General features: G+C 35.3%; 48 protein-coding genes, 6 tRNA genes and 2 pseudogenes (2 of these 56 cut by a window edge). 7 read left to right on the forward strand and 49 right to left on the reverse strand.

Translation table 11 applies throughout. The features are described from left to right. From JHK62_RS03445 to JHK62_RS03490, 10 genes are all read right to left on the reverse strand, one after another. On the reverse strand, nt 1-29 hold the beginning of the coding sequence (locus JHK62_RS03445; RefSeq protein ID WP_199575300.1) for a YutD family protein. It extends 562 nt beyond the left edge of the window; 29 of the gene's 591 nt are visible here — the first part of the coding sequence; its start codon is at nt 27-29; its stop codon lies off the left edge, out of view. A 179-nt stretch (nt 30-208) separates the two neighbouring features. Further along, the gene (locus JHK62_RS03450; protein WP_199575301.1) at nt 209-1,249 is read right to left on the reverse strand and encodes a SepM family pheromone-processing serine protease; all 1,041 of its coding nucleotides are present in this window, start codon (nt 1,247-1,249) and stop codon (nt 209-211) included. Next, the gene (coaD, locus tag JHK62_RS03455; RefSeq protein WP_199575302.1) at nt 1,227-1,727 is read right to left on the reverse strand and encodes a pantetheine-phosphate adenylyltransferase; all 501 of its coding nucleotides are present in this window, start codon (nt 1,725-1,727) and stop codon (nt 1,227-1,229) included. Before coaD ends, JHK62_RS03450 begins: the two co-directional genes overlap by 23 nt. Further along, nucleotides 1,717-2,256 (reverse strand): 16S rRNA (guanine(966)-N(2))-methyltransferase RsmD, encoded by a 540-nt coding sequence (gene rsmD, locus JHK62_RS03460; protein WP_199575303.1) that lies wholly within the window; start codon nt 2,254-2,256, stop codon nt 1,717-1,719. The genes coaD and rsmD overlap by 11 nt, the downstream gene beginning before the upstream one ends. 212 nt (nt 2,257-2,468) lie before the next feature. Then, nucleotides 2,469-3,416 carry a carbamate kinase gene (gene arcC / locus JHK62_RS03465; RefSeq protein ID WP_199575304.1) on the reverse strand — a complete coding sequence of 316 codons (948 nt, stop codon included), beginning with the start codon at nt 3,414-3,416 and terminating at the stop codon, nt 2,469-2,471. A gap of 14 nt (nt 3,417-3,430) precedes the next feature. Next, complete coding sequence (locus JHK62_RS03470; RefSeq protein ID WP_199575305.1) at nt 3,431-4,765, reverse strand: M20 family metallopeptidase; 1,335 nt, start codon at nt 4,763-4,765, stop codon at nt 3,431-3,433. 20 nt (nt 4,766-4,785) lie between these two features. Next, nucleotides 4,786-6,279, reverse strand: a complete 1,494-nt coding sequence (locus JHK62_RS03475; RefSeq protein WP_199575306.1) for a YfcC family protein — start codon at nt 6,277-6,279, stop codon at nt 4,786-4,788. 77 nt (nt 6,280-6,356) lie between these two features. Beyond that, nucleotides 6,357-7,370 carry an ornithine carbamoyltransferase gene (gene argF, locus JHK62_RS03480; protein ID WP_199575307.1) on the reverse strand — a complete coding sequence of 338 codons (1,014 nt, stop codon included), beginning with the start codon at nt 7,368-7,370 and terminating at the stop codon, nt 6,357-6,359. Between the two features lie 17 nt (nt 7,371-7,387). Further along, a complete protein-coding gene (arcA, locus tag JHK62_RS03485) occupies nt 7,388-8,617 on the reverse strand; it encodes an arginine deiminase (protein WP_199575308.1) in 1,230 nt (409 codons plus the stop codon). A gap of 255 nt (nt 8,618-8,872) precedes the next feature. Then, entirely contained in the window at nt 8,873-9,553 is a 681-nt protein-coding gene (locus tag JHK62_RS03490) for a Crp/Fnr family transcriptional regulator (RefSeq protein WP_199575309.1), read from the reverse strand. A gap of 202 nt (nt 9,554-9,755) precedes the next feature. On the opposite strand from JHK62_RS03490, the gene JHK62_RS03495 reads away from it, so the two are divergent. Further along, the gene (locus JHK62_RS03495; protein WP_199575310.1) at nt 9,756-10,232 is read left to right on the forward strand and encodes an arginine repressor; all 477 of its coding nucleotides are present in this window, start codon (nt 9,756-9,758) and stop codon (nt 10,230-10,232) included. A 246-nt stretch (nt 10,233-10,478) separates the two neighbouring features. Here the strand turns inward: JHK62_RS03495 and JHK62_RS03500 are convergent, their stop codons facing one another. The 8 genes from JHK62_RS03500 to JHK62_RS03535 form a co-directional block, all read right to left on the reverse strand. Then, on the reverse strand, nt 10,479-13,124 hold the full coding sequence (locus JHK62_RS03500) for a valine--tRNA ligase (protein ID WP_199575311.1): 2,646 nt from the start codon (nt 13,122-13,124) through the stop codon (nt 10,479-10,481). A gap of 376 nt (nt 13,125-13,500) precedes the next feature. Continuing rightward, on the reverse strand, nt 13,501-13,755 hold the full coding sequence (locus JHK62_RS03505; RefSeq protein WP_199575312.1) for a DUF1912 family protein: 255 nt from the start codon (nt 13,753-13,755) through the stop codon (nt 13,501-13,503). 113 nt (nt 13,756-13,868) lie between these two features. Further along, nucleotides 13,869-13,939, reverse strand: a tRNA-Thr gene (locus tag JHK62_RS03510). Nucleotides 13,940-14,054: 115 nt separating this feature from the next. Beyond that, complete coding sequence (locus JHK62_RS03515) at nt 14,055-14,588, reverse strand: Asp23/Gls24 family envelope stress response protein (RefSeq protein WP_199575313.1); 534 nt, start codon at nt 14,586-14,588, stop codon at nt 14,055-14,057. A gap of 49 nt (nt 14,589-14,637) precedes the next feature. Continuing rightward, nucleotides 14,638-15,183 (reverse strand): Asp23/Gls24 family envelope stress response protein, encoded by a 546-nt coding sequence (locus JHK62_RS03520; RefSeq protein ID WP_199575314.1) that lies wholly within the window; start codon nt 15,181-15,183, stop codon nt 14,638-14,640. A gap of 11 nt (nt 15,184-15,194) precedes the next feature. Further along, nucleotides 15,195-15,386 (reverse strand): DUF2273 domain-containing protein, encoded by a 192-nt coding sequence (locus JHK62_RS03525; protein ID WP_199575315.1) that lies wholly within the window; start codon nt 15,384-15,386, stop codon nt 15,195-15,197. A 19-nt stretch (nt 15,387-15,405) separates the two neighbouring features. Continuing rightward, nucleotides 15,406-15,993 carry an alkaline shock response membrane anchor protein AmaP gene (gene amaP / locus JHK62_RS03530; protein ID WP_199575316.1) on the reverse strand — a complete coding sequence of 196 codons (588 nt, stop codon included), beginning with the start codon at nt 15,991-15,993 and terminating at the stop codon, nt 15,406-15,408. 17 nt (nt 15,994-16,010) lie between these two features. Beyond that, complete coding sequence (locus JHK62_RS03535; protein WP_199575317.1) at nt 16,011-16,250, reverse strand: GlsB/YeaQ/YmgE family stress response membrane protein; 240 nt, start codon at nt 16,248-16,250, stop codon at nt 16,011-16,013. A gap of 367 nt (nt 16,251-16,617) precedes the next feature. On the opposite strand from JHK62_RS03535, the gene JHK62_RS03540 reads away from it, so the two are divergent. After that, nucleotides 16,618-19,299 (forward strand): transglutaminase domain-containing protein, encoded by a 2,682-nt coding sequence (locus JHK62_RS03540; RefSeq protein WP_199575318.1) that lies wholly within the window; start codon nt 16,618-16,620, stop codon nt 19,297-19,299. A 56-nt stretch (nt 19,300-19,355) separates the two neighbouring features. Here the strand turns inward: JHK62_RS03540 and JHK62_RS03545 are convergent, their stop codons facing one another. The 3 genes and pseudogenes from JHK62_RS03545 to JHK62_RS07895 form a co-directional block, all read right to left on the reverse strand. After that, a complete protein-coding gene (locus JHK62_RS03545; protein WP_343044341.1) occupies nt 19,356-20,726 on the reverse strand; it encodes an MATE family efflux transporter in 1,371 nt (456 codons plus the stop codon). A 1,565-nt stretch (nt 20,727-22,291) separates the two neighbouring features. Then, nucleotides 22,292-24,523: pseudogene (locus JHK62_RS07985) on the reverse strand (discoidin domain-containing protein); the annotation flags it as partial. A gap of 330 nt (nt 24,524-24,853) precedes the next feature. Continuing rightward, a pseudogene (locus JHK62_RS07895) lies at nt 24,854-28,306 on the reverse strand (glycoside hydrolase family 2 TIM barrel-domain containing protein); the annotation flags it as partial. Nucleotides 28,307-28,628: 322 nt separating this feature from the next. Between JHK62_RS07895 and JHK62_RS03555 the strand changes: the two are divergent. Next, nucleotides 28,629-29,177, forward strand: coding sequence for an NADPH-dependent FMN reductase (locus tag JHK62_RS03555; RefSeq protein ID WP_199575320.1), 549 nt, complete (start codon nt 28,629-28,631; stop codon nt 29,175-29,177). A 102-nt stretch (nt 29,178-29,279) separates the two neighbouring features. Here JHK62_RS03555 and JHK62_RS03560 read toward each other — a convergent pair whose 3' ends face one another. Genes JHK62_RS03560 through JHK62_RS03580 form a run of 5 tightly spaced genes read right to left on the reverse strand, consistent with a single transcriptional unit; the run spans nt 29,280 to nt 33,711 of the window. Next, on the reverse strand, nt 29,280-29,684 hold the full coding sequence (locus JHK62_RS03560; protein WP_199575321.1) for a PTS sugar transporter subunit IIA: 405 nt from the start codon (nt 29,682-29,684) through the stop codon (nt 29,280-29,282). Between the two features lie 16 nt (nt 29,685-29,700). Further along, on the reverse strand, nt 29,701-30,528 hold the full coding sequence (locus tag JHK62_RS03565; protein WP_199575322.1) for a PTS system mannose/fructose/sorbose family transporter subunit IID: 828 nt from the start codon (nt 30,526-30,528) through the stop codon (nt 29,701-29,703). After that, nucleotides 30,515-31,408: a PTS mannose/fructose/sorbose/N-acetylgalactosamine transporter subunit IIC gene (locus JHK62_RS03570; protein WP_199575323.1), complete on the reverse strand. Its 894-nt coding sequence runs from the start codon at nt 31,406-31,408 to the stop codon at nt 30,515-30,517. The genes JHK62_RS03565 and JHK62_RS03570 overlap by 14 nt, the downstream gene beginning before the upstream one ends. A 30-nt stretch (nt 31,409-31,438) precedes the next feature. After that, nucleotides 31,439-31,921 carry a PTS sugar transporter subunit IIB gene (locus JHK62_RS03575; RefSeq protein ID WP_199575324.1) on the reverse strand — a complete coding sequence of 161 codons (483 nt, stop codon included), beginning with the start codon at nt 31,919-31,921 and terminating at the stop codon, nt 31,439-31,441. A gap of 23 nt (nt 31,922-31,944) precedes the next feature. Then, on the reverse strand, nt 31,945-33,711 hold the full coding sequence (locus JHK62_RS03580) for a glycoside hydrolase family 35 protein (RefSeq protein WP_199575325.1): 1,767 nt from the start codon (nt 33,709-33,711) through the stop codon (nt 31,945-31,947). Between the two features lie 190 nt (nt 33,712-33,901). Here JHK62_RS03580 and JHK62_RS03585 point away from each other — a divergent pair, with 190 nt between their 5' ends. Then, on the forward strand, nt 33,902-34,612 hold the full coding sequence (locus JHK62_RS03585) for a GntR family transcriptional regulator (RefSeq protein WP_199575326.1): 711 nt from the start codon (nt 33,902-33,904) through the stop codon (nt 34,610-34,612). A gap of 23 nt (nt 34,613-34,635) precedes the next feature. Here JHK62_RS03585 and JHK62_RS03590 read toward each other — a convergent pair whose 3' ends face one another. The 10 genes from JHK62_RS03590 to JHK62_RS03635 form a co-directional block, all read right to left on the reverse strand. After that, on the reverse strand, nt 34,636-35,808 hold the full coding sequence (locus JHK62_RS03590) for an SIS domain-containing protein (RefSeq protein ID WP_199575327.1): 1,173 nt from the start codon (nt 35,806-35,808) through the stop codon (nt 34,636-34,638). 38 nt (nt 35,809-35,846) lie between these two features. Then, entirely contained in the window at nt 35,847-36,563 is a 717-nt protein-coding gene (locus tag JHK62_RS03595; protein ID WP_199575328.1) for a GntR family transcriptional regulator, read from the reverse strand. A 448-nt stretch (nt 36,564-37,011) separates the two neighbouring features. Next, nucleotides 37,012-37,791 carry a nucleoside phosphorylase gene (locus JHK62_RS03600; protein ID WP_199575329.1) on the reverse strand — a complete coding sequence of 260 codons (780 nt, stop codon included), beginning with the start codon at nt 37,789-37,791 and terminating at the stop codon, nt 37,012-37,014. Between the two features lie 75 nt (nt 37,792-37,866). Continuing rightward, on the reverse strand, nt 37,867-38,847 hold the full coding sequence (locus tag JHK62_RS03605) for an FAD:protein FMN transferase (RefSeq protein WP_199575330.1): 981 nt from the start codon (nt 38,845-38,847) through the stop codon (nt 37,867-37,869). 115 nt (nt 38,848-38,962) lie between these two features. Then, nucleotides 38,963-39,331: a DUF3021 family protein gene (locus JHK62_RS03610; RefSeq protein WP_199575331.1), complete on the reverse strand. Its 369-nt coding sequence runs from the start codon at nt 39,329-39,331 to the stop codon at nt 38,963-38,965. A 209-nt stretch (nt 39,332-39,540) separates the two neighbouring features. Beyond that, nucleotides 39,541-40,122 carry a GDSL-type esterase/lipase family protein gene (locus JHK62_RS03615; RefSeq protein ID WP_199575332.1) on the reverse strand — a complete coding sequence of 194 codons (582 nt, stop codon included), beginning with the start codon at nt 40,120-40,122 and terminating at the stop codon, nt 39,541-39,543. Nucleotides 40,123-40,600: 478 nt separating this feature from the next. Next, a complete protein-coding gene (locus JHK62_RS03620) occupies nt 40,601-41,059 on the reverse strand; it encodes a PTS sugar transporter subunit IIA (RefSeq protein ID WP_199575333.1) in 459 nt (152 codons plus the stop codon). Nucleotides 41,060-41,127: 68 nt separating this feature from the next. Next, nucleotides 41,128-42,615 (reverse strand): sulfatase-like hydrolase/transferase, encoded by a 1,488-nt coding sequence (locus tag JHK62_RS03625; RefSeq protein ID WP_199575334.1) that lies wholly within the window; start codon nt 42,613-42,615, stop codon nt 41,128-41,130. 6 nt (nt 42,616-42,621) lie between these two features. Next, nucleotides 42,622-42,954 carry a PTS sugar transporter subunit IIB gene (locus JHK62_RS03630; RefSeq protein ID WP_199575335.1) on the reverse strand — a complete coding sequence of 111 codons (333 nt, stop codon included), beginning with the start codon at nt 42,952-42,954 and terminating at the stop codon, nt 42,622-42,624. A gap of 26 nt (nt 42,955-42,980) precedes the next feature. Next, on the reverse strand, nt 42,981-44,297 hold the full coding sequence (locus JHK62_RS03635) for a PTS sugar transporter subunit IIC (RefSeq protein WP_199575336.1): 1,317 nt from the start codon (nt 44,295-44,297) through the stop codon (nt 42,981-42,983). A gap of 341 nt (nt 44,298-44,638) precedes the next feature. Between JHK62_RS03635 and JHK62_RS03640 the strand changes: the two genes are divergently transcribed. Beyond that, entirely contained in the window at nt 44,639-45,406 is a 768-nt protein-coding gene (locus JHK62_RS03640) for a DeoR/GlpR family DNA-binding transcription regulator (protein WP_199575337.1), read from the forward strand. A gap of 188 nt (nt 45,407-45,594) precedes the next feature. Here JHK62_RS03640 and JHK62_RS03645 read toward each other — a convergent pair whose 3' ends face one another. Beyond that, entirely contained in the window at nt 45,595-46,722 is a 1,128-nt protein-coding gene (locus JHK62_RS03645; RefSeq protein WP_199575338.1) for a radical SAM/SPASM domain-containing protein, read from the reverse strand. Between the two features lie 275 nt (nt 46,723-46,997). After that, nucleotides 46,998-48,353, reverse strand: coding sequence for a 23S rRNA (uracil(1939)-C(5))-methyltransferase RlmD (gene rlmD, locus JHK62_RS03650; protein ID WP_199575339.1), 1,356 nt, complete (start codon nt 48,351-48,353; stop codon nt 46,998-47,000). A gap of 33 nt (nt 48,354-48,386) precedes the next feature. On the opposite strand from rlmD, the gene recX reads away from it, so the two are divergent. Both recX and ntdP read left to right on the forward strand, forming a co-directional pair. Then, complete coding sequence (gene recX, locus JHK62_RS03655) at nt 48,387-49,166, forward strand: recombination regulator RecX (RefSeq protein WP_199575340.1); 780 nt, start codon at nt 48,387-48,389, stop codon at nt 49,164-49,166. 81 nt (nt 49,167-49,247) lie between these two features. After that, nucleotides 49,248-49,781 carry a nucleoside tri-diphosphate phosphatase gene (ntdP, locus tag JHK62_RS03660; protein ID WP_199575341.1) on the forward strand — a complete coding sequence of 178 codons (534 nt, stop codon included), beginning with the start codon at nt 49,248-49,250 and terminating at the stop codon, nt 49,779-49,781. Between the two features lie 70 nt (nt 49,782-49,851). Here ntdP and JHK62_RS03665 read toward each other — a convergent pair. The 11 genes from JHK62_RS03665 to JHK62_RS03715 all read right to left on the reverse strand — a co-directional run. After that, nucleotides 49,852-49,923: transfer RNA gene (locus tag JHK62_RS03665), tRNA-Glu, on the reverse strand. Nucleotides 49,924-49,933: 10 nt separating this feature from the next. After that, nucleotides 49,934-50,007, reverse strand: a tRNA-Ile gene (locus JHK62_RS03670). Nucleotides 50,008-50,021: 14 nt separating this feature from the next. Beyond that, nucleotides 50,022-50,094 (reverse strand) — tRNA-Thr (locus tag JHK62_RS03675). A gap of 3 nt (nt 50,095-50,097) precedes the next feature. After that, nucleotides 50,098-50,170: transfer RNA gene (locus tag JHK62_RS03680), tRNA-Lys, on the reverse strand. Between the two features lie 25 nt (nt 50,171-50,195). Then, nucleotides 50,196-50,268: transfer RNA gene (locus JHK62_RS03685), tRNA-Asp, on the reverse strand. Between the two features lie 112 nt (nt 50,269-50,380). Continuing rightward, a complete protein-coding gene (locus JHK62_RS03690) occupies nt 50,381-51,310 on the reverse strand; it encodes an ATP-binding cassette domain-containing protein (RefSeq protein WP_199575342.1) in 930 nt (309 codons plus the stop codon). Beyond that, nucleotides 51,303-52,373, reverse strand: coding sequence for an ABC transporter ATP-binding protein (locus JHK62_RS03695; protein ID WP_199575343.1), 1,071 nt, complete (start codon nt 52,371-52,373; stop codon nt 51,303-51,305). The genes JHK62_RS03690 and JHK62_RS03695 overlap by 8 nt, the downstream gene beginning before the upstream one ends. A gap of 12 nt (nt 52,374-52,385) precedes the next feature. Beyond that, entirely contained in the window at nt 52,386-53,312 is a 927-nt protein-coding gene (oppC, locus tag JHK62_RS03700) for an oligopeptide ABC transporter permease OppC (protein WP_199575344.1), read from the reverse strand. After that, complete coding sequence (locus JHK62_RS03705; RefSeq protein WP_199575345.1) at nt 53,312-54,808, reverse strand: ABC transporter permease; 1,497 nt, start codon at nt 54,806-54,808, stop codon at nt 53,312-53,314. Before JHK62_RS03705 ends, oppC begins: the two co-directional genes overlap by 1 nt. Nucleotides 54,809-54,881: 73 nt before the next feature. Continuing rightward, nucleotides 54,882-56,861 (reverse strand): peptide ABC transporter substrate-binding protein, encoded by a 1,980-nt coding sequence (locus JHK62_RS03710; RefSeq protein WP_199575346.1) that lies wholly within the window; start codon nt 56,859-56,861, stop codon nt 54,882-54,884. 273 nt (nt 56,862-57,134) lie between these two features. Then, nucleotides 57,135-57,671: the 3' portion of a DUF6612 family protein gene (locus tag JHK62_RS03715; protein ID WP_199575347.1), read on the reverse strand. The gene runs 252 nt beyond the window's last position; the window shows 537 of its 789 coding nt (coding positions 253-789); its start codon lies off the right edge, out of view; the stop codon is at nt 57,135-57,137.

Raw genomic sequence — 57,671 nt, forward strand, 5'->3', positions numbered from 1 at the left:
AACAATTCAGGTTCAATTTCTTTTCTCATAATCTTCCTTTCGTTTTATTTTTAATAGAAGTTATTATTCTTATTTTCAATATTCTAACCTATTCATTATACACTATTTTTCTTGTTTTGTAAGCGACGACAAACATAAATAGACCAGCCTTTTTGAAATCATTTATGTTAAAAGCGAAACACAAACGCTTTTTGTGTCTCGCTTTCTTTTAGTGTTCTCTTAGATAGGCTATCGCTTCCTCAACTGTTTTAACAGGCACTATTTTCATGTCTGTTTTTAAGGCCTTTGCAGCCTCTAAAGCTTCCTCATAATTGGTTTTTGCCTCTGGATTAATCTTTTTGAATTCCTCAGAAACAGGATTATTTGGAGCAAAGAAAATGCTAGCCCCAATCTCATCAGCAGAAACCACCTTCTTATCAATACCACCAATATCACCGACAGAGCCATCTTGCTCTATTGTTCCAGTCCCAGCAATAATACGACCTTTTCTTAAATCCTCATCAATCAGTTGGTCATAGATATCAAGAGTAAACATCAAGCCAGCACTTGGGCCACCAACGCCTTCTGTATTAAAATTAACTGGAATTTGTGTGTTAACCTCTGTATGATCCACTAAACCAATACCAATCCCGTTTTTCCCATTTTCAAGCTTTATAATTTTACCAGTAGCACTTTCATCATTACCATTTGAAGTGTATTGAACCGTAACGTCATCACCAATGTTCAAACCACCCACATAATCGATTAAATCCTTTGAAGATTGGAAGGTTTTGCCATTGACACCAGTTACTGTATCAGCTAGATTGAGAGTGTTTTTAAAAGTGGAGTCCTCAGAAACACTTAAAACATAAACCCCTTGATAGTCCAATTTAGCCTCTTTGCCAGCTAATTTCAAGGCTTGGTAGATGGCACTATTTTGTGAGGTTTCCATGTAGAATTGATTGATTCGCCAGTAGTCTTCTTGACTATAGCCCCCAGTTGTTTCTTCGATTGTGGTAATATCAGCAAAAGGAGAAAACCAAGAGTAAACAATTTGTGCGAGGCTTGCTCGACTAACTGTCACAGCCACAAAATTATAAGAGCCCTCTTCGTTGTCGTCTGTTTCATTGACCGTTAAAACACTTCTAATATCATAGGCCCCACCCGGTGTTTCCATGTAGTAAGGAAGTGGGATGGCAAACGCACCAATGATAAATAGGACTGTAAAAATACTTATTAACCACCATTTAAATTCTTTTATTGTTTTCACTTATTCTCTCCAATTCTTCTATAACACTTTTAGGGACAAACTGAGAAATATCTTGTTTAAAATGTAACAATTCTCGGACACGACTAGAACTAATAAACTGTAATTCTGGCTTTGACAGGAGGTAGACGGTTTCTATCTTTCCTAAAAGATGATGATTAAAAAATTCTAACCCCATTTCGTAATTCAAATCCTCAGCATTACGAATCCCCCTAAACAAAATGGTTGCTCCAATTTTTTGAGCGACTGCTACTGTTAGTTGATTTGTAGATGTAATGACTGTGACATTATCAATATCAGCTAAGGCATTGATAAGCATTTTTTCTCTCAGCTCTTTAGAAAACAGAGTCTTTTTTTCCTTGTTATAAAATAGACCAACGTAAAGTTTGTCTACTAGTTTTGCTGCTCTTTTAATCACATCAATATGACCTATTGTCACTGGGTCAAACGTTCCTGTATATAATCCTATTTTACCTGACATAAACGGTTACCTTACTAATTCCATAACTTTTTTGTTTCCAAATTCCAAATGCACTAATTTCTTCTGGTAGTAAGACAGCTTTATCTGTCTCACAGACAATCATCACATTTTTTGACAAAAGGTGTAATTCTTCCAACGCTATGATTGTTTTGACAATCTCTTCTTTGGCATAAGGAGGATCTATCAACACCAAATCAAATGGACCAACTAATTGAGCCATTGCTCTTTTAGCATCCATCTTAAAGAGTTTAAATTGGTTTTCTGCCTTAGTCATCTTGATATTGGCTTGAATCACTTTTTGAGCACGATGGTCTCTTTCAACTAAAACAGCTTCAGACATTCCTCTTGAAACAGCTTCAATCCCCAAGCCCCCACTACCAGAAAACAAATCTAACACTCGACCGCCATCAAAAAATGGCCCAATCATACTAAAAATAGCACCCTTGACTTTATCTGAGGTTGGCCTTGTGGTTTTACCCTCTAGAGTCACTAGGGGTCGTCCACGAAATTGACCAGCAATTACCTTCAAACTATTACCTCCTGATACCATTTCCTTTGATAAGACGATTGATTAGTCTTTGTTGTTTATTATTTTACCATATTGCATTAAATTCAGCTTAAAAATGTTTTTGTTATCCAAATAAATTCTTAGAAAACTTCATTTTTTTTGAAATAAAAACCTTTTTTTGTCATCAAAAAAGTCCTTCTTAGAAAAGAAGGACTTTATGGTAATTAAAGTTTTCAATCTTTAACAACTTGTGTGCCACCATCTCCTGTCAAAACATTTTCAATGTTTTCAAGAGAAGTGATAATCGCTTTACCTTCAGGATAGTTTTCAACAAAAGCAATTGCTGCTTCTACTTTAGGCAACATACTACCAGGGGCAAATTGATTTTCAGAAATGTATTGTTTCATCTCTGAAACGGTTACAGTTTCTAGTTTTCTTTGATCTGGCTTATTATAATTAACATATACATTATCAACACCAGTCAAGATGACAAACAAATCAGCTTCAACTAATTCAGAAAGTGTTTGGCTGGCAAAGTCTTTATCAATAACAGCCTCAACACCAGTGAGTTTATGAGTGTTAGTATCTTCAACAACTGGGATGCCACCACCACCTGCACTAATAACAACAACACCAGAATTAACTAAAGACTTAATAACATTAGCTTCTTTAATTCCAACTGGTTTTGGTGAAGGTACCACCTTACGCCAACCACGTCCAGCATCTTCTTTAAAACTAGCCTTAGTTTCAGCTTCTTGTTTTTTAGCCTCTTCTTCTGTTAGGAAAGGCCCAATTGGTTTGGTTGGATTCTTAAAGGCCGGATCATCTTTTGAAACAATCACTTGTGCGACAATAGTTGCCACTTCTTTGTTAATGCCTTTTTCTTGTAATTCATTGACAAGAGCATTATCTAACCAAAAACCAATGCTACCTTCAGTCATTGCGACACAGGTATCTAGTGGCATAGCAGGATTCTTTTCAGAATCAGCAGCAGCCTGTTGTAATAATAAGTTCCCTACTTGCGGTCCATTGCCATGGGTAATAATTAAATCATCTCCATTTTCAATGAATTTAACAAGTGATTTAGAGGTTTGAATCAGAGCTTCTTGCTGAGCTTTAGCAGAAGCATCTGTAGAAAGAATCGCATTTCCTCCAAGAGCAACAACTATTTTTTTTCCCATATAAAATTCCTCCATTATAACATTAATAATTGATAAATAGTTTCAGCATAGATAGCCATCGCTTGATAGAGATCATCCAACGGAATCCGCTCGTTTTCCTGATGCTCTGTTAATAATGTATGTGGAAAGGCTGCCCCAAAAGCAACACAGTTTTTCATAGTTCTAGCAAAAGTAGCCCCACCTGATGTCATTGCTGGAGACATATCTCCTGTCATTTCACGATAAACTTTTAATAAGGTTTGGATTAACTCACTATCTAAAGGGACGTAGAGTGGTTCGACATAGTCAAATTCTTCATAAACTAAGCCATACTTTTTAACTGTCTCAGATAGTTGCTTCACTAGTTTTTCTTTGTCTGCTAAAACAGGGATTCTCATATCAATTCGAATTTCAGAATGCTGTTCATCAATCGTTAAACCAGCAACATTAAAAGACAATCGACCAGACGGCTCATCCTCGATGACACCAAATAGTTGACCTCCAGTACCATCATGTCCCACATGAGTCAATAAAAAGTCAATCGCTGGATGAGATTGAATTGGAGATAAGCCTTCAATCAAACGTATAATTGCATTGACACCTTCAGCCGCATCTTTTGAATGTTTTGCTTCACCCAAAACAACAACACCTTCATTTGTTGTTTCATAGGCATAACCTAATGCTTTCAAATTTTCCTTAAGATCATTTTGATGCTGGCCTTCGTAAAGGGCTTTACCAGGGACTACATTGAAGGCTTGTCCGAGTTCTAAAGCTAAATCAGAACTTCCCTTACCAGTGATTTTGACTTGTAACAAGCCTTTTTCTGCATAGGTTAAAGGGAAACTTGAATCGGGCGCAAAACCCATATCAGCGACTTCTTCAAGTTCATTGTATCTTGCCATACAACGCCATAATGTTTCTTCATCAGTTCCATAAATGAAACGAACTCGTTTATTGAAAGAAACACCAGCATCAAGTAAAGCCTTAACAGCATACATTGTTGCAACTGTCGGTCCTTTATCATCTTGTGACCCACGACCAAACAATTGATTGTCTTTAATGACTCCTTCAAAAGGATTAGTTTCCCATTTGGTTAGATCACCAGCAGGAACGACATCCAGATGGCAAAGAATAGCAATTAGAGTATCTCCTTCGCCGATTTCTGCATAGCCATAATAACCTTTTGGATCGATATAAGTTTCAAAACCTAGTCTCTTGGCAAGTTCTAATGTGGTCTCTAAAGCTTTTTGGATATTTTTACCAAAAGGAGTGCCAGCTTCTCCTTCGTTTAAAACGGATGGAATGGCAATTAATTCTTTAAGAGTATCTACACATTGTTGTTTGTGAGTTTCAGTAATAAAATCTTTCATATCATTTGACCATTTCTAAATTAGAAGAATGTTGCAACGACTAAGATAAGGATACTTAGAACAACAATAGCGACAATGAGTTTACCAACATATTTCCACCAAGTTGTAATATCAACACGTCCTAAAGCAAGACCTCCCATTACAATACCTGAGGTTGGAGTAATAAGGTTCAAGACACCTGATGCTGCTTGGAAAGCAGTAATGATCAAGTGAGTTGGTACTTTAGCAAATTCTCCCAATGGACCTAAGATACCCATTGTTGCACCAGCAAGACCTGATGTTGATGGGATCAAGAATGACATTGGTAAGTAGAAAATATAAGTTAAAACGATAAAGACTTGAGAAGATAGGCCTTTAAGTCCTTCTTCACCCCAGTGTAAAATAGTTGCTGTGATTTGACCATCATTCATCACCACTTGAATACCACGTGCCACCGCAACAATTAAAGCAACACCTAATAAATCGGCAGCACCATTAAGGAAGGCTTTGAAGAATCTATCTTCACCCATCTTAGAAACAATACCAACTAAAACACCCATGAAGATAAAGAGCATGGTAATTTCTTGGAAGTACCAATCTCCAAGCGGAAGAGAATGACCAAAGAACTGACCAAATACTGGAAGACCTGTTAAGAAATCATTAATGGCTTCAAAGATGTGAACACCAAATCCTGACCATGGAATCAAACTAATGATCATGATAAGGAAAGTAATGATAAAGATCCAGAGTGTTGCTTTTTGACTCTTAGTTAAGTCTGATTGAACATCAACTGGTTTAAAATGTTTTAAGTTTTCTTCTCTTTGAGCATACACATAAGATTTGGTTGGATCTTTTTCAATCTTGCTTGCATAGTTATAAACATAAAAAATGGAAACTCCAAGAATAACAACGAAGAATACCACACGCCAAATGGCACCATCAGCAATACTGATTCCTGCGGCATCAGAAGCCACACCAGTTGCAAATGGATTAACGGTTGACGCTAGACACCCTACTTGAGACCCTATTAAAATAATAGAGACAGCTGTTATCGTATCAAATCCTACGGCCAACATTACTGGGATTAGTAATGGATAAAATGCCATAGTTTCTTCACCCATACCATAAGTAGAGCCACCAAGAGCAAAGAGAATCATCAATACAGGAATGAGCATTTTTTCTCTGCCTTTAAAGTTTTTAACTAAAGAGGCTATCCCTACATCAAGAGCACCTGTTTCAGTGACAACTCCCAAAAAGGCACCAACCATAAGAATAAAGAAGGATACTTCAATTGCTCCACCGGTAATGCTATTACCAATCATACCAACAACTGGAGCCATCACCACTTCATAAAACCCTTGAGGATTTTGCTCTACTGTTTCATAAGTACCTGCTATTAAGTTTCCAGTTTCTTCACTAACTTGATACTGACCTGCCGGAATAATCCATGTTAAAATCGCCATGACAGCAATAATCAGGATAAGTACCGTATAGGAAGAGGGCATTTTAAATGCTTTTTTTACTTTTTCAGTCATAAATTTCTCCTATCTATAGAAAAAACCGTTCTGGCTCTGATTTTAAAAATCAAAACCAGAACAGTTTGATTTGTGGGTTATACTTTTGGAATAAAGAGATCGCCCAAAGTAACTGCCATGACAGCTTTAATGGTGTGCATACGATTTTCAGCCTGATCAAATTGTCGGCCATGTTTACTTCTAAAGGCAGCATCAGTGATTTCCATACTATCAATGCCGTGCTCTTCTTTAATTTGTTTACCATATTCAGTTTCAGTATCATGAAAGGCAGGTAAACAGTGTAAGATAATGAAGTCTTTGTTGTCAACTAGACTTAATAACTCTTCATTGATTTGATATGGTTGTAGTAAAGCGATACGTTCTGCGAATTTATCTTCTTCACCCATTGACACCCAAACGTCTGTATAAAGCACATCTGCATCTTTTACAGCAGCTTTAACATCAGAAGTAATTTTAACTGTTGCACCAGATTCTTTGGCATATTTTTCAGCCATTTCCACTAATTCTTTTTCAGGGAAAAGTGATTCAGGAGCAGCAATAGTCACATTAACACCAAGGATTGCACCCGTTACTAATAAACTATTGGCAACATTGTTACGACCATCACCACAATAAACCAAGGTTAAACCTTCCAACTTTCCAAAGTTTTCTTTAACAGTAAGGTAGTCGGCCAACATTTGTGTGGGATGCCATTTATCAGTGAGTCCATTCCATACCGGAACACCAGAGAATTTAGCCAAATCTTCAACTACTTTTTGACTAAAACCACGGAATTCAATCCCATCGAACATACTACCAAGTACAATAGCAGTATCTTCAACAGATTCTTTTTTACCTAATTGAATATCATTTTTACCAAGATACTCTGGATGAGCACCTAAATCAATGGCAGCAGTTGTGAAGGCTGCACGTGTTCTTGTTGATGTTTTTTCAAACAAGAGAGCAATGTTTTTACCTTCTAAATAACGATGCCAGACATTGCGTTTCTTCAAATCTTTCAAATGAGCCGAAAAATCAATGAGGTACTCTAATTCTTCACGAGTGAAATCAATTTCAGCTAAAAAACTTCTTCCTTTAAATACTGATGTCATTAGTTACTCCTTTTTAATTAAATGTCTTCACGAATGATTGGCATTGACATACAACGTGGTCCACCACGTCCTCTAACCAATTCACTTCCTTGGATTTTATGTAATTTTAATCCAGCTTCTTCTAATTTTTTGTTTGTCACAACATTACGGTCATAAACAACAACTTCACCCGGTGCGATGGTTAATGTGTTTGACCCATCATTCCATTGTTCACGAGCAGCTGCAACCAAGTTTGAACCACCACAACGAATGAGAGTGACTTTTTCTAACCCAAGATTCTTAGCTAGAATATGTTCTAAAGTATCTTTTTCTTCAGCGATACGAACACCGTCTCCTTCAGGGACTACTGAGAAGACACGTAAGCCCCCTTCAATTTCTGGATGGATAGTGAATTTATCATAGTCAACCATGGTAAATACAGTGTCCAGATGCATAAACTTACGGTTGTTTGAAATTTCAAAAGCTAGAATTTTCTTGAAGCCTATGTTTGATGAGAAAATATTTGCCATCAATTTTTCAATAGACTCTGCATCTGTTCTTTGAGAAATACCAACTGCCAAAATATCTTTTGAAAGTACTAACTCATCACCACCTTCGATACGAGTAGTTTCTTTACGATCGTATACAAACGGAATATCAGCATCTTTAAAGCGAGGGTGATATTTGAAAATGTATTTAGCATACAAAGTTTCACGGTTTCTTGTTTCAGAATACATATGATTCAATGAAACACTGTTACCAATGGTAGCAAATGGGTCTCTAGTGAAATAAAGGTTTGGCATTGGGTCAATCGCAAATGGGTAATCAGATTCTACTAAATCGGCTAAGCCCTTATTTGTAATTTCCGGTAGTTCAACTTTTTGAATACCAGCCATTGTTTTATTAATCAACTCTTGATTATCTGAGATATCAAGCAATAACTTACGAATACCTTTTTTGGTTTGTCTTCCTCTGACATTAGCTTCTGAGATGTATTCATCAATAAATGCTTCTTTGATTTCTTGACTTGTTAACGACTCAGCCGCTAATTGCTCTAAATACAATACTTCGACACCACAATCTCGTAATACTTGTGCGAAATTGTCGTGTTCTTTTTGCGCTTGCTCTAAAAATGGAATATCATCAAACAATAATCTTTCAAGATAATCAGGAACAAGATTTTCTAATTCTTGACCTGGTCTATGAAGAAGAACTGTTTTTAATTTTCCAATTTCAGAATAAACATGAATTGGTCCTCGTTCAGTCATTGATAGACTCCTTTCTTTTCCAATAAATTAAGCTATATAAGAACATTGTTCTTACTTATCAACACCATTATTGTAATCGTTTTCAAAGTTAAAAACGTGGCTTTTTTAACAGATAAAACGTGATGCTTTTAACACTATTTTGAGATTAAATGGAAATTTATCAGAATTAGAAAGTCTTTACTAGAATATTTATCGTTTTTATCAAAAAAAATAATATTTATTCTTGTATAAAAAAGTAATATTTTTTTAAAATTCTTATTTTATGTACTTCAAAAAGTAGTCCTTATCGAGATAAGATAATTTTTTATGCTCAAAATGGATAATCTTATTTTCCTTGAGCGGTTTAAGCACATGACTAACTGTCTCGCGAGTTGTACCACTCATATTGGCAATATCAATGGTTGTAATTGAAAATGGTAAATCCATTTCTTCTGAACATTTGTCAACAAGTAAAAATGCCAATGTTTGGATTACTCGGTCCTTTGCACTTGAAGTCACTATATTTCTTATTCTAAATTCCTGAAGATGAATTAACTTAGATAACTTCTGACATAACATTTTCATTTGATTTTTATTGCTAAGTGAAAAAGATTCATAAATGTCTCTTGGAAAACAAATATACTCCACAGCTGTAATGGCTACAGCTGAAAAACGATAACTTTTATCTAAAAAAAGGCCACCATAAGGGAAGATTGTATCTGTGTTAACATAATCAATATAAATAAAGGATCCAGAAGAATCACTTTGTTCTAATTTAACATGTCCTTTTAACAGAATATATATCTTTTCCAAAGGATCACCATCAAAAAATAAAATCTGATCCTTAGGTACCTTATGATAGGTCATTGACGCCACTAGTTGATCGAATTTAGAAATCTCTAGATATTTAAAATCATCTAATTCCCTCAAATGCTGATAGAGCTCTTTTCCAACCATCTCCTAACTCCTTTTCACACTTTACTGACCAATTTTCTCTAATCCTATTATTATTATAACATAACAAAAGACATTAGTCCTTTCAAATCAGTATAATAAAAAATTAATAAACTCATACTATTGTCATAAATAAGAATTTTCTGTTATAATTAAATTAGTAGTAACTTGTAAACAATTTCATTTATTTAGAAAGGATATTATTATGAATAAAAAGGAAATACGGCACCAACTTATTTTATCCCTCATTTCTGAAAATAAAATAAATACGCAGCATCAATTGCAGCAAGAGCTCAAAAATAAGGGCATTTCTGTCACACAGGCAACCCTATCTCGTGATATGAAAGACTTGCATTTGGTCAAAATATCAGATGAAGATTCCTACTATACTGTTCACAGTATCGCCCCTGGACGTTGGGAACATCGCCTTCGCTTTTATATGGAAGATGCGCTTGTGATGTTGAGACCAGTTCAACACCAAGTCATTCTTAAAAGTTTACCAGGTCTGGCACAATCGTTTGGTTCTATTTTAGATGCTATGCAACTTCCTGATATGGTTGGCACTGTTTGTGGTGATGATACTTGCTTGATTATTTGTGAAGATGCTGAAGGCGCAAAACGTTGCTTTGAAAAACTAAGTGAATTTGCACCGCCATTCTTTTTTAGTAATCAGATTAATTAAAAGCCAAAAGCCATCAACAAATTGTTGAGGGCTTCTTTTTTTAACAATAATGCTTATAATAATCACATCTTCTTAATATGGATTTGTAACCTCTCGAAAGAAATTCTTAGTTTAACAATAATCTTTCAAATGAAACAATATTAGAACATCTTATAAATAAGAGAGAAATTCTCCCATTAAAAAAGGATAAAAATGATTATTTTTATCCTTTTTCTTTATCTTAGTTGTTTTACCCTGAACGGAAGACTACTGTAGTTTTTTCATTTCCTCAATACGAACCATTGTCGCATCATATTTTTGTTGATAATCTGCTTGTTTTTGGCGTTCTTTTTCAACAACTTCAGGCTTAGCATTTGCGACAAATTTTTCATTAGAGAGTTTTTTAGCTACCATATCAAGTTCTTTTTGCCATTTAGCAAGTTCTTTATCCAAACGTTCCAATTCTTCACTGACATTTAATAAATCAGCTAGAGGCAGAAAGATTTCAGCACCAGTAATGACACTAGACATAGCAAGTTCAGGAGTGTCAATACCTGTTCCGATTTCCAAATGATCTGGATTGGTAAAACGTTTGATGTAATTACGATTAGCATTAAAGAATTTTTCCAAATCGTCATCAGATGTTCTAATAAGAATAGTGATTGGTTTACTTGGTGCAACATTCACCTCACTACGTGCATTACGAACAGAACGAATAAGGTCTTTAAGACTTTCTACTCCTTTATGAGCTATTTCATTTTCAAATTCTGGACGAACAACAGGGTAAGTAGCAGTCACAATAGATGTTGTCGAGACTTGTTCAAAAAGAGCTTCAGTGACAAACGGCATAATTGGGTGAAGAAGTCGTAAAATCTGATCTAACGTATAGAGTAAGACTGAACGTGTCACAGTTTTTTCTGCTTCGTTATCACTATAAAGCACTTCCTTGGTTAGCTCAACATACCAGTCTGCAAATTCATCCCAAATAAAGTTATAAAGGATGTGCCCAGCAACACCAAATTCGAATTTGTCAAAGTTTTCAGTAACTTTTCCTATGGTTTCGTTAAGATTATGAAGTATCCAGCGATCTGTCACATTACCAGCCTCTTCTTGGGCCACTTTTTCAACAGTTCTTTTAGCTTCTTCTAAACTTAGTCCTTCATTGTTCATTAAAATGTAACGGGAAATGTTCCAGATTTTGTTGATGAAGTTCCATGAGGCGTCCATTTTCTCATAGCTAAAACGAACATCTTGTCCTGGTGCTGAACCGTTTGATAAGAACCAACGTAAAGCATCTGCTCCGTACTTATCAATCACGTCCATTGGGTCAATACCATTGCCTAAAGACTTAGACATTTTGCGTCCTTGTTCGTCTCTAATCAAACCGTGAATTAACACATTTTTAAATGGTGCTTCTTTAGTGAATTCCAAACTTTGGAAAATCATTCGAGATACCCAGAAGAAAATGATATCATAGCCTGTTACCAGTGTTGATGTAGGGAAATAACGTTTATAATCATCGTTTTCTTCATCAGGCCAACCCATAGTTGAAAACGGCCAAAGAGCTGAACTAAACCAAGTGTCTAGAACATCCTCATCTTGAACCCAACCTTCTTCTGTTGGTGCTTCTTCACCCACATAAATCTCACCAGCTTCATTATACCAAGCAGGAATTTGATGACCCCACCAAAGTTGACGAGAAATTACCCAGTCATGAACATTTTCCATCCATTGTAGGAAGGTATCATTAAATCTAGGTGGGTAGAAAGTAACCTTGTCATCAGTTGACTGATTTTGAATCGCTTGTTTAGCTAGTTCATCCATCTTGACAAACCACTGAGTGGATAAGCGAGGTTCAACCATAACGCCAGTTCGCTCAGAGTGACCAACGCTATGCACTCGTTGTTCGATAGTAACAAGATTGCCTAATACTTTTAATTTTTCAACAACAGCTTTTCTTGCTTCAAAACGATCCATACCAACAAATTCACCAGCAAGTTCATTCATGGTTCCATCATCATTCATCACATTGACTTGAGGGAGATTGTGACGTTGACCTACAAGAAAGTCATTAGGGTCATGGGCAGGGGTAATCTTAACAACACCAGTTCCAAATTCTGGATCAGCATGTTCATCAGCAACAATTGGAATCTTTTTATTCACGATTGGCAAAATAACATTTTTTCCAATCAACTCCTTGTAGCGCTCATCTTCTGGATTAACGGCAACAGCCACATCACCAAACATGGTTTCTGGACGAGTCGTAGCTACTTCTAGGGCACGAGAGCCATCTTCCAACATATAGTTCATATGATAAAAAGCACCCTCAACATCCTTATGGATAACCTCAATATCAGATAAGGCCGTACGTGCTTTTGGATCCCAGTTGATAATAAATTCACCACGGTAAATCCAGCCTTTTTCATATAAGCTTACAAAAACTTTTCTCACAGCTGCAGAAAGACCATCATCTAAAGTAAAGCGTTCTCGAGAATAATCTAAAGATAAACCGAGTTTACCCCATTGTTCTTTGATGGTAGTGGCATACTCATCCTTCCATTCCCAGACCTTGTCCAAGAATTTTTCACGCCCTAAATCATAACGTGAGACACCATCTTCTGCTAGACGTGCTTCAACTTTTGCTTGTGTTGCAATTCCCGCATGGTCCATTCCTGGTAACCACAGGGCATCATAGCCTTGCATGCGTTTTTGACGGATAATAATATCTTGTAAAGTGGTGTCCCAGGCATGTCCTAAATGGAGTTTTCCAGTCACATTTGGTGGCGGAATAACAATAGAATAGGGTTTTGCTTTTTGATTACTAGATGGTTTAAAAACAGATTCTTCGAGCCATTTCTGATAACGACCCGCTTCAACATCATTTGGTTGATATTTTGGTGATAATTCTTTCACTCTCAAATCTCCTTTGTTTTTTGTCGTTTAAGGTTTGTTTAAGCTAAGACGACTATACTATAGTCATCCTAAAACTTTTCTTTTTTATAAATCTCCCGGAAACAACACATGACTCATGTGTTGTTTCTTTTTACTTTAAGAAATAAATAAAAAGACCCTATCTTAACGATAGGGACGAATGTTTATCCGCGGTACCACCCACATTCGGGCATAGCCCGCTACTTTTAATTATTTCATTAGTGACTCAGCAACAAGCTCTGGGGTTTTCTGTGCGGATTTCTCAGCAAGACCGCTCTCTGTGACAGATTAATTCAAAGCACCTCTGATGGTTTTATTCTAACAAAGACATTAAAAAATAGCAAGACCTTTATCTGTTTTAATAATATCTTTCAGAAGAAAGATGGTCTGGTAGGGCATGGAAATCTTTTCCTTGATGATAATTGGCCAATTTACCCTGTAAAAATTGGTAAGCATCTAATCGACTTTCGTAGCGAATGATAGCTTCTTTAGCTTTTTCGTCTTTATAAGTTTCAAACACTTTTTCACTTTCTTTTTTTGCCATCTCATTAACCATGACTTGAGTATTTAACCATTCCTCAAATGCTTTTAGAAATTCTTGTTCGTAGGTCATTTACTTCTTCCTCATTCTTTTTTAATCTTTTTTTATTATATCAAAAATAATCATCATGATAATACTTCATCTCATAAATGAAAAACAGTCAGAACATCTGACTGTTTTCTTTCTGCCACCACCGAGAATCGAACTCGGAACGGAGCATTACCATTGCTCTATTATACCATTTAACTATAGCGGCTACCTCAATATAATACTATATTCTCTTTTCAAAAGCAAGTCCATAATGATATTATTCTAATTTCGTTTTAAGGCACAAAAAATAAGGTGATAATCACCTTATTTTTTATTTAATATTATTGCACACGTGATTTAGACAAGTTTTCTTTAACGTTTTCGGTTCCATCAACAACAGCATCTTTAGCTTTGTTAGCAGTGTCAGAAGCTAACTCACCAGTTGATTGCGCTACGTTAGAAAGACGGTCTTGAAGAGAAACAGCATTTTTTTCAAATTCTTCTTTCGTTTGAATATCAACAACATTGATATTCACTTCAACGACTTCAAGATGAGTCATTTTTTCAACACTCTTAGAAATAACTGCTTTCATTTCATCAGCAATTTTTGGAATGTCTTTGTCATATTCTACAACAATGTTAAGGTCAACAGCTACTTGTTTTTTACCTACCTCAACGTTAACGCCATCAGTCACTGATTCTGAGTTAACTAATTTGTCTTTAATATTTGCAAAGAAGCCGCCATCGACTGATAATAAACCGTTAATTGTTTTAAGAGCATGACCGATAATTTTTTTAATCACTTGATCTTCGTAAGACACTTCACCTTTTAATACGGGTGCTACTGTTTTGTTTTTATTTGTTTCATTTGCCATAAGATATTCTCTCACTTTTCTTTATTTTATTTTTTATTCATTCACTACTTTATACAACACGAGGTTCAGAAGATTCAGTAGCTTTTTCTAAACTACCACTGACACCTGATTTGATTTTATCAAACTGTTCAGAAGTCATTTCACCTGTAGCATTAGCAACACCAGTAACACGGTCTTGAAGACTAACAGAATCAGCTTCGTATTGTTCTTTTGTTTTAATATCAACAACTTTAACATTAACTTCAACAACATCTAAATCAGTCATCTCTTTGACTTCTTTTTCAATAATTGCTTTGATATCACGATAAACGGTTGGTACATGTTTTTGGTATTCCACAATAATGTTTAAATCAACTGCTACTTGCTTAGTTCCAACCTCAACATGAACACCATCTGTTACTGATTCAGTGTTCACTAATTTGTCTTTGATATTTGAAAAGAATCCGCCATCAACTGCTAAAAGACCATCAATTGAAGCAATTGCTAAACCAATAATCTTTTCGATAACTTTTTCTTCAAATGTCAATTCACCTCTGACACTACTCACTTTTTCAGGAGTTTCAGCAACCGCTGCTGTTTTTACTTCATTCGCCATCTTTTTCTCCTTTAACGATTTTTGTTAATAAACTTATCTAAGAGTCCTGTTGTTTTCAAATAAAAACCAACAAAAGCTCCCAAACCGATACAAATCAATAATAATAAGGTTTTAAAAAAACCAACAGATATAATAAAAACTGCCATTAGAAGACCAACAACGCCTCCTAAAATGGGGTATTTATATTTTTCAAAAAGTTCCATTTTTTCTCCTAATTTCTATTTAAACAACACGTGGTGCTGCAAGCTCTTTTTGAGGTGCCTTAATCTTTTTAACGGATATGTTAAATTTAACAGATTGGTTCAAGCCAAAAAACTCTCTCAACCCTTTTTCGATATCTGTCTTGATTTGACTAACTTCTGGAACAACATTAACTCTTGACTCAAGGGTCCCTGAAACAACCACTTTGAACTTACGCTTATATAATTTAACAGAAACATTAGGAGTTTCCATTATTTCTTTGTTGTGTATTAAAGAGCGAACATAACCTTCAATTGCTGATTTACTCAGTAACAAAGTTCCTTGTTTTTCTTTTAAATCAATCTCAGTTTTAGTTCTTGGATAAAATAGTACTACTAAAATTGCAATAATGATGACAACAAATAGTACTAATGACACCCAAAACAAATATTGAGATAGAAAGCCATCATTAAACATAGTTAAATAGGAAGGAAGTTCTATTTTGTATTGTAACCACTTCATATAATCGGGTAAAACAACACTATGAGCATTGATAAATACAACTGCTCCTAGGAAAGTCAAAACCAATATTCCTATTATAAAACTAATAATTTTAGTTAATTTAGACATTCGTTATAAGTTTCCTCCTATTTTGATTTCAATTTAGAAACCACTACAACTAAGATAACTGCTCCAATGACAGATGGAATGATTGCCATTCCTGCTAAGGATGGTCCCCAACTCCCAAGTAACCATTGACCAATGGAAGAGCCTAAGAGGCCAGCAACAATATTTGCTACCAAGCCCATTGAACCACCTTTTTTAGTAATAGCTCCAGCAATAGCACCGATAATACCACCTACGATTAATGACCAAATTAATCCCATAATAATATTCTCCTTTTGATATATATTTCCAAATTATAATTTTCAAAATTATATAGTTTGGATTTTATAGCAATAAACTATATATTAATTCTATAATGTTTCTAATTAAGAGTCAATTATTATGCTTGTGAAATAATTTTATTATCAAAATTTTATTTTCCCATTTTAGTTATATTAATTCTATTAATTTATAATTTTAAATTATTTTAAGAAAAATAACTTATTGTATTTTCTCTTCATAGGAGATGCAATAAACAAGTAGCGATTACCTCTTTGATTTGACAGCATTTTTTTCTAATAATGATATTGTGAAAACGTTTAATTTATTGTAAAATATAAACAATAGATACAAAATAAAGGAGATAACATGAACCTCAAAAAATCATTATCAAAAGCAATGATTTTATCACTCACTTCTAGTACTATTTTGATCAATCTAGACACTCTAAAAGTGTTTGACAATCCTTTTATGATAACCGCATTGGCTGACACTAGGACTGATAATCAACAGATTAATGCTAATGCTTTAAACTTTATCAAAGCATATGCCGATCCTACTGGTTTTTCCCAGTGGGATGAAACACTGCCTGGTTTAACGATGACAAAAGCCCAGGAAGAAGAATTAAATGCTTTTGTTGGAAATGAAATTATTAAAAATCCAAATGACAGTGACATCAATAAGGCAGAGCAGATTTTCAACTGGATAACAAATAACGTCAAATATGCTACAGGCAATCAAACCCCTAGAGCTAATCCTTACGATGTTATGACAGAAAAAATCGCGGTCTGTGGTGGGTACTCTAACCTTTATAAAGCTATGTTAAATGCTGCTGGTATTCCTTCTGTTGTTGTCTATGGAACTATTCCATCTGGAAGTACAGTCAATAATTTGCCTCTAGATCCTGCTCATCAGTGGAATGCAATGTATATTGATGGCGAATGGTATTATTCTGATAGCACTTGGGGAAATGGTTATTTTAAAAAATCAATCTCTGATTTCTCAAAAGATCATAAAACGACAAATATTCACAGAGTCACATATAATGACAAACAATTGACAATTGGTTTTGAAAATAGTGGATTATCTGTTGTCAGTATTAATGGCGCTGAGGAACAAGTCACAATCCCAGACACTTCTGCTAATTCTCCTATTATAGCTTTATCAGCTCAACTATCAGCCAATAATAAAACACTTAAAAAAATAATTCTTGGAGAAAATGTTAAACATTTTGAATCTGCCGCTCTTGACTTTGAATCACTTGAAACTATTGAAGTTTCTTCAAAAAATCAATGGTATAGTGCTAAAGAAGGCGTGTTATTCTCAAAAGATTTGTCAACCATTGTTTACTATCCAAAAAATAAAAAGGAAACCTCCTTTACTATTCCAAAAGAAACTAAAAGCTACGATGAAAAACAAACGTTCCAAAATCCTAACCTCACTAGTTTTATAGTTGAAGAAGGAAACCCTAATTTTTCATCCTATCAGGGCGTGTTACTTAATAAGGAGCAAACAAAATTACTGACTGTTGCAGAAGGTGCCACTGAAGCAACTATTCCAGGTTCCGTGTTGCTAGATAACATTGCTCTATCTTTCAAACCCAACTTAAAAACAGTTACCTTAGAAGAAGGGATCACTACTATTCCTGATTATGTTTTTAATGGTTCTAACCATTTAATAACTGTTAATATTCCTGACTCAGTAACAACGATTAACAAAGATGCCTTTTATGGTATTCCAACAAAGCAATTAACACTAGTTGGTAGTGAAGACTCTAAAGCGAAAGAATTTGCTCAACAACATAAGATTGCCTTTCGTTCCAAACAAGAAAAGCAAGAGCATCCTAATGATGATGAGGTTAAAAGAAAAGTTCAAAAACTGATTGATGATGTTGGTCATGTGAGAGAAATTGATTTCACGCCTGAAAGTTTTGAACCCTTCCAAGCTAAAATTTCTGAACTAGGTGCTTTACTTGCTGGAGATAACCTTACCTTAGATAAATTAAATAGTGTAATCGATAGTATTTATAAAGCTTATGCTAATCTGGTGCCAAAAGAAAGCTTAGATAAACAGTTATTAAATGATGTCCTAGCCGCAAAAGAACATTATGAAAATCTCAAGAATTCGATTGATCCAAATTCACCAATGTCTCGTGAAATGTTGGATAAATTAATTGAAGCAATAATAACCTATAATAACGCACTAGAAACAGCTAAAGAAACGGTTAAAGATGTTGCTATTATTGAACAATTAAACACTCACTCTTCTATTGATTTACCAAAAATTGAATGGTTTGTTCCAAAAGAAGCGCCTAAAGCTGAAGGGGTACCAGAATTCAACGGCAAGCTTGAAGAAAAAGTACCTGAGAAGGCACCTATAGCTGAAGATGCGCCAGAATTCAACGGTAAACTCGAAGAAAAAACACCTGAGAACACACCGAGTGTTGAGCTGCCCCTAGCTGAATCAAGCGTCCCTCAAAATGCGCCGAGCGCTGAAGATGCACCAGAATTCAACGGTAAACTTGAAGAAAAAGTACCTGAGAAGGCACCAAGTGTTGAGCTTCCTCTAGCTGAATCAAGTGTTCCTCAAAATGCGCCGAGCGCTGAAGATAAACCAGAATTTAACGGTAAACTCGAAGAAAAAACACCTGAGAACACACCGAGTGTTGAGCTGCCTCTAGCTGAATCAAGCGTCCCTCAAAATGCGCCGAGCGCTGAAGATGCACCAGAATTCAACGGTAAACTTGAAGAAAAAGTACCTGAGAAGGCACCAAGTGTTGAGGATAAGCCAGAATTTAATCAACCTTTATTGGAAAAAGTACCTGACAATGCACCAAGTGTTAAAGATAAACCAGAATTTAAAGGAATACTAGATGAAAAAGTTGTGTCAACTCAAAAAATAGAAGAAGAAAATCATCTTGCTAAGCAAGACCAAACAAATGAAACACTTCCTAAAACTGGAGATCCTAACACTTTCTCTTTAGTTGCTTTCTTAGCGATTATCGTTAGCATCGTATTAGGAACTGTTAATAACAAAAAAGAAAATCATTAGTTTCTATTGAAAATAAAATCTCAACATCTGAAGGATGCTGAGATTTTTTTATTTTCTTATTCTAATGTGTTAATAATACCTTTTTTAATCTTACTAAAGAAGAACAATGAAATAAACATTGAGACAACTTCAGCGACGAAGAAAGCCCACCACACATAATTAACATTTCCAGTTAAAGACAATAACCAGGCTGTTGGGCTCAGAATAACTAATTGGCGATATAATGACGTCATCAAAGAGTAGATACTTTTTGAAAAGGCCGCAAAAACACCACTAATTGTTATCCCTACAGCAGCCATTGGAAAGGATAGGGCTATAGTACGTAAAGCAGCAACGCCAATGGTTTCCATTTTGGGCGTCGCATTAAATAACGATAACAATTCTTTAGGAAATAGTTCTAAAATGATTAAGCCGATAACCATAATAGTAACAGCTAATAGCATAGCAAATTTAATGGCTTGATTAATTCTATCTTTTTGACGTGCCCCATAATTATAGGCCAATACTGGTACCAAACCACCATTTAAACCAAAAATAGGCATGAAAAAGAAACTTTGTAGTTTGAAATAAACACCGAAGACAGCTACCGCTGTTGTTGAAAATCCTAATAAGATTTGATTCATGATAAGTAACATCAAAGAACCAATTGAAACCATCAAAGTTGAAGGGATACTAACTGAGTATATTTTAACAATTGTTGATTTAATAGGGTGAAGAATACTTTTTAGAGATAACTGAATGTCTTTATTAAATTTAATATTGAGGTATAAGGCTAACATTGAAGCCATTGCTTGCGCCATAATTGTTGCAATAGCGGCTCCGGTAACCCCCATGGCTGGAAGACCAAAATAACCAAAAATCAAAATAGGATCCAAAATAATATTAAGGACAGCCCCAAAAATTTGAGAATACATACTAAGAACAGATCTACCAGTAGATTGTAATAAACGTTCAAAGGTTATCTGTGCAAACGCACAAAAGCTAAAGACACAAATAATAGTTAAATAAGATTGACCATAACCAGCTATCACTTCGTTTGAAGTTTGAAATAACATGAGAGGCCTTACTGCAAAAAGACCAATTGCCAAAAAGATGAGTGAATGACAAGCATTTAAGAAAATTCCTGTATTGGCAGCATCACTAGCACCGACAGAGTCCTTTTCTCCTAATTTTTTTGACAAGAGAGCATTTATCCCTACCCCTGTTCCAGCTGCAACTGCAATTCTAAAGTTTTGAACAGGAAAGGCAAGAGAAATGGCTGTTAAAGCATTTTCATTAATTTGTGCGACAAACATGCTATCAATAATGTTATAAAGTGCTTGAACCAACATTGAAAACATAATAGGTAACGAGATGTTAAAGATTAGTTTTTTGATGGACATTGTGCCCATTTTGTTCGTTTCTGATACTTGAGTAATATGAAACACCTACCATTCTATTCATTATCGTTTTATCTAACAAGATAGAAATAACTCTTCTATCTCAAAAAAGACACTAGATTAATATATCATAAATTATTTAAAAAATCATTGATTTGAACCGCCATCATTACTATTTTATTTCACTTTTAATTTTCAATATAGTGAAAAACCCATCATAAAAAAGCTTAAGTTTAACTTAAGCTTTTTTATTTAGTTTGAGACAGGCAAAAAAGTAGATATTATTCCTCTTTTCTTCTGCCGTAACCAAACATACCAACAGCTGTAATCAAGCCAACCATTCCTAGTGCTTCATAATTAAAGGTATCCCCTGTTCTAGGCAACTCTTTTTGATGAGTTGATGAAGCATTTTGAGTAACGGTTGAAGATGATACAGATGACTCTGTAGTTTCAACACTATTGGCCTTATTTTCTTTTCCAGATTGATAAACAATACCATAGACACTGAAGTGTTTTGTGACAAACACAACGGCATTATGAGTAACGTTATTCGAATCTTTAAAGGTTGTCATGGTGAATTCAAGTGATTGTTCACTTGCTGAATTAGGAAGATAGATAACACGTCCAACTTCTTTACCATCATCCATTGGAAGGATAACTAAAACATCTTTAAGCGGTTGAAGTGGATTACCATTTTTATCTAATAATTCAATGTCAAATAGATCATAATCAGCTGCATTTAGATTTTTTGCACCTTTACTATCCATATGTCCAACTTTGATTCCTTTGATAGCTGAACGTTCACCTTTTTCAAGGATGACACGTACTCCTGAACCAGTATCCACTAACTCAACACTTCTGACATTTGTCTCTTCACCTGGTTGATCTGGAGTTGGGGTTTCCTCTCCTGGTTGATCTGGAGTTGGGGTTTCCTCTCCTGGTTGATCTGGACTTGGGGTTTCTTCACCTGGTTGATCTGGACTTGGGGTTTCCTCACCTGGTTGATCTGGAGTCGGTGTATCCCCTCCTGGTTGATCTGGACTTGGGGTTTCCTCTCCTGGTTGATCTGGGGTTGGCGTATCCTCACCTGGTTGATCTGGACTTGGGGTTTCCTCTCCTGGTTGATCTGGAGTCGGTGTTTCTTCACCTGGTTGATCTGGACTTGGGGTTTCTTCACCTGGTTGGTCTGGACTTGGGGTTTCCTCTCCTGGTTGATCTGGAGTCGGTGTTTCTTCACCTGGTTGGTCAGGAGTTGGCGTATCTTCACCTGGTTGTTCTGGACTTGGGGTTTCCTCTCCTGGTTGTTCTGGACTTGGAGTATCTTCACCTGGTTGATCTGGGGTCGGGGTTTCCTCATCTGGTTGATCTGGGGTCGGCATTTCTTCCTTACCATCTAGGGCGTTAGCTGCGCGTTCGAGAACTGCTTTTATAACATCCAATTGTGATTGGCTAATCTTCTCTTCTTTTAATAGGGCTGCAGCTGCTGCATAGGCTTGGTCGTAATTGTCTTTCTTGTCTTGACTAGCCTTTTGGTAGCGAATATCCTTCACTAGTTCTGCTTGCTTAGCTAATTCCTCTTGTAATGGTAACTTATCTAAAAGAACTAGATTGTTAATCGCTTCGCTTAGTTGGGCCACATAAGCATCTACTGTTTCTTGTTGAGTAACATCAAGTTTGCCATTGATTTCTTTCACTAATGCTTCAAGAACAATCACACCATCATAAGAATAGTCATTGAGATTTTCTGGGATTTTTTTCAATTCTGCCAAGACATTAGAATAATCCGCTGAGAAGTAAGTTGGGTTTTTCGCCACAAATTTATCCATTAATCTAAAGACATTTTGACTCTTATATTGTGCTCTTGGACTATCTGCCCAAACAGCTACCATACTTCCTATAATTGGAATATCATATCCTTGTGATTTCGGTACAGCAGTGATATCACTCTTATCCATACCATCTAAGCCTTGGTCAAGGTTATACCAACCAGAACCTTGATAGTCACGGCCTAAAACATAATACCATGCGTCATTGGTGTTTAAAATAGGATGTCCTTTTTCAGATAAGAAGTGAGCTGAGGCAACATCATAACCTCCCCAACCGCCGGTCCACATAGAAACAATGATGTTCTTGTCGAATTCACCAGATGAAGTGTCTTCATTGTAGTAGACACCATCATTGAAGGCCATTGGTTTAAGATTGTTATCTGTCACGATTTTCGCTAAATCGTTGGCATAAGCTACAAATTTACGGTATTTGCCGGTTCTTTGTAACACTGTCCATCCCTTAGCATCTGTGGCATCATTGGCGTACTCATCAAGACCGATATTGAAGATTTCAACTTTACCATTGAAGTAGCTAGCGTATTTACTAATCAAAGCTTTGGTAAAGTCAACAGCTACAGTATTATCTAAGTCAACTGTTCTGTCAGATGTTCTGCCACCATATCTAAATTTAGGATTTTGAATACCAAGTGTTTCCATTCCGGTCAAGATGGCATCCATGTGGCCTGGACTGTTAATTGTTGGTATTAAAGCGATACCTTTATCCTTGGCGTAAGCAATTAACTCATCCATTTCTGTTTGTGTTAAATGATTACCATTTGGATCATTGTAATAAGCATTGGTACCACTAATCATTGCTTCTTTAACGTCTTGACTGGTGTAAGTAGTCTCTCCAACTTGAATTGTCATATCATCCAACAAGAAGCGAAGACCATCGTTTCCTAACAAGAGGTGTAGGTCTGTGAAGCCTTTCTTGCTGGCATGATCAACAATTTCTTTGATTTGAGCTGGGCTGAAGTATTTACGACCAGCATCAATAGAGATGATTTTCTTAAGCGCTAATTTATCAATTTGATTTGGTGTGTCTTGGTTTTGATCACCCTCTCCTGGAGGTGTCACATTTGGTTGAGTTGTATCGCCTTCACGATATTCAATAAGACGTACTTCAGCCGCTGACATGAATTTATTGTTTCCAGTGTCGTCAAGTGTGCTAAGCGCTACAAGTTTAAAGTATTGTGCCTCTACAGGGTTTTCAAAGCGTGCTTCTTGCCAACCTTGTTTGTAAACAAATGAACCAGTACCTATTTCTTGCCAATCAGTATTATTATTGGATGATAAAATTTTATAATTTTTAACAGTTCCATTGAGCACATCACGTCTAGCCATATAAGCTAAGCCACTGATTTTCTTAGGAGCTCCTGCATCTAAAGTCAACCATAGTTGATCTTTAGACGCTAGTGGTCTCCATGAACTGTGCCAAATGGTGTTAGGATCTCCATCAAGGGCATATTTTGCTTCATTTCTAAAGCCAATTTGCTCAGATCCCACTTCAATTTGGGTATCTTCTTTTGGAAGATATGCATTACCTGTAATCGTATAAACTTTAGTTTGCGTTTTATCTTCAGATTCTGTAAATATTTTAATCACATTATTATTTTCTGGCAAAATAGTGACAGCGACATTTTTTTCTTTATTTGAGGCAACAAGATTTTTAAGACCACCCTCAATAGTCATTTTTTCTGAAATTTGACGGCCACTAAAGATTTTATTACCAACACGTAGTTCTGATAATGAAGCGTCTGAATATTTTTCAAATTCCTCAGTTGCTTTTTTTAGTTCCACTTCAACGATACCAGTTGTTGGTTTACCAGATCCAGGACTCTCATCTCCATTGACAACTGTTATAGAGAACACTACAGCTGGTACTGGTTTTTCAAGCCTATAAGTTACTTTATGAACACTTCCATTTACAACTGGTTCTGATGCAACGGCATTGACAGTTATTGATTCAGAACCTTTACCTAAGGCATAACTAAATGTTGTTGATTTAGGAAGGGTCATCGCATGCTTATCTGTTGCAAAATGGATGACAACTTCAGAAATATTATTTGCAGTATCGTAAACGAAACTTAGAGTTGAATCTTTATCTCCTGTTTTAGCAGACTCATAATTTGACCACAGTGTTTCGTTTGGTCCTCCGTCATTATTAGGGGATTGGATAATCTGTCCGTCATTAATAGCGCTCAGAGTATCTGATTTTGCTCCTGTAGTATCTTCTATAACTTCCACTGCTGACGGTGCAACATTTTCACCAATTTTGACATTCTTATTTGCGACACGAATGGAAGCCACTACACTATGTTTTTCGCCTAGAACATCTGCTTCTCCTGTCAATTCAAATAAACCTTCCGTATTCAATTGTTGGTCATCTGCGTTTTGCCATACAACAGGGAATTGCGCAGAAACTAGTGTACCATCAGCTAGATAAGCTTGTACAGTACTTGGAAGATTTAAAGGACCACCAACTTCAATAGCCTGACTAATATTTTTGATGCTAGCAATCTTATCGATAACTGAGACATTGACTTCAACTTTTAAGTCAGTTCCTGAAATTGTTCCGACTGCTGTAAATGCTTCTCCTTTTGCTAAGTGACTATTAATAGTGTTTTCATCAAAGCTTAAAGTTCTTCCCTCAACACGTCCATCTTCAAACTTAATTTGAGTGGTTTTAGGAAGATTTAATGTTGTGTTCTTTCTAATATAAATGGTTTTAGGAATAAGATAACTGTCAATCTTATCAGCATCAATCGTTTTAATACCTTGAACAGCGAAAGTAGAAGTTGCTGGTGTCAAACCATCTGCTGTTGATGTGATGGTAACATTTCCTGAATGACCCTTCATGCGAAGAATAGCAACGACTTTTCCTCCAAATGCTTTACGATTTGAATCGTTGTATTTTTGTAAATCAGTAGCATCACCATTATCAAGAGCAATTAGTTCTGCTTCCCCTGAAACAGCTATTTGAATTGGTTTTTTATGGTTAACAACTAAATTACCATTGGTATCTAATACACTAACTTCTACATAAGCAATGGAATGATCTGTCACCTCAGTATCAGTTGTGATTAATGAATGCTTCAATTGTGTTGCTTTACCAAATGTACTTAAGCTATTGGTACCAAAAGTATCATTAATTTCTTGACCTGAAGCATCGTAAGCTTTCAACTTAATGGTTCCTTTGGCGTAAGGAACTTTCCAAGTCAAGTAAAGGTTTTGATGTCTATTTTCAGGTTCTCCAGAAACATTAGCATCTTTATAAAGTTTATATTTGTGGCCAGCTTCAGTTGTTTTTTCAACCGCTACTTTTTCTCCAATGAGTCTTTCTTGTCCAGTTTCATCAACGAAAAATAGCTTGACACGATCAGCATTAGAGTAGGCAACTACTTCAACGTTATTGTTAGAATCTTTTTCGACCACACTTTCTTCCCATGCAGGTAACAAGTGAAGTGTTGTTTTATCTTTTGCCCATTGACTAGCATAGAAGTAATAGCTATCTTTTGGAATACCTGCCGTATCGACAATTCCAAAGTAAGAACTCTTTGGAGCAGGTAGAGAGGTTCCAGATGTGGTTGGATTCCACGGGGTAGGTTCTCCTAGATAGTCAAATCCGGTCCATACAAATTCACCAGCGACAAAATCACGTTTTATAGTGTCAAACCAAGCTTCACTAGCGACATGACCCCAGTGAACAGCACTTTTATCATAAGATGTTCTTTGCTTGTCTTCTATACTATTTTGGAGACCTTCTCTAGCTCCTCGATAACCTAATATCTTATAAAAAGCTCTGCTATTTACCGCTGAGGCCGTTTCTGATCCATAAATAATCCAGTCGGGATGGCTGTTATGACCGTCATCATATTGTTGACCATTAGCATAGTTATAACCAACAATACCTTTGACTTTACCATTAGTAAGGGCATTTGCCATTCCAATAGCTTCGGCCCATTTTGCTTTTAATTTATTGTCACCAAGTGTTGGAGGACGTGTTGGATCTTCTTCATAAATCCAGTCCATTAATTGCGCTATAATTTGAGGGTAAGTTGAATTATTACCACCATGTCCTTCCATGACTTCATTACCGGTTGACCACATAATGACGGATGGATCATTTTTAGCTGCTCGAACCATTTGTTTGATGTGATATTCTGACCATTTTTGGTTAGGTGAAGCATTCAATAATCCTGTGACAGAGTCACCAATTTGTTTGTCAAAGAAACGAGAGTAATCATTGTAATTACTATTTTTTGCGTATAACCACGTATCAAAAGCCTCATCTATAATAAGCATCCCTTTACGGTTAGCAACATCTCTTAAAGCTTTAGCAGATGGATTATGAGTAACACGAATAGCATTGACACCCATTCCTTTTAAAATATCCACTTGACGTTCTATAGAGTCATAGTATGCTGCAGACCCTAAAGCACCTTGGTCATGATGCATAGAAACGCCTTGAAGTTTCACGTTTTTACCATTGAGGTAAAACCCTTTATCTTTATCGAACTTAATAAATCTAAAGCCAATTTCTTGTTCATTGGTTTGGATTTTTTTACCATCTTTGAACACTTCTGTTCTAACAATATAAAGATTTGGATTTTCAACTGACCATAATTTTGGAGAAGTTACCATCAAATGGCTAGCTACTTTAGCCTTGCTCCCTTTTCCAATGCTATGTGCTTTCGTCATCGTTGATTCGGCTACTTTTTTACCCAGTTGACCGTCTTTTTCACGTTCAAAAATACTTGTTTGGAGTGTGACATTGGCATCTGTTTGATCACTGTTAATGATTTCAGCTACAACATCAACTCTGCTACCGGTTGTCTGATGATGTGTTGTCTCAATGTCAGGCGTTTGAATAGTCACCCCAAATTCTGCTAGATGAACGTTTGGAGCAAGATTTAATTTTACTGAACGGTAAATCCCACTACCAGAGTACCAGCGTGAACTTGGTGTATTGTTGACCACTTTAACAGCCAAGAGATTTTCTTCATTAGGTTTAATGTATTTGGTCAAATCAAAACTAAAAGCATTGTAACCGTAAGGATGAACTCCTAGTGATGTCCCATTGATAAACACTTCTGTCTCCATATAGGAACCATCAAATTGAATGCTTACAGAACCTTTTGCCACTTCTTCAGAGACAGTAAAGTTTTTTCTGTACCAACCTGTACCACCAAGTTTAAAACCACTTTCACCTTCTCCAGATGACGTATAATCTTGATTAATACTGAAATCATGAGGTAAATTTAATGTTTTCCAACTTGAGTCATCAAAATTCTTCTCAGATGCTCCAGTATTATCCCCCATGCTAAATTTCCAGTCATTATCAAAATTAATGGACTGGTCTGTTTTATCGTAATAATTAAGTTTTTGCCAATTGGCAGGAGTGACTGTTGATGATTGATTATCGTCACTAGAGACAGACTCATTTGTTGCCATGTCGTCTGCTTGTTTTTCTTCTACGACACTCAATTCACTAGACTGATCATCAGTTGCTTTTTCTTCTTTTGAAACATTTATTGTTTGGTCAGTTGTTTCAGAAACAGCAGCAGCTTCTTGCCCTTGCTCATCACTAGCCAACTCGACATCTTGTGATTCAGATTCTGTAGTGACATTCTCTTTAAGTTCAGTATGTAACTGTCCGTCTTCTGTCACATCAGCAGAAGCTATTAAAGGATTTGTTCCAAATAAAAAAACTCCCACTACTACAGAGCCTACTCCTAAAGTTGTCTTGCGAATGGAATGTCGAAAAATTTTATTCCAATTCGATTTACGATTATCTTTCATAAAACTCTCCTTTTTTTTATTTCCAAAACTTTTATTTTTTTGGAAGCGCTTTATAAACTTATTCTATCATTTTTAAAAATAAATTCAACAGATAACAGACAACTTTTCAACATTATTTCAACAAAATATTTTTTAAACTTTCTCAAACATTAATGATTGTTAAAAAATAATCCAAAATACGTAATAAATAGTTTCGTTTCCTGATTAACAAAATGAAATCTTTCGCTATATTTTAAAATTTTTTAAACAAAAGACTTTACAAATCATATAATTCTAGATATAATTATTTCATATTCTAAATAATTTTTTAAGGAGAAATTTTATGTCTAAAAAAATTCTTTTCATCGTAGGTTCATTACGTAAAGAATCATTTAACCACCAACTTGCTAAAGAAGCTGAGGCTCTACTTTCTGGAAAAGCTGAAGTTTCTTACCTTGATTACTCTGAAGTCCCAGTATTTAATCAAGATTTTGAGACTCCAGTTCTTCCTGCAGTAGCTAAAGTTCGTGAAGAAATCCTAGCTGCAGATGCTATTTGGATCTTCTCTCCAATTTATAACTTTGCTGTACCAGGAGTAGTTAAAAACCTTTTAGACTGGGTATCACGTGCTTTAGATCTTTCAGATCCAACTGGTCCATCAGCAATTAACCAAAAAGTTGTGACTGTTTCTTCAGTTGCAAACGGTGGACACGAACCATTGTTTGCTGAATACAACAAAATGCTTACATTTATCCGTACAACTGTTGTTGGTGACTTTACAGCATCTAAAGTTAACCCTGAAGCTTGGCAAACAGGTAAACTTGAAGTGGCTGAAGACGTAAAAGAAAATCTTAAAAAACAAGCTGAAGTTCTTCTTGAAGCAATCAACTAGAACTAAAAAAGAACTCCCAATGGGAGTTCTTTTTTATGTCAATTTTAATAAAAAAACAGACCTACAAATGTAGGTCTGTTTGGATACTTAAAGACTTATTGATTATTCATCTTCGTCATCGTCATCACTAAACAGCACGTCATTAACATGTTGAATATTAGTTGTCCCAAATTCTACAATATCAACATCTTGGTCAAGTAAAACACCATTCAAGAAACCGATAACCATTGGCATATTCATACCTACATAGAAATCGAATTTCTTACCTTCAAGCATCATTCTTGAAACGACGTTTGCTGGTGTTCCACCAAGGAGGTCTGCAAAAACAACAACGTTTTCAAGACCTTCAACAACTGCTTCTAATTTTTGACGAAAATCATCTGGGCCTTCTTCTGGTAAAAGACTAACCGCATGAATATTTTCTTGAGGGCCCATAATCATCTCTGTACTTTTTTTCAATTCTTCACTGAATAATCCGTGACTAACTAAAACTAAGTGTTTACTCATTCGATACGCCTCCTAATTAGACTGTAAAGATTTCAAATCCTGCATATTTTGCAATTAATTTTGAACCAATTGCAATTGCAATAACGATAAAGATTGCTTTTGTTGAAGTCATACCTTTACGGCCAAGTAACCAGTAAACAAATCCTGCAAACATTGCTGGTACAAGTCTTGGGAAGATTTTGTCAACTGTAGCTTGTAAATCAAATGTAACGCCACCAAAGTCTTGAGTGAAGCCAAATTTAAAGTTAATCATTGTTGCGATAAGCGCACCAACCATGAATGTCCCTAGAACTGTAGCGGCATCTGTAAGAGCTGACAATCTATGTTGCATGGTTGTTACAAGGTTTACCCCTTCTTTGTAGGCAAACTCCAATTGTTTCCAACGGAAAACGTTGATAGCCATTGCTACTGCTACCCAAAGGAAGATACCAACTGGATTTTTTTCAATAGCAAGACCAGCTGCCAAACCACCCATGATAGCAGGTACAGTTGCACCAAACAAAGCATCACCGATAGCAGCGAATGGTCCCATTAAACCAGTTTTAATACCTGTAACAGTATCTTTTGCTTCAGTTCCTTCATTTTCTTCCAAGGCAAGGTCAATACCAGTAACAATTGTGTGGAAGAAGTTTGAAGTGTTGAAGAATTGCGTATGAGTACGCATCATTTCTAACAATTCTGGAGTATTATCTCCATACATTTTACGAAGTTGTGGCAAGATCATGTAAAGGTAACCTGACGCTTGCATACGCTCATAGTTCCATCCTAATTGGAAAGTAAATAAACTACGACGATTAATTTGATTAAAATCAGCTTTTGTTAATTTGTAATTAGATTTCGTCATCTTCAATTTCCCCGCTTTCTGATTCAGTTGAAGCCACTGGTGCTACTGGTGCACTGATAGAATTCTTATAACTGATACCTGCTAACGCAAAACCGATAACAGCAATACCAATCATTGGTAGACCATTAAATTGTGCGCCACCTAGAGCTTCAGCAATTTCTGATACAACGCCTACACCACCAGCAAGAGTTCCAATGTAGCCGTAAAGAGTTGTGAGCATCGCAGTAATAGCGAATCCTAAAGCAAGATATAAGAAGTTTTTCTTAACTGGAAGGTAACGAAGCAAGATAGCAAAACCGACACCAGGAAGCATTTTACCTGCAAGGATAAGACCATCAGCCATCCATTGAGCATTAGTGGCAATCCAACCAGAAGCGCTTTCAACTGCATCTCCACCAAAAGCAAGAGCTAGGAAGACTGGAAGTGCACGAGAAAGTGCCCATGGAATAGCCCCTAATAAATAGTTGATTTCAATTCCTTTGTAGTTGAAGTTCTCAACATGTTTATCCACACGGTGTGCGAAGTAAGTTGTTGAGAAACGACCTAAAACGTCAGTGTATACCAACAAGGCTGCAACTGGTACCGCAATTGCTGAAATTGCAAATTCTGGATCAATGTTTGTACCAACTGAGAAAGCTGTTGCAAGAACCGCACCTGATGTTGCATCAATACGAGAAGCACCACCAAAGGTACCAACACCAAGAACAACGAGTTGTAAGCTACCACCAATGAAAAGACCAGTAGTTACATCTCCCATTACAAGACCTGTGATAAAACCTGCAAATACAGGTGAACCAGCAGATGAAACAATTGTTAACTCATCACAGATTTGGTATGCTGAGTAAAGAGTTAAAAGTAAAATTTGCCACCATTGAATCATGGTTGTTTCCTCCTTTTATTTGGATAAAAATTATAACTTGTTAAGTAAAGGCATAAAGTCGTTAATTGGATCACTTGGAACCATTTGAGCAGTTAAGTGAACACCTTTAGCGTCAAGCGCTTTGAATGCTTCAATATCACTGTCTACGACATTAATGCTACGTGTAACAGAACGTGTTTCTTCTGTTTGAGACATATTTCCTACATTTAATTCAGTCAATGGTACTCCGTACTCAACTAAACGTAAGAAGCGATCAGGTCTTCTAGCCACGATAAGTAGACGTTGTGCGTCATACTTGCCAGCCAAAATGTTATTAGCTGCTTTTTCAACAGGTAAAACACTTAGTTTTACTCCTGGTGGCACAGCTAACTTAAGACCTGCTTTTTCAATAGCATTCTCAGCTACTTCATCATCGATTACCATGATTCTGGTAATTCCTAAAGAAGTTGACCAAAGATTAGCTACTTGACCATGGATAAGACGACCATCAATTCTTGAACCAATAATTGCCATGATTTTCCTCACTTTTCTTTTTTTTATAATATTACAGGTTGTTCTGAAAAAGTTATACTTTCCATGAATTGTCCTTCAGTTTCGAAGACAACAATCTCATTATCTCCCTGCTTTAAGTATCCATGTGGTAAATAAAGAGAAAGTATAGGTCCCTTATTCCAGAAACGACCGATATTAACATTGTTTACAAAGACAACACCTTTTCCAAATCCAGACATGTCAAGATAAGTATCTTTAACATCATCCAAGGTGATATGGTATTTATAGAAACTTGGCGTTCCTGCTTGCCACTCTTGACGAAAATCTACCTTAGAGAGATTGTCAAGTGGTAAAGGATAGATTTTCCAATTACCTATGTAGTGCAGGTCGACGATAACACCTCTTCCCAGTCCTTTTTTCTGAGTAGGAGCTGTTAATTTGTGCCCATAATTGACACGTCCCATATTTTCTACCAATATCTTAAGATGAGTCTCACTACTTTCTGGAGTGAATAAAATATCCTCTCCAATCTCTTCTTGATATTGTGTTGCCACTAACTTATCATCAGCATAAAGTTTTATTCTATCTCTTGCATCAATCACACGAAGTTTTTCTTCCTCTTCTTTATCCTTTTCAATAACAGTATAATAAAGAGTGTAACCAGTGTTTTGACCAATTTCTTCCATATTTAATGGATAGAAAGAAGAGACGTAATCGCTTTCATTTTCAATTAATGAAAACAGACTTACTTTATCCTTCAATTCTGCCTTATCATAAGCTCTAGCCTCTTTAATCAGAGGATCACTATAGGATAAGTCTGGAAATCTTTTCTTCATTAATTTTTGAAGAGCGTAAAATTTCTTACTTGGATTTCCTGCTTCGTCTAAGATAGCATCATAATCATAAGATGTTACTTGTGGTAAATCTTTTTGACCTCTAGCTGAACAGCCGTTCATAAAGCCAAAATTCGTTCCCCCATGAAACATATACAAGTTGACACTACCAATTTCTAGAGCATCCATAACAGATTGGGCTAACTCATCTGGGTCTCGTTTAATAACATCCTCACCCCAACGGTTAAACCAACCATCCCAAAATTCCATACACATGAGTGGCCATTTTTTGCCGTGCTCATCGAAGAAATCTTGCATCATTTTAAAGTTTTCGGCTGCTTTTGAACCGAAGTTACCTGTAGCAAGAATATCATCTTCTATCAGACTTCCTGCTCTTAAAGTAGCTCGCCATGGACCATCAGATGTGAAAAACGGTGCATCAATGCCTCTTTTTTCCATCATCTTTTTGATTGCTCTAAGGTACTCTTTTTCTTCTCCATATGAGCCATATTCATTTTCGATTTGGAACATTAAAATGTTTCCACCTCGATTAAGTTGACGTTTGGCTAGTTTAGGTAAGAGAAACTCATAGTAATCATCAACATGTTGCAAGTAAGTAGGATCTGAAGTACGAACACGCATATTTTCCTTAAGAAGCCATGCTGGTAAACCACCAAATTCCCACTCTGCACAAATAAATGGTGAAGGGCGAACAATAGCGTAGAGACCAAGTTCTTGTGATAAGTCTAAGAATCTTTCAAAGTCAAGAATGCCCTCAGATGTGAACTGCCCTTTTTGAGGCTCATGCATATTCCAGGGAATATAAGTCTCAACAGTATTAAATCCTAGAGCTTTGAGATTATATAGTGATTGATACCAATCATCAGGATGAACACGGAAATAGTGAATACTTCCAGACATAATTTTGATAGGTGCGTCATCTATATAAAATTGATCAGAAATCTTAAACTGAGGCAAACGCTTCACCTCCTATTTCTTTTTAATTTTTACATTATTATATTAACATATCTGAGTGGTTATATCAAGTTCTTTTTAAAAATATTTTCTAGTTTACTTTTTATCCTATTATTTAGTATAATAAATCTATACGGAATTATTAAAAATATTAAATTAGCTTTTATAATTTACAAGTCAGGAGTAACATAATATGAAAATACCTAAGTACCAAATGATACAAGATGATCTTCGCCAACAGATTATTAATGGAAAATTTGAAAATGGCGATAAATTTTATACAGAAATGGAATTAAAAGAAATTTATAAGGTTAGTTCTATTACTGTTATTCGTGCCATGAACGAGTTAGTGAAAGATGGTTATTTAGTTCGACAACAAGGAAAAGGAACCTTTGTATCACGTTCAAGGAAAGGAAAACTAGTCGGCTTTTCAGATATTGAACTTTTTCCTCTAAAAAAAGATTCCGTCACTGTTCTTTCCATTGAAAAAGGCAATGACCCCGACTACATAAAAAAATTAGAATTGGGTAAAAATGATTACTATTATAAGATTGTGAGGCTTAGAAAAGCAGATAAACAACCTTATATCTATCAACAATCCTATATTCCTGAACGCTATGTGCTAAATCCTAACAAACCCTTGTCCCACTATGACTCTATTTATAAACGTTTTAGAGAAGATTTCAATATCCATATGTCAGAGGAACCTTTTATTGAAACAAACGAGGTGAGTTTACCTACTCCTAAACATATCGCTAGTGCTTTGAAGCTCAAAGCTAATGAACCAAGTATCAAACAAGTTAAATTAACTAAACGCAGTAATAGCGCAGAAATTTTAGAGTATATCGAAAGCTATAAACATTGGAAATATTTTAAATTTGAAATCACCGCAAATGAACAATAAAAAAACTGGTAAAACCAGTTTTTTTATTTGTATTCATGAATGATAACACCTTTAACGACACGGTTTACTGTTCCTGTTTTAGAAGGTGTATCAGGTGTGTTTTCGACTTTCACAGCTGTCAACAGCGAAATCATTTGAGCGACAAATACATCTGCCAAGCTAAGATAGGCATCTGGTAAAATCACATCAGATTTCAACTCAAAAGTATCTCCTGAGAAAGTTAATTCTCCTTTTTGTCCAACAGCAAGTGTTTTAAGAGCAATTTGATCACCAAATACTTCTTCAATTAAGTCGATATCATATTGTCTTGTGTATGAATTATTGTGAATGAAATCAATTAGAAGTGTTTTTTCATTAACAAATGATTTTGGACCATGTCTGAATCCCATTGAAGAGTCAAACATAGTAGCCACTTTACCAGCTGTTAACTCAAGAATTTTAAGTTGTGCTTCTCTAGTTAATCCTGATAGAGAGCCAGAACCTAGGTAAACAATACGGTCAAAGTCTAAGTCAACAATGGCTTTGATAATCTCTTCTCTGTCAAGAACGTCATGAGTAATTTCTGCCAAATAGTTTACAAATGTTTCTTTCTGCGCTAAAGAATGCTTAGTATCAAAAGTTAATAGGGTTGTTAATAGCATGCTTGAGAAACTACCAGTCATGGCAAAACCAGCATCGTTAGACAATTCTGGCATTAATAATAGAAGATTCTTATCATCACCCTCAGCATTTTTTGCAAGTTGACCTTCCTTAGCACAAGTAATAGTAAGGTGGAAAACAGATGGCACAAGTTGGTTAGCTAATTGTACAGCAGCAACACTTTCTGGGCTATTCCCACTACGAGCAAAAGAAACAAGAAGAAGTGTTTCATCCTCAAAAAGGTGCTCATAAGGAACAGAAACCAAATCAGTCGTCCCAACACTTTCAAAAATAAAACGGCTACGATCACCATGTTGTTTTAAGAACGGCAACACTGTATCCCCAACGTATTGAGAAGTACCAGCACCTGTAAAAATAACCTTCACACGTTTATTTGGACTGGTAGCCTTTACCTTATCCAAAAAACTGACAATTTTTTCTTGACGTTCTTTAAATAACTCAAAAGCTTCTTGCCAAAGTTCAGGTTGTTGTTTGATTTCCTTGGTTGTAATCTTAGCACCTAATTTTTCAAGTTGCTCATCACTATATTGAAACATTTTTTTCTCCTTTTATTTTTATTTCTGATAGTTATCAGTTACGCTTTGTGATGCGTAATTTTGTACCTAAATTGGTCAGCACGCGCGATACTAAATGTAAACTCAATGATATGATTTTTTGTATTAAACGTTTTGCGCATAATGTGCAAAACAGGACTTCCTGTTTTAATCTTTAATAATTTAGATTCACGATCGAGTGCAATACTAGCAAAAAATTCTTCTTCTGCTGTCCTTATGGTCTGACTATAATCATCAGAAAAAATCTCATAAAGAGGTTTTTGAGAGACACGTTCACACTTTAAATCTTTAAATATATCCTTAGGAATATAGGAACGCTCAACCATCATCGGCACATCATCAGCAATTCGCAATCGTTCAATCTCGTAAACCATATCATTTTGAGAAATATTTAGCTGGTTAGCAATATATTCTGAAGCCTTTATCTCACTAAAAGAGAGAATTTCTGTCTTTGGAGTTTTTCCCAAATTTCTCATATGGTCAGTAAAACTGTAAGAAGCAGATAGATCAACTGTACTGTCACTGGTTTCAGCCACAAAGGTCCCCTTCCCATGCTTCTTATAAATGAGACCTCTTGTTTCCAATTCTTGTAAGGCTAATCTGACCGTCATCCGACTAACACCATACTGATTAGTTAATTCACGCTCGGACAATAATTTATCATTGGGAGAGAAAAGTTCTTTTATTTTTTGTGCTAATGTATCGGCCAATTGTATATACAACGGTTTTTCACTCATTAGTTTCTCTCCTTTCTTTGTCTGGTTATAACCACATATCAAGTATAATATATTAATATAGAGGAGTCAAGAGAAAAATGTGATTTCTCCATTTTTTTATTCTCTGAAACTCTTGTTTCATCTATAAGATAACGTTTTCAGTCTCTATAGCAACCTCTCTTGTTTGCCACAATATCCCAAAGTATTTCTAATTGTTCTTTAGAGATACGCTTAATCGATAAAACTAGTAATTAGTAACATCAAAATAAGCCATCTTAGAAACTTCATGATTTGGGATAAAATGAGCATCTTCTAGCTGGCATTAATAAACAAGTTTAAACTATTGTTTGGCTTGTAGTTGGTATTTATTAGTATCAAAACTGCTAACAATCGCTTGACCCTTGCTTTATAGTCTGTTTCTGGTATGGCTAATAGTCGCGCAATGCTGTGGCAATTTTTTCTTGTGACATCATTTTTTCTCCTTTTCAAACAGAGTTGTTGCGAGTCTTATCGCTAGTTGACCAATCTGATCCTTTCTTTCCAAGTCAGCATGATTACTAAGAGTTCTTTCATCCCAGACCTTAGTATCTAGATTGTCAGCTGAATAAAAGAGTTGCGCATGGTTAATTCCTCTAAATTGACTCATGGCAGCAATTGCTGAACATTCCATATCGACACAAATGGCTCCTTGCGACTTTCTCTGTTTCATTTTAGTAGCTGTTTCTCGGTAAATACCATCTGTCGTCCAAACCTTTCCTATTTGATAGGAGATTTTTTCCTTATCCAAAAAGGTTGTCATTTCCGAGAGAAATGCTTGGTTGACAGCTACTTCACGGCTGGCTTTTAGATAGTGATAACTAGTGCCTTCATCTCTAATGGCAGATCTTGGTATGATAATAGAAGTTTCTTCTATAGTAGCGTCTAATACGCCACATGTGCCAAACACCAACAAATTCTTCATTCCCATAGCAATCAAATCTTCTAATATAGCAACACAACCAGCTGCACCGACATAAGAATTAAAAAAACCTATACGAGTGCCTTCTATTGTCAAGACATAGATTGGTATTTCCATGTTAGCCATCGTTGTTGTCGTTAGGACTTCATGAGAAAACTGGTGCAACAGTCTTTTAAAAGTCTCACGCGCAAAACAAGTAATAACGGTACGAGGAAAGTCTTTCATTGGAGCGATAATATCTTCTGGATTAATAATTGCTTTTTTTGTGGCATCAAATTCTGTTAAAATCATTGGCGAATCTCCCTTATTTTCCCCTTATTTATTTGTTCTATCATATCAAAAAGAGAATAAAAAAAGAAGTCTCGTTTAATGACTGACTTCTTTGTTTTCTATTTGTTTCAATTCTGGATCCTGATAAATCAGCTTATTCTTTAAACCATTTGATAAATAAAGTTCCTTATTGGTCGTTAGAATGATAACTTCAATTCCTTCTAAAGCATCTACTACCGCCAATATTTCTTTTGGTGATTTGCCATATAAACGACTTGTCCAAATTTCACCAGTCAGAGAATCGTTTGAAATAATTGTTAAACTCACCATATCTGTTTTTAGAGAATAACCTGTTCGTCGATCAATGAGGTGATGGTAACTTTTTCCAGCAATCCTTGATTGTCTTTCATAGATACCTGAGGTGACAATCGAGCAAGCTTTTAATTTTAAAACAAGACTATCAGTACCTTCTTTATGGTAAGGATTTCTGATACCGACACGCCAAGAACCATCATTACTATTAGGATTATCGCCATATAAAAGCACATTACCACCAAGATTGATGACAGCTGAAGTGACCTCGTTTTTTTGATAAAAAGCCTTTAGCTTATCAGCACTATAGCCTTTAGCAAGGGCACCGAGATCTAGAGCCATTCCTTTTTGGGCTAGAAAAACGGTTTGTTTAGTCTCATCTAATCTAATCTGATGAGGATTAGTCAGGGCTAAAGCCTTTTTAATGGCATCTGACGAGGGTTTTCTAGCATCTTGGAAACCAATACGCCACTGGCGAATGACACTGCCTAAAGCAATATTCAAACCACTATCTTCAGCTAAACTATGGGTTTTGCCAATGCTTATTAATTCAAACAAGTCGGGATGGACTTGTTGTGGCCGATGACCAGCATTAGTATTGATGGCAGTTAGTTCAGAAGTTGAGCTATGAGCACTGAAACGCTGTTCATACTCTTTTAAAATTTTTTCTGATAGCCTGATAATATCCGATGGATTTGTAGCAGTGATTGATAAATCAATCACTGTCCCCATCAGTTTAAACCGTTTAGATATCTGTTTTATCATACTATTCCTTTAAAACCTAAAATACTTTTTCGCCAACGACCCTTTAGATTGAATGTTCTTTATGCTTTGAGATTATGTCTTCTTGATTTCAAAACAGATACTAGGCAAAAAGTGTTTATTTCGCTAATAGCTTTCCTAGAATAAGATAGGCTATACTCCACAAAATTACACCCACACCTAAAAATAGGCCAAATACTTTTAGGTAGTCAAAAATATTCGTTAACTTAAACCAGCCACTGATAAGGAGACAAGGGAAAATAGTTACTAGCATGACTACAAAGTGGACAAGGGATTGCTTAAGTAGTGACCAGTTTTCGATATCGTAGATAACAGAAGCACCTGCCACTATAGTAATAATAATGCCAACTAAAAATGTACTTTTAACTTGAAAAGAATCAATGCCTTGATATTTCATTATTATTGATATTGTTGTCATGATGATGAAAGGAATTATTCCTCTGGTTATTGCATTTGTGATTAACATTTTTCTCCTCCAATGTCATCTTTTTGACGACTTTTCTGTGATACTTTTCATCTCTATTATAACACCTGACAGTTGACTGTAAAATTAAAAGAGAATCTTTTTTACTTTTCATAGCGTTTAAAGGCAATATTATTCATTGAAATAAGACATTATAGCGATGTCACATCAGTTAATTCAAACGGTAACCAACCCAAACAAAGCCATTTTATTTATAGTTGTTCTAAAATCACATCCGCTAAAAGTGAATAACCTGCTGAACCAAAATGAAGACCATCATCAAGACTTCCTTCTAATAACTGAGAAATACTAGTTTGTTTAGCGGCTTCTAAAAATAACTGATAAAGATTAATAAAACGACACTGTTCTTTTTTTGAAATAGTAACAATCGCTTCTATATAAGTTTCTATCAAACGATTATGGCGGTAGCGTTGTTTTTGCTCATCAACTGGTGAAGGAGATAGAAAAACAATTTGTTTAGATGTGTACTTTTCTTTTAAAAATGAAATGATTTTTAAAAGATTATCCTGGAATTCTCTCAGTGGGACTTGCTTATTTAAGGCCAAATCATTAGTTCCAATAAGGATAAAAACCATATCACATGGTTCAATTGATAAAATAGCCGCCATACGATTGAGGACATCTATCGTTGCATCTCCAGCGACTGATGAATTATAAATAATGAGTTGAGGAGATTTTTTTAGAAGAAACGCTTCAATGGCAGGCTTATTAAATCCCTCATGTCTAGCAAATAAACTATCACCAATCAAAAGAATTTTCTTGTTTTTTCCCATAATTCACAACTCCTTACTGGTTTTTTCTAACAAATGTCACAACTACTTCTGTTCTGACCACTAATTTTGAGGATGCAATTTTTTTACTCTCTTCACTATTTTGTCAAATACAATCTATCAGATTCTAGTTTAGCATTTTTTCGATTGCTTTTAAACTGATTTTTTTCTTTTGAAAAGTATTCTTTTTCTGATTTAATGACTCTATAATAGCTGTGGAGATAAAATCACTAAAGCGTCGTTAGATGTTATGATGGTATAAAAAAGGCGAAACGCCCCTTGTTTTGAACATCAAAAAAGAGAAGACCAAATACCATTTGGTCCTCACTAGGACTTATCTTTTTAGCATTTATTACAATTGACAAAGAGCCTATTTAGTGCGTTTGCTCAATCAGAATGATTATACGTCAGTTGTTAATTAAACCTTCTTATTAGTTTTTTCGTCCTCTGTCGTTTTCTGTATTCTTTAGCAATAGACACCTTAAAAATTGTATTTTTGAATCACATTATGATAATCTTCAATCGTTTTGACGTTGATTAAATCTTCAATTAAATGTTCTGTTAATAATAACTCTGTTAATGATTTTATATTTTCCAAATGTTCCTCAGGATTCTTTGCCGCTAACATAAAGAATAACTCAGCATCCATCTCAGGATTGTTAGCTTCAAACGAGACTGGTCCTGGAAAAATAGATAAACTGATGCCTGTTCCTAAAACGCCTTCGCTTTTAGCCTGAGAGTGAGGCATAGCAACATGTGGAACAATGACAATATACGGTCCTAATTCATGAATACTCTCAATCACTTCATCAATATATTGCTCATTGATAATGTGATTTTCAAGCATACTAAGACCACTCATTCTGACGGCTTCTTCCCAGTCACTTGGTTGTTGATCAAAAATTTTTAAAAGTCCCTTTTCTTCAAAATACTTTAACATTTTCTTTCACCACCATTTGTTCAAATTTTGATATTCTACAATTTAGTCTAACAATGATTGAAAGATTATCATTGCTCTTCATCTAAGCCCAATCTTTCATACTGTTCGACTGGCGCCTCATTTTCTTTCATCAATTTTATCAGTTTTTTCTTCATTCGATTGATGATTATTGGATCGCTAATTGGATGGAGTTGTTTTGGATCATCTAAGACATTAAATAACATCGTGCCAAACTTATTCACACCATACTTATCCTTAGCCGGAACCTTTAACAATTTTAAACCTTTAGTAAAGCTAAATCCTTCTACTAATTCGGCTTTTTTAAGTTCTTCTAATGAGAATGAGTTGTGCATTTTTACAGGCATTAGAGTATAGTTATTGATATGATTAATTTTATCTGGCTTAGCAGCACGCATATAAACATACTCACCATCTGTCACATTAACATGCCCACTAAAAACACCAAATAATGCTTCATCTCTTACCTTACTATCATCCCTCAAGGTGTCAAAAAGTGGTTTCCCTTCCATTTCGTCTGGGATATCTAATCCAAAAAAGTCTAATATTGTTGGAGCCCAATCAATCATTTGAACCAAAGCATCTCTTGATTCATTCTGATTTTTTATGCGGGGATCATATATAAACAAAGGTGTTTTAGCAACTTCATTGAAATAAGGCACTTGATTTTTTCCCCAAAAGCCATGCTCACTCATCATGAAACCATGGTCTGTTCCGACTATTAACATGGTATCTTCCCACATATTAAGAAGATCCATTAAATCTAGTACCTTTCCTAAATTCGCATCGCTCATGGAAACCAATGCTTTATAAACATCCTGAACATGTTTTATCTCTTCGGGTGTTTCCTTGACTTCCCCTCTTGGCCAGTCAAAATGTTTTCCTGTATAGTTTTTTTCATAGCGACTTAAGTAATGCTCTTTTACAAAAAAAGGTTCATGAGGATCAAATGTCTCAATTTGCAAAAACCAGTTGTCTTGCGAAAAATTTTTCTTAATAAATTCGCAACCCAAATCAAATACCTTGGTCACTGGTTGATCTTCCTCAGTAGGCATGTACTCTCTGTTAACCCAATCATTTCTCCACATACTTGAGACGGCAGTTCCCTGTTGATTCATAGGTACAGAGGCTACTTCTGGAATTTCTGGATCCTTTACCGACCCTTTCCAGTGATCACCTTCTTGGCCCCTCACGATTTCCCAGGTTGAGTACTTAGTATGATAATTTGCTCCACCTTCTTCCCAATAATGAATGTGATCACTAATAAGGTGAGAATATATGCCATTTTTCTTTAAAATATTAGGCATAGAATTATCATAGGGTTCCAAAGGGCCCCATTCTCTATGCAAAAAGTTTTTTCTACCTGTATGGAGTTCTCTTCTAGCAGGTATACAGGGCATACTTGCAACATAACTGTTATTAAAAGTAACTGATTTTTTAGCTAATCTCTCAAAATTAGGAGCGTAAACATCTTTTCCGCCAAACATCGGTAGATACCTCTTGTTTAGGCTATCAAACAATACTAAAATTGCTTTCACGTAAACTCACCCCTTCTCTATAGCTTCTGGAAACTTCTCCTTAACAATAGAAAGAATTTGATCTGCTATAGTAGCGCCATCCATGATATTTTCCACTTCTATAACATCTTTTCCTGGGAACTGATCGACATTTACTATATCTATTAACTTTTTAGATACCGCAATAACATCAACCCAGTCGTTAAATCCCTGTGCTTCACCAGCTGCAGTATGCTTAACAACACTATTAACATGACGCTTGTCTAATTCTTTTTGAACAATCCCCGCTGACATGGCACTACTTCCAACACCATAGCCACAAACAAATAATACCTTGACTTCTTTTTTTGAGTTTTCCATAATGATTCTCCTCTCTTATAATAAGATTAAGCATAAACTCCTAATGTCAATATTCTAGCAATAAGTTTTAAAAGCTCTGTAAACAATGGAATAACAGTTGACCAATCAAACATACCGGTCCATCCAATACCATCTGGCAGACCTGATAATCCTATCGCCCATATTGTTCCGAAAGATTGAATAATCCCCAACAAGAAACAACAAACGATAACAGATTTATAACCACCATATTTGTTAGCAACTACCCCAATCGGACCTCCAGAAAAGAACAATGGTACAAATCCTGGCAATACCATAATAGGGCTCTTAATTAAAACTAAAACCATCATAGAAAATACTGTTCCTATAGTGGTAAAGATAAATCCTAATGTTGCAGCGTTTGCTGAGAATGGTAATAGTGCAGCGACATCCACAGCAGGTACAGCATTTGGAATAACTTTCTCTTGTATGCCTTTAAATGATTGATTGATTTCTCCAACCATCATTCTAACCCCTTGTAGCAAGATGACCATATACATCGAAAATTTTATCCCCAAATAAAAGATAAAAATCAACCAGTGTTGTTCACCCGCTAATTCTTGAATATTACTAGGACCTATTGATAACAAGAATCCACCAACGAACACTGTCATTATCAAGGCAATAGCTGTAACATTATGATTAAAGATCCCTAACCAACCTGGCAATTCCAATTTTTCAGCATCATCAGTCTCTGGATTGCCAAAAAAGCCAGCAATTTTAGAGAAAAACCATATCCCAAACATTTGATTATGCCCAATGGTAAATCCACCATTATTTGTCACTTTTTTCACAGCATTTATTGGAACAGTTGTGGCAATAGCCCAATAGATACCTAATAATACTCCAGCAATAATAGTAGTCACTAGCCAATTTAGACCCAACCAATAGCTAGTTAACCATAAAATGGCTTGCGCATGAGCAATCCCTGTATTACCTGTTAAAAATATACCTTTTGCCTTTGTATACTTTCCAAAGAAAACTAATATTAAATTTACGAAAAACGCGATTAAAAAGACATAGCCAACAAAACTAAAATTGGCTCCCAAAGCTTCTTGAGTTGATGCTCTCATCGCATAGGGATCCATCAAATACCCAGTAATCCCATAATGATCACTTACTGCAGTAACAATGGGTTTAAATGTGCTAGTAAACATAGAGCCGCCAAAAAGAATTAACTCAAGCCCTACCATAGCACTAATTGCCCCTGTAATAATCTTAATAGGGCCCTTTTTACTTAAATAATAGCCAATACCAACTAGTATTCCTATAACAATGGCTGGTTCTAATAAAAGTTGTTTAGAAAACTCTAAAAAATCATTCATGCCTTTCTCCTCTCTTATGATAACAATTAGAAGTCTTTTTCCCTTCTAAAACCACCTTTTATTACATTTTCGAGATAAGATATTAATTATATTGCCAATTAGTACATCACCTTCTCTTGTCATTTGAACTATAGCAAATCATTTAAAATCGACTTTGAATGCGCTTACACAACTATATTAACATTTTCTTTTTACAAATAAAATCCTTTTTTATGTGAATTTGTTGTTTATATGTGAATTTTTGTTTTTATTAAGAAAATATATAAGAATAATTTTATGATTTTATTGTTATATATGTTAAAGTTTGATATTATATGTTAACAAGGGAGATAAAATCACATATGAAGAACTCAAATGTCATTATTGAAAAACGTCGTAAACAATTAATTGAATTAATCCGTCAAAAAAAAATTACCTCTATTAATGAACTCAGCCAATCTTTTAACGTCTCTTCAATGACTCTTCGTCGAGATTGTCAAGTACTAGAAGAAATGGGGCAAGTGAAAATAACGTTTGGAAAAATTGAAGCCGCAGAAGATTTAAATTTTGAAGAAGAAACGAATGATCCCATTAATCACATCAAACTGAAATTAGCAGCTGAAGCTGCCCTTCAAATAGAAAATCACCAAACTTTGTTTATGAACACAAGTAGCACCGCCCTTCTTTCACTTGATTTTGCCAAAGATCGCACCTTCAACTTATTAACGAACAATACTAGAGTCGTCAATAAAGAACACAACCCTCATACAGTGATTATGTTAAGTGGAGGTGAGGTTCGCTACCCTAAAGGCGCCTTAACGGGTGATAGTGCTATTGAAGCATTTTCAAACGTTCGTTCTGATTTAAGCATCATTGGCTGTAGTGGATTAGATATAGCAACAGGAATCTCCACATCACTCATTCATGAAGCAAAAATCAATTCAAAAATTATTGAGCAATCTAATAAAGTCGTTTTAGTGGCAGACTATCGAAAAATTGGAAACCCATCAAATTTTACAATTGGTAGTATCGATCAAATCGATTTGTTAATCACAGACATCTATGCCAATCCACAGACCATTCAAGCATTAGAAAAATCAGGCATCAAAGTCATTCAAGTACCGGTTTAGCATTAATTAATCTTAGAGCTATAATAGTGAGACTAAGATAAATAAACGTTAAACTCTAAAATTAAACCACTATCTCTTCATCAAAAAAACTGTTTCGAGTAGGTCAACACTACTCGGAACAGTTTTTTCTTTTTCATCTATGAAAATTACTTTTATATCTTCTAGAACTGACTTAAGATAAAATCAGATTACATAACACTATAGCTCTGTCTTATACGCACGATGTCATCCAAATGCTGTAAGAAGTACCCAACAACCTCTTGAAAGCCACAAAAATGACCTGACTTAGAAACATACATAACATCCTTCATACGTTTACAGCCACCACAACAAATATGTTCAAAAGGACAAGTGGCGCAATAATCACTATACTGCTTTGGCTCATTAAGAAAAGCGAAAGATATCTCTTGTTCAAATAACTCTTTTAATGTTTTTTCTTGTATGTACCCCATTCTATACTCATCAAGCACATAAAAATCACATGGATAAACACTACCATCTGCTTCGATAACATATTGGACTTGACAACGCCCTGTTATTCCACAAGCTGTTATTTCGCGACGAATAAATAAATTAAATAAATCGTCAAATAATTTGATACTATAATACTGTCCGTTATGAAATCGTTCAAACCATAAATCAAATAGCTGAATATAAAATAAAGAGAAGCTTTCTGGAGTCAAACTATAGTCATGTTTATTATGTGAACGCAAGCCATCTAAACAAGGAATAAACTGAATGTATTGAATCTTCTCTTTTTGAATGAAATCAAAAACCGCCTTAGGCTCTTTTGCTAAAGATTCTGTTAGAACACATAAAATATTGTAGTCTATCTCATAGTGATCAAATAGTTTTTTCGTCCGAATAACCCTTTGAAACGTTCCTCTTCCCTTCATATCTAAACGATGTAAATCATGATGAAGAGGTGTGCCATCGATAGAAAGACCTACTAAAAATTTATGTTTTTTTAGAAGTTGACACCATCTGTCGTTGATAAGCGTACCATTGGTTTGTATCGCATAATGAACAGCCACCTTTTTTTTACGGCACAAAGCATCTACTAAATTAGTCAATTCCTCATAAAACGTAAAACCTACTAATGTCGGCTCTCCCCCTTGAAAGGATAAGGTTAATTCATCGCCATCAGATAAATCAGTAAAAATTTGATGAATCATTCGAGTCATTGTTTTTAATGACATCTTCCCATAAGATTTAACTTCTCTTATCGAAGTAATGTCTGAATAAAAGCAATACTGACACTTGATATTGCATAAACCAGAAGCTGGTTTGATTAAAACAGAAATATGTTTCACCATGACCCTCCTTCAATTAGAATATACCCTACATACATTTTACACAGAATCGCAAAGAAATTCAAAATATTAGTGAACATTCGAAAAACTGATGTGCTAAAATATAGTTTAACAACCATCATCTCGTAAATAAAAAATCAGTAAACAAACTACTTTTAATTTATCATTTAATTACCTATAGATTAAAAGTCACCTTAGTCAAAGTGACGACTATTTTTAAAAAGTTTATAACTCAGATAAGCACATTATATGTTAAAGTTGTATCAAAACACATGGGGTTAATTTTTTCTGACTAATTTCACAACGGCTTCTGTCCTTGCGGTATGAGGAAACATATCAACTGATTGGATATACTTAACATCATAGACGTTTACTAGTTTGACTAAATCTCTTGCCAAGGTGGAAACATTACAGGAAACGTAGACCATTTTTTCTGGCTTATAAGTAATAATCGTCTTTAATAGTTTATCATCTAATCCCGTCCTTGGAGGATCAACAATTAAGGCAGTTGCCCGATAACCTTCTTTGTACCATTTTGGGATAATCTCTTCTGCTTTACCTGTTTCGTAATAGGTATTGTTAAAACCCATTTGTTTGGCGTTATTGTTCGCATCCTTGATTGCTTCTTTGATGATATCCATTCCCCTAACAGAAGCCACCTTATCAGCAAAGGCAAAACCAATAGTCCCAACACCACAGTAGGCGTCAATGAGATGATCTTTTTTTGACACGTCTAATGCCTTAATAGCTTCTTGGTAAAGGGTTTTTGTTTGTTCAGGATTAAGCTGGTAAAAGGCTCTTGGTGATAATGAAAATTGATAATCAAGAACACCTTCTGTAATACTGTCTTGCCCCCATAAAAGCTTGGTTTTGTCACCATAAATATCACTTTTTTTAGAGGTATTGATATTCATAGAAACGGTTTTAATCTCCTCAAATTCATCAACCAACACCTTAATAATAGGCATGAAATCAAGAATTTTACTAGTGACAAAAAGGATTTGAACTTGGCTAGTTTCTCTTGCTTTTCTAATCATGACCGTTCTAACACCAGCTGTTTTTCGCTCATCATAAATAGGGAGATGAAATTCTTCCAATAATTCAGTGACTCGATTGATGATGGTTTGTGTCACTTTATCTTGAACAAGACAATACTTTATCTCAACAAGACGGTGAGAATTTTCCGCAAAAAGACCAGCATGAACACTCTGGCCAAAACGTCTGGTCTGAAATTGTAATTTGGCCCGATAATGTTTTGGTTCTTTCATACCAATCGTGGGTCTAATTTCAAAATGCTCGAAGCCTTGAGGTTTAAATTTTTTCAAGGCTTGCTTTAAAAGATCTGCCTTAAAATCTAATTGCTTATCATAACGAAGATGCATGATTTGGCAGCCACCACACTCCTCATAGATAGGGCATTCTGGTGTCACGCGAAACTTTGAGGTTTTATTGATTGTTAGCAATTTTGCTTCAGCAAAATGACGTTCCACGGCTGTAATTTGACAAAAAACATCCTCTCCTTTTAGAGCGCCTTTGACAAAAACCAATGTTTTTTTATAAAATCCGATACCTTCTCCGTTAATTCCCATTTTTTTAATTTTTAAAGGAATTCTTTGTTTTACTGTTAAATTCATGCTTCTATTTTACCATTTTGATATAATAAAAACATGAAAATTAGCCGACTAGAAAAGAAAAAACGCCTTTATCTGTTAGAATTAGATAAAAAAGAACAACTTTATATCACAGAGGACACTATTGTCCGTTTTATGCTAACTAAAAATAAAGAGATTGATGACAAGACATTAGAGGCCATTAAAACCTTTGCTCAGTTCTCCCATGGTAAAAATATCGCCCTTTATTTTTTATCGTTTAAACTGAGAACGGAAAAAGAGGTGACGGATTATCTTTTAAAACATGACATTGAAAAAAACAGTATCTCAAACATTATCCAACAATTAAAAGAAGAAAATTGGCTTAATGATCAAAAGTATAGCGAAACCTTCATTGAACAATCTCTAAGATCTGGCGATAAAGGACCTTATATTTTAACTCAAAAGCTCAAACAAAAAGGGCTAGATGAAAAAATAATCTCACAAACCCTTGAGCAGTATGACTTTACAGAAGTAGCTCAAAGAACAGCTCAAAAACTTCTAAGAAAACACGAAGGCCGACTTCCTGTCAATGCCTTAAAAGAAAAGATTACTCAGTCTCTTGTAACCAAAGGTTTTTCCTATACAGATGCAAAAGCAGCATTTGACACATTAATTATCGAAGATGATGATGAAAACGATAATGCATTAATTGAAAAAGAACTTGATAAACAGTACCGAAAATATAGTCGAAGGTATGATGGTTATGAGTTAAAACAAAAATTAACACAAGCTCTGGCAAGAAAAGGTTTTGATTATGATACTATCAAAACAGTCCTTCGCGACTATCTTGATTGAGCGTTTCACAAAGCGTGCTTTTTCGATTGAATTGTGATAAACTAGTTAAGGACAACGTTAATTGTAGAAAGTTGGTAGGCCATGAAAACACCTAAAGAAGGCGACTTTATTACAATTCAAAGTTACAAACATGATGGCAGCTTACATCGAACGTGGCGTGAAACAATGGTACTAAAAATAACAGAAAATGCTATTATTGGGGTAAACGACCATACTTTAGTCACTGAAAATGATGGTAGACGCTGGGTCACAAGAGAACCGGCAATTGTTTATTTTCACAAAAAATACTGGTTTAATATCATTGCTATGATTAGAGATAACGGTGTCTCCTACTATTGTAATCTAGCGAGTCCGTATGTTTTAGATGCTGAAGCTCTAAAATATATTGATTATGACCTAGATGTAAAAGTTTTTACAGATGGAGAAAAAAAACTGTTAGATGTCGATGAGTATGAAAATCATAAAAAAAAGATGAATTATTCATCTGATATCGATTTTATTCTGAAAGAAAATGTCAAAATATTAGTTGACTGGATTAATCATCAAAAAGGGCCATTCTCACAATCATATGTTAATATTTGGTATAAGCGTTATCTTAGACTGAAGAATAAATAAAGTTGTCAAGCACCTATAGATTATGGGTGCTTTTTTCAATAAAAAAAGAATCATTTCTGATTCTAAAAAATAGTCCGTACGGGATTCGAACCCGTGTTACCGCCGTGAAAAGGCGGTGTCTTAACCCCTTGACCAACGGACCTTATTTTAAATGGGCACGAGTGGACTCGAACCACCGACCTCACGCTTATCAGGCGTGCGCTCTAACCACCTGAGCTACGCGCCCAAATTTAGTATTAATGCCGGCTACATGACTTGAACACGCGACCCTCTGATTACAAATCAGATGCTCTACCAACTGAGCTAAGCCGGCAAATGACCCGTACTGGGCTCGAACCAGTGACCCATTGATTAAAAGTCAATTGCTCTACCAACTGAGCTAACGAGTCTTGCTTTTTTGTTAAATTTAACAAACGGTCCCGACGGGAATCGAACCCGCGATCTTCGCCGTGACAGGGCGACGTGATAACCGCTACACTACGGGACCTCTTAGCCTTACCTCTAATTAAAGAAGCAACTATTACATTCTATCATCTACCATCATCATTGTCAATCTTTTTTTAAAAAAACCACCTACAAAATAGTAAGTGGTTTTTAAATTAGTTTTTAAGTTTTTCACGATAAGAGTCAATCTCTTTATCATTTCCCCAAACAAAATGGTTTGGTTTAATTTCTACCATCTTAGGTTTATCAACAGAATAATCATGTTGATCAGCATCATAAACAATCAATTCTTTTTGACGTTCCAAAATAGGATCTGGGATTGGAACTGCAGATAAGAGTGATTGTGTATAAGGATGGATTGGATTTCTAAATAATTCTTCTGTTTCAGCAACCTCTACAATAACACCTTTATGAATAACAGCAATACGATCTGAAATAAAACGAACCACTGATAAATCATGGGCGATAAAGAGATAGGTGAGACCAAGTTCTTTTTGTAATTTCTTTAATAAATTTAAAACCTGTGCTCTAACAGAAACGTCCAATGCTGAGATAGGCTCATCAGCAATAACAAAGTCAGGATGCATCACAAGCGCTCTGGCAATACCAATACGTTGCCTTTGTCCCCCTGAAAATTCATGTGGGTAACGTGTTAAATGTTCTTGTAACAAACCTACCGAATTAATTATTTCAGTCACTTTGTTTTTACGATCTTCTTCATTGTCATACAATTTAAAATTATGAAGACCTTCTGAAATAATATAATCAACAGTGGCACGTTCATTAAGGCTGGCTGCTGGGTCTTGGAAAATCATTTGAATTTTTCGAATCACATCACGTTGTGTTTCTTTACTTGTTTTGCCGTTAATTTTTTTGCCTTCATATAAGATATCCCCTTTACTTGTAGGGTTTAAACCAATGATGGCACGACCAATAGTTGTTTTGCCTGAACCAGACTCACCAACTAATGAAAAGGTCTCTCCTTTATTAATGAAAAAATTGGCATTTTTAACAGCAACAAATTTTTTCTTTCCTTCTCCAAAAGAAATTTCTAAATCTTTAATTTCAACTAATTTCTCAGCCATTTTGTTGCTCCTCCAAAATCATCTTATTTTTAATTTTCTCATGTAAGTTTTGAATTGCCTCTGGCTTTTCAACTTTAGGAGCATCTGGATGAAGTAACCATGTTTTAGCCCAGTGAGTATCACTAATTGGGAAAATTGGTGGGTGTTCTTCAAAGTCAATCGTCATCGCATAATCAGAGCGTAAAGCGAAAGAATCACCCTTTAGTTTTGTATAAAGTGATGGTGGTGTTCCAGGAATGGAGAACAATTCACCATGATCATCAGCTAACTGAGGAAGACTTGATAACAAGCTCCAAGTGTAAGGATGACGAGGGTCATAAAAGACATCTTCAATTGTTCCAAATTCAATGATTTCACCAGCATACATAACGGCTACTTTATCAGCAATACTTGCTACTACTCCCAAATCATGGGTGATAAAAATAGTTGTAAAGTGATATTCACGTTGAAGATCTTTTAACAAGTTAATAATTTGAGCTTGAATGGTCACATCAAGAGCTGTTGTTGGCTCATCACAAATCAAAATATCAGGCTTACATGCAAGAGCAATAGCAATAACAATTCTTTGACGCATTCCTCCAGAATATTGAAATGGGTATTCATCAAAACGCTTTTCAGCTTCTGGGATACCAACCTTATTCATATAATCAATAGCCATTTTTTTAGCTTCTTGTGCAGAAACTTTTTGATGCTTTATAATAACCTCTGTGATTTGACTACCAATAGTATTGATGGGATTTAAACTAGTCATTGGATCTTGGAAGATGGTTGCTATTTTCTTACCTCTAATTTCTTCCCAATCCTTGTTACTAGTTAAAGCCGTTAAGTCTTGACCTCGATAAAAGATGCTTCCAGAAGCAATGCGCCCATTTTCCTCTAACATACCAGTGAAGGTTTTTGTTAGAACAGATTTCCCAGAGCCTGATTCTCCCACTAGAGCAAGAACTTCTCCTTCTTCTAATTCTACCGAAACGCCTCGGATGGCAGTAAGAACCTTGTCACGGACGTCAAATTCTACCACCACATCCTTGGCAGATAATATTACATTTTTTTCTTTAGACATATCTACTCCAATCTATGAATGTGAACGTGGATCACTTGCATCAGCAAGGTTTTGACCTACAATGAAAAGTGATAACGACACTAAAACAAGTGTTGCTAAGGGAATCCAGAAAAGGTAAGCATTCGTGGTTATGTTTTGTGTATAATTTGAAATCAAACGTCCTAAACTTGGAACCGTTACTGGTAATCCCAAACCAAAATATGACAGAAAGGCTTCAACCGAAATAAAGCTAGGCAACATTTGTGACATTTGCGTCACGATAACTGAAATCAACTGTGGTAGTAAGTTTTTAGTTACCATTTTAAAGGTTGATGTTCCAAGAGTCTTACTAGCTAGATTGTATTCTAAGTCTCGATAACGAAGAATTTGAACACGGATAAAATAGGCAACTCCAATCCAACCAGTAATAGTCATCGCTAGCACAAGATTCCAAAATCCAGCACCAAATGAATAGGTTAAAACGATGATAACTAGAAGATAGGGGATATTGCTAATAACATTATAAACCTCTATCATGATTAAATCGACTTTTTTAGAGATTCCCCAGATACCACCAACGATAACACCAACAAAAAGGTTGATGAAAGTTGCGATAAAGGCAATTAGAATAGAATTTCTTGCACCATACCAAACACCATCAAAAAGCGAATGCCCATTTTTGTCAGTTCCAAACCAAAATTCGCCATTTGGCGAGATATATCTGGCTGAAAAATCATTAATTTTGCTCACATCATTAAAGTCATAGTCTGAAAACATTGGATAAATAAAGCTAAACAATAAGATGAGAATTAAAATCCCGCTCATAATAACTGTTGACTTTTTCTTTAAGAATTCTGTAAATACTGATTTCCAATAAGAATAACTTGGGGCATCAATGACTTCAGAAGCAAAATCATCTCTTTTGACAAATTGAAATTTAGTTTTATCAATCTTAGACATTATTTTCCTCCTTTATCAGATAATTTAATACGTGGATCTAATACAGTCATCGCTAAGTCTCCTAAAAGTAAAGCGAGAATAGACAAGGCTGAAAAGATAAAGGCTAGACCAACCACCATACTATTATTTGCTGCTTTAACAGAGTCAATTAACATTTTACCCATACCTGGATAAGCAAAAACTGTTTCCGTTAAAGTTGCACCAACTATAACACTTAGAATAGCACTTGGAACACCAGCAACAATTGGGACCATAGCATTTTTAAAGATATGCTTATTTGCAATTTCCTTTTCAGACAATCCTTTGGCTCTAGCAAAACGAACAAAATCACTATACTGTAAATCAATTAGATAACGTCTTACCCATAGCGCTAAACCAGGAATATATAATATTGCCAAAATCATAGCCGGCATGATATAAGACAAAATATTATGTGCCCCGAGCGTAGGGAAAACATCAGGTAGGCCAAAAGAAGAGCCAATGAATCTCACGACATAAATTAAAGCAATAGAAGGAATGGCCATTAAGAACGTCAACATTCCAGTAGAGCCCCTATCAAAAATAGTATTTTTGAAACGCGCCATGTATGATCCTAAAGGAAGTGCTACTGCATAAGCAATTATAATCCCAGCAAGACCAATTCTAGCAGACATCTCTAACATTGACGGATCTTTATAATTAGATTGTGTGTTGGAGTATGGGTCATTATCATAAAGGGATTTTGAACGACTATCAGCCTTACTTGGCGATTGATATGTTCTGCTATAGATATTAACTGTTGAAGACGTAGTGTTCCCATTTGGGAAAGTAACTTCTCTAGATTCTTTTTGCCCTTGACCTTCACTAATAACTTGTAGAACAGGAATGTTAGCAAATGTTGGGTAAGATATTCCCAAATCTAAGGTGATAAAGTTTTGATGAATGAAAGGGAAAGAACCGTTGGCATAAAGGAGATATTTATGTTTTGTACCTGAACCAACAACAGACCAACCAATCGAAGGATCATTTTCAATACGGATATAGCGCTCTAAATCAGGATTTGATTTATCTTGAATTTTCCAAGGATGGTCAATTTGAATCAAATTAGCATAAAAATTAAAGACACGCTCATAAATAGGAACTTCTCTAGTCGCATAAAAAGTTTTACTATTGGGCATTTGTCCTAGCTCCCAACCCTTTCCAATAGATTTGATGTATTCCTTGTAAATAGATTCATTTGTTGAATTTGCCTCTACAGTAACACTATCATCAATCTTACTTGCTTTTTGTTGAAGCTCTTTTGCTGGCATATATTGGATATAACCCATTTTTTCAAAAACAGTGTTCTCGTAATTAATTTTTTTATCTGGATCTGCTGCTACTTTACTGTAGGTTGAATCTTGTTTAAAAATTAATTTTCTAGGAACCATAGTAAAGACGATAGCGTAAATTAAAGTCGTAATTAAAAAGATAGAGACTAAAGACCTTAATATACGATTGAAAATGTACTTTTTCATTCTTTCCTCCAAATTTCAAAAGAACCTCCTCTATTGACGGTAGAGAAAGTCCTCTCGAAAAAAGTTTCTAATTTTATTCTACGTGGTTTTCAAAATCTTCCTGCTCTTTGGCATTAGATTTTGCTTTTTCTTCTTTCCATTTCTCAAGTTCTGCTTCATACTCTTTTGCATCGACTGCATCTGATTGAAGTTTCATATATTTAAATGAAGATGGAGATGATTTAATACCAGACCATCCGTAACCCACTGTAAACGGTACAGCCTTAGTGACTGTTGGAGATGCACCTTTTGAAGTGGTCATTAGAAGTAATGAACTATCAACTAACCAAGCTTCTGCTTTGGCATACATTTCATAACGTTTCTTGAGACTACTATTTTCAGCTGCTGCCGCTTGAGTTAATTCTTCATACTTATCAAGTCCAACTGCTTGGGCAATGTCTTGGTTTTCACCTGGTGCAATACCAATTTGATGAACAGTAGCACCATTACTTGGATTCAAAATATCTAAGTAAGTAGAAGGGTCTTGATAGTCAGGGCCCCAACCAGCTGCTGTAGATAGGTCGTAATCATTTTGAGCAGGTGTTTCTGCATAGAAAGTAATGCTATAGAAAGTATCTTCATCAAGTTGATGTAAATCTAAAATAACATTCTCTGTTCCTAGTGTTGATTCAATAGACTGCTTCATTGAAGCCGCTTTTTGAACAAATATTTCACTAGATTGGTATACTGGTACATCAAGATGGATAGGGAATTCTACTCCTTCAGCTTCAAGAGCAGCTTTGGCTTTTTCAAACTCAGCTTTGGCTTTTTCAGGATGATATAAACCATTTTGACCATCTGATAAATCAACGTCTTTCCACTCATCACCATAGGCTGCTAATTCTTTTTGAGCAACAGCACCAAAGGTTTCTTCCCCAATAGAAACAAAAGTTTCAGGAGTCAATGTGTTACGTAACGTTTTATCTGCTGCATCTTCACCAACATCTTGAGCTGCATAACCAGTTCTATCAAAGGCAAAGTTAACCGCTTGACGGAAATCTTTGTTCATAATGGCTTTTTTAGTAGATTCTTTTTGAGCATCAGTTGTTTTAGCTGTGTGCTCATAAGCGGTACGATTTACGTTGAAGACACCATAATAAGAAGTTCCATCTTGTGGTGTATAAATAATATTATCTCCAAATTTTTCTTTTACTGATTTATAACTTGGTGAATTAGGATAGATACGTGCTCCTGTATATACGCCATCAGCAAAGTTATTTACCAATGATTCAGGATCTGATCCATCAAAGTAAGTCAGTTTAATATTTTCTACGTGAACATTATCTGCATCCCAATAATTAGGATTTTTTGTATATTCGATTGATGATTTTGCAGTTAATGCTGAAAGAAGATAAGGACCACTATATAAAATACTATCTGCATTCGGTGCTCCAAAATCTTCACCTTTAGAAGCTAAGAACTCAGCGTTGATAGGGAAAGTAATCCCCATTGTCATTTTAGAATTCCAATAACTTTCAGGTTTTTTCAATGTGTATTGAACTGTTTTATCATCAAGTGCTTTAACACCTACAGTTGAGAAGTCATCTGTTTCACCATTAACATATTCAGCTAAACCAACAATAGAGTCTTGAACAAGATAAAGCGCTTCAGATTTAGCATCAGCAGCATGTTTCATACCTGTTACAAAGTCTTCTGCAACAATATCAGCATACTCTTCACCATCTGCAGTATACCATTTAGCATCATCGCGTAGAGTATAAGTGTAAGTCATACCATCTTCTGAAACTTTCCAGTCTTCAGCAAGTGATGGCACGTAATTGCCATAAGGATCATTTTCAAGTAAACCATCCACTAAGTTACCAACAACTTCACCTGTTGTGTTTTTGTTTACAACAGTATAGTCAAGTGATGATGGGTCTGATGAATACACATAAGTATAGGTAGAATTTTCTCCTCCACCACTACTTTCTTTAGAGCTTCCACAAGCTGCTAAAGTAGCTGCAGATATCAAAGTGATACCAGCAAGAGCCAGTAATTTTGTCTTTTTATTCATAAAAAGTACCTCATTTTCATTTTCATTTTCAAAGACTTTTTTGTCTATAGGCTATATTATATCATAAAAAATTTTTTTAGGAAAGTAATTTATCAGAAAATTTTGTCTATTGTCAAAAATCAAAATTTCTATCCTTAAGACCATCATAGAAGGCTATAATCTTTGTAGAAAACTCTATTTCGTACCGTGTTGCTATCTCCAGTTCAAAAAAAGCACCTCATTGTTATTGGTTCTAACAATTGAGGTGTCCTTTACATAGTTTAAACATCAAAATTACTGTTCTGGAATTTTAATGCTATCTTCATCAATTTCATTCCACTTAGAATACTCTGATGCAACATTCATTTCAAGCGAACCTTTTTTTCCATCATAAGTCATTACTAAACGAAACTCTTTACAAAAATAAGTGTCTTTATCAAAAGTGATGACTAAACTTTTTTCAGTTTCATCTTCTTCAACACCGGTCAGGCTAAGGTTATATTGTTCCTCAAAAGCAGAAATAAGTGAAACATCTTTATTCTTTAAGCTTAATTCGTAAACATCTCCCTTATCTTTGATTTGTAAATCATCTTTTAAGGAAGAAATTATTTCTAGTACTTCAAAATAATCTGGATGAAAGTAGAATTCATTTCCTTTTGTTGAATTATACTCTTTTGTGGTATTGCCATCTGATTCCACTTCTCGATAAACATCTGGATCTTCTTGACTATTATAAATAAATTTTTCTTTTAATTTTTTCCCGTCTTGTGATTCAGTGTTGAACACAATATCTCCCTTTGTTAATTTAGAATCATCAAAAATAAGCTGACT

Origin of the sequence: Streptococcus pacificus (genome assembly GCF_016481305.1) — a bacterium.
Taxonomy (GTDB): Bacteria; Bacillota; Bacilli; order Lactobacillales; family Streptococcaceae; genus Streptococcus; species Streptococcus pacificus.

Bases quoted from the DNA above. Each gene is read 5' to 3' on its own strand.
- JHK62_RS03475 (WP_199575306.1), bottom strand. From the start codon at position 6,279: ATGACTGAAAAAGTAAAAAAAGCATTTAAAATGCCCTCTTCCTATACG.
- coaD (WP_199575302.1), bottom strand. From the start codon at position 1,727: ATGTCAGGTAAAATAGGATTATATACAGGAACGTTTGACCCAGTGACA.
- JHK62_RS03595 (WP_199575328.1), bottom strand. From the start codon at position 36,563: ATGAGTGAAAAACCGTTGTATATACAATTGGCCGATACATTAGCACAA.
- arcC (WP_199575304.1), bottom strand. From the start codon at position 3,416: ATGGGAAAAAAAATAGTTGTTGCTCTTGGAGGAAATGCGATTCTTTCT.
- JHK62_RS03610 (WP_199575331.1), bottom strand. From the start codon at position 39,331: ATGTTAATCACAAATGCAATAACCAGAGGAATAATTCCTTTCATCATC.
- oppC (WP_199575344.1), bottom strand. From the start codon at position 53,312: ATGTCTAAGATTGATAAAACTAAATTTCAATTTGTCAAAAGAGATGAT.
- JHK62_RS03495 (WP_199575310.1), top strand. From the start codon at position 9,756: ATGAATAAAAAGGAAATACGGCACCAACTTATTTTATCCCTCATTTCT.
- JHK62_RS03590 (WP_199575327.1), bottom strand. From the start codon at position 35,808: ATGTTTCAATATAGTGATGAGCAACTTGAAAAATTAGGTGCTAAGATT.
- JHK62_RS03490 (WP_199575309.1), bottom strand. From the start codon at position 9,553: ATGGTTGGAAAAGAGCTCTATCAGCATTTGAGGGAATTAGATGATTTT.
- JHK62_RS03705 (WP_199575345.1), bottom strand. From the start codon at position 54,808: ATGAAAAAGTACATTTTCAATCGTATATTAAGGTCTTTAGTCTCTATC.
- JHK62_RS03710 (WP_199575346.1), bottom strand. From the start codon at position 56,861: ATGAATAAAAAGACAAAATTACTGGCTCTTGCTGGTATCACTTTGATA.
- JHK62_RS03690 (WP_199575342.1), bottom strand. From the start codon at position 51,310: ATGGCTGAGAAATTAGTTGAAATTAAAGATTTAGAAATTTCTTTTGGA.
- JHK62_RS03600 (WP_199575329.1), bottom strand. From the start codon at position 37,791: ATGATTTTAACAGAATTTGATGCCACAAAAAAAGCAATTATTAATCCA.
- ntdP (WP_199575341.1), top strand. From the start codon at position 49,248: ATGAAAACACCTAAAGAAGGCGACTTTATTACAATTCAAAGTTACAAA.
- JHK62_RS03525 (WP_199575315.1), bottom strand. From the start codon at position 15,386: ATGGAACTTTTTGAAAAATATAAATACCCCATTTTAGGAGGCGTTGTT.
- JHK62_RS03505 (WP_199575312.1), bottom strand. From the start codon at position 13,755: ATGACCTACGAACAAGAATTTCTAAAAGCATTTGAGGAATGGTTAAAT.
- JHK62_RS03620 (WP_199575333.1), bottom strand. From the start codon at position 41,059: ATGTTAAAGTATTTTGAAGAAAAGGGACTTTTAAAAATTTTTGATCAA.
- JHK62_RS03640 (WP_199575337.1), top strand. From the start codon at position 44,639: ATGAAGAACTCAAATGTCATTATTGAAAAACGTCGTAAACAATTAATT.
- JHK62_RS03555 (WP_199575320.1), top strand. From the start codon at position 28,629: ATGTCTAAAAAAATTCTTTTCATCGTAGGTTCATTACGTAAAGAATCA.
- JHK62_RS03570 (WP_199575323.1), bottom strand. From the start codon at position 31,408: ATGATTCAATGGTGGCAAATTTTACTTTTAACTCTTTACTCAGCATAC.
- JHK62_RS03535 (WP_199575317.1), bottom strand. From the start codon at position 16,250: ATGGGATTAATTTGGTCATTAATCGTAGGTGGTATTATCGGTGCTATT.
- JHK62_RS03645 (WP_199575338.1), bottom strand. From the start codon at position 46,722: ATGGTGAAACATATTTCTGTTTTAATCAAACCAGCTTCTGGTTTATGC.
- JHK62_RS03565 (WP_199575322.1), bottom strand. From the start codon at position 30,528: ATGACGAAATCTAATTACAAATTAACAAAAGCTGATTTTAATCAAATT.
- amaP (WP_199575316.1), bottom strand. From the start codon at position 15,993: ATGTCTAAATTAACTAAAATTATTAGTTTTATAATAGGAATATTGGTT.
- JHK62_RS03540 (WP_199575318.1), top strand. From the start codon at position 16,618: ATGAACCTCAAAAAATCATTATCAAAAGCAATGATTTTATCACTCACT.
- recX (WP_199575340.1), top strand. From the start codon at position 48,387: ATGAAAATTAGCCGACTAGAAAAGAAAAAACGCCTTTATCTGTTAGAA.
- JHK62_RS03615 (WP_199575332.1), bottom strand. From the start codon at position 40,122: ATGGGAAAAAACAAGAAAATTCTTTTGATTGGTGATAGTTTATTTGCT.
- rlmD (WP_199575339.1), bottom strand. From the start codon at position 48,353: ATGAATTTAACAGTAAAACAAAGAATTCCTTTAAAAATTAAAAAAATG.
- JHK62_RS03585 (WP_199575326.1), top strand. From the start codon at position 33,902: ATGAAAATACCTAAGTACCAAATGATACAAGATGATCTTCGCCAACAG.
- JHK62_RS03695 (WP_199575343.1), bottom strand. From the start codon at position 52,373: ATGTCTAAAGAAAAAAATGTAATATTATCTGCCAAGGATGTGGTGGTA.
- JHK62_RS03575 (WP_199575324.1), bottom strand. From the start codon at position 31,921: ATGGCAATTATTGGTTCAAGAATTGATGGTCGTCTTATCCATGGTCAA.
- JHK62_RS03470 (WP_199575305.1), bottom strand. From the start codon at position 4,765: ATGAAAGATTTTATTACTGAAACTCACAAACAACAATGTGTAGATACT.
- JHK62_RS03515 (WP_199575313.1), bottom strand. From the start codon at position 14,588: ATGGCAAATGAAACAAATAAAAACAAAACAGTAGCACCCGTATTAAAA.
- JHK62_RS03520 (WP_199575314.1), bottom strand. From the start codon at position 15,183: ATGGCGAATGAAGTAAAAACAGCAGCGGTTGCTGAAACTCCTGAAAAA.
- JHK62_RS03605 (WP_199575330.1), bottom strand. From the start codon at position 38,847: ATGATAAAACAGATATCTAAACGGTTTAAACTGATGGGGACAGTGATT.
- arcA (WP_199575308.1), bottom strand. From the start codon at position 8,617: ATGACTGAACGAGGACCAATTCATGTTTATTCTGAAATTGGAAAATTA.
- JHK62_RS03630 (WP_199575335.1), bottom strand. From the start codon at position 42,954: ATGGAAAACTCAAAAAAAGAAGTCAAGGTATTATTTGTTTGTGGCTAT.
- JHK62_RS03560 (WP_199575321.1), bottom strand. From the start codon at position 29,684: ATGAGTAAACACTTAGTTTTAGTTAGTCACGGATTATTCAGTGAAGAA.
- argF (WP_199575307.1), bottom strand. From the start codon at position 7,370: ATGACATCAGTATTTAAAGGAAGAAGTTTTTTAGCTGAAATTGATTTC.
- JHK62_RS03635 (WP_199575336.1), bottom strand. From the start codon at position 44,297: ATGAATGATTTTTTAGAGTTTTCTAAACAACTTTTATTAGAACCAGCC.